We start from the raw sequence: 57,671 nt of genomic DNA on the forward strand, positions 1-57,671 counted from the left end.
AATATTGTGGCTAGGGGCAAAGCTGATTGATAGCGCGACGCTCACTACCGGCATGCTATTTGCCTTCTTAATTTACTCAGACATGTACGTCACTCGCACCATTCGGGTGGTTGATTCGATTATCCGGCTCCGCTTGATTGATATGCACAGTGAGCGCCTTTCAGAAGTGGCACTTGCCACACCTGAACTGGCTAGCGGTGAGGTCGATTTAGTTACCCCTAACTCCCTTGCCGGCACCATTGAAGTTAAAGATCTAAGCTACCGTTATGGTGATGGCGAACCTGCCGTATTTGAACATGTGAGTCTGTCTATCAAAGCCGGTGAAAGCATTGCCATCGTTGGGCCATCCGGCTGCGGCAAATCAACCCTCCTAAAATGCATGGGCGGTTTAGTCCCGCAAAAGTGCGGTTCTATTTTATTCGACGGCGTCGATGCCCACCGGTTAGGTCTTGATGCCTATCGCAAGCATATCGCCTACGTGTTGCAAGAGGATAAACTCTTTGCCGGCTCTTTACTCGATAACATCAGCTCGTTTGATACTCATCCTGACAGTGAATGGGCGCTGGAATGTGCACGCCTTGCTTCAATTCATACTGAGATTGATGCCATGCCGATGAAATATGAAACCATGGTCGGCGATATGGGCAGCGCCCTATCAGGTGGGCAGCGCCAACGAGTTTCTCTGGCCCGCGCTTTATACAAACGCCCGCGAATATTATTTCTCGACGAAGCAACCAGTGACCTGGATATCGACAACGAAGCCCGAATTAATGACGCGATACGCGCATTGAAGATTACCCGAATTTTTGTTGCCCACCGCCCAACAATGATTGCCATGGCGGATCGAGTATTTGATCTCAGCAAAAATGCTGAAATGGAAAAGGAAAAGGAAGGCCCTTATGTACTTTTTACCCAATAAACACACTGCAGCAATAATATTCTCCCTCTTATCTTCTGTCTCCTCACCAACAGCGATCGGTGCCATCATGCCAGAAAAAGTTATGCATATGCCGTTTGTGTGGGATGACACGGCAACACCCATAGTGAGAATTGAAATCAATGGGATATGGGAAAATTTCATGATCGATACCGAGGCATTAATTGCTCTGCACTTATTTAGCGATGTTATGGCGCGACTTCCGGGATTAATATCTGAACCAGGAAAACATCGCACAACAGACCTGACAGGCAAAGTATTTCTTAACGAGAAGTTCTCCATCCCAAAACTTTTGATCAATGGCATGGAATTTAAGAATGTAGAAGGGATATCAGTGAACACTCCTCAGGGTATGGTGTTCAGCCCTGATAGCATTCCCCCTCATTCAATGATGATCGGGCTAAATTTATTCAAAGGTAAGGCGGTACTGATTAATTACCAAAAAAAACGTGTGTCTGTCGCGGATAATACTCAAGCATTGGGTATTAATATGGCTGATGGATGGATATCACTGCCGCTGCGGTTGACACCAGAAGGTGTCGAAATCAAAGTCGTAAAAAATTATAAAGAATACAATATGCTTTTGGATACCGGCGCAACAGTGTCCGTATTTTTTAAAGAACGGCTTAAATCTCCTTTTGTTAACCTGTCCTGTCAGACAGTCATGAAAGAGATGGATCATGAAGGCTGCGAAGCATCAGATTTTCAGCTTAACGAAATCGGTGCAACAGAGATTGGTTTTAATGTCGTACTGCTAGACGGAGCGTTCAACCAGATGGATACCGATGGATTAATTGGCAATAACTTCCTCAACGAATTTGCCTTAGTAATTGATTTCCCAGGACAAAAAATCCACATCAAAAAATTTAAAACTACGTAAGTAATCCTTTCAAAGTAATAAGCTATGGGCTCTACAAAGCCTTTCTGAACACAAAAAAAGGGAGGCTTTCGCCTCCCCTTTGCACTCCCCACACCTGAATTAATGGTTACGAATGTACTCGTCCATATCTGTTTTCAGGTTATCAGATTTCGTCCCGAAGATAGCCTGAACACCTGAGCCTGCGACGACAACGCCCGCAGCACCCAATTTCTTCAGACCAGCTTGGTCAACCTTGGACACATCAGCCACGCTGACACGCAGACGTGTGATACATGCATCCAGGTTAGTGATGTTTTCTTTACCACCAAATGCTGCTACCAGTGCTGCTGACATTTCAGTGCCACCCTGTACAGTTTGCTCTGTCGTCGTGTCTTCACGACCCGGTGTTTTCAAATTCAGTTTGGCGATCAGTACACGGAAGATGGTGTAGTAGACCAGACCGTAGCAAATACCCACCAGAGGGAACAACCAAATACGGCTGCTGTTGCCACTCAGTACGACGAAGTCAATCAGACCGTGGGAGAAGCTGGTACCGTCACGCATCCCAAGCAGGATACAGATTGGGAAGGCCAGACCTGCCAGAATTGCATGGATAACATACAAAATTGGCGCCACGAACATGAAGGAGAATTCGATTGGTTCGGTGATACCAGTCAGGAATGAGGTCAGTGCTGCGGAGATCATGATCCCGCCCACTTTTGCCCGGTTTTCCGGCTTAGCAGAATGCCAAATAGCGATTGCTGCTGCTGGCAGACCGTACATTTTAAACAGGAAGCCACCAGACAGTTTACCCGCAGTTGGGTCACCCGCCATGTAACGAGGAATGTCACCGTGGAATACCTGACCCGCTGCGTTGGTGTATTCACCAATTTGCATTTGGAATGGTACGTTCCAGATATGGTGCAGACCGAATGGCACCAGCGCACGTTCTACTACACCGTAGATACCAAAGGCGACTACGGAGTTTTGATAGGCTGCCCACTGGGAGAAAGTCTGGATAGCAGTACCCACTGGCGGCCACACGAAGGACAGAATCACGCCAACGAAGATCGCTGTGAAACCAGAGATAATCGGCACAAAACGTTTACCGGCGAAAAAGCCCAGATATTCAGGTAACTGAATACGGTAGAAACGGTTAAACATGTAGGCCGCTATTGCACCTGCAATGATACCGCCTAACACCCCGGTATCAGCTAAATGCTTGGCAGCAATTTCTTCTGCCGGCAAATGCAAGACCAGTGGTGCGACCACCGCCATGGTTTTCACCATGATGCCGTAAGCCACAACGGCCGCCAACGCGGAGACACCGTCGTTATTGGTAAAGCCAAGTGCAACGCCAATAGCAAAAATCAATGCCATGTTAGCAAAAACGGAACCGCCCGCTTCTGCCATTACGTGAGAGACTACCGTTGGTAGCCAGCTAAAATTCGCGGAACCGACACCCAGCAGAATACCTGCGATGGGTAACACGGATACCGGTAGCATTAGCGATTTACCGACCTTTTGCAGGTTTGCAAATGCGTTCTTAAACATAGTTGAGTGAGCTCCTGAGTAATAGTGCTTTTACTGCTTTTTCTCGCGTTTATTGGCATTACAAAGGGGGGAGTAAGCCTTTGCGAATCAGGGTGTCTAAAGCACCCCTTTAATTTTTACGAAGAGTAAAATAAATAGCCTGCTTAATGTTTGATGGCAGTCACGTTTCTTTCAAGAAAGCGCTTAATTTGCTTCAAATCGCGCATTTTTTGTAAAAAAACGTCAATGAGAGCTGCCCTCACCCACTAAATCGGGTGAGAACATTACTCGTTTCGACGATTAATTACGAGCTTAAAAAAAAGTATTATTAAGGAAGCTGGGACGTTCCACTGGTCAATCGCGCAGAGTCCAGATGAAATAACCGGCAGAAGTTGTCGGTAGTGGCTTGGGCTAAGGATTCAAGGCTGATCCCCTTCAGTACCGCCATATATTCAGCAACATCACGCACATAGGCTGGTTGGTTCTCTTTACCCCGATGCGGAACCGGTGCCAAATAAGGTGAATCGGTTTCGACCAGCAGCCGATCAAGTGGCACGTAGCGCGCGACATCACGAAGCTGTTCTGCGTTACGGAAAGTCAGAATACCGGAGAAAGAGATGTAAAAACCGAGATCCAATAGCGTGGCGGCAGTTGCTTTATCTTCTGTAAAACAATGTAAAACCCCACCACACTCTTGCGCCAGTTCTTCATGCAAGATTGCCAGCGTGTCTTCACGAGCATCACGAGTATGTACAATCACCGGTTTATTTAATTTACGGCCAATACGGATATGCTCACGGAAAGAGGCTTGTTGCAGTGGAATATTGTCTTGCTGATAGAAGTAATCCAGCCCGGTTTCCCCCATTGCCACCACGTTATCTGCCGCCGCAAGTTTTGCCAACTGCTCAAAATCATAGCCACCCTCCAGATTGAGTGGATGAACGCCACATGAAAACGCCACATTTTCTCGCTCCCCGATAAGGGAAGTCATGGCTGAAAAGCCCGGTAATGTAGTGGCAACCGCCAGAACGAATCCGACATCACGCGCCTTCGCTTTAGCTAATACATCATCAACATTGCGGTGCAACGTCTGGTAATCAAGGCTATCAAGATGACAATGAGAATCTACTAACAACATAATTTTAAACCCAATTACAACGAAGATAAGGTGGAATAAGTGCCCGTGGTCAGCGCTGTTTCCCAGTTAAGCAGGAACTCGGTGAGCAATAATTCACGATTAACACCTACCACCGATAATAATTGATGGCGGCAATGGCCCAGCGCCTGGGCTGAATGGAGCAATACCGGTGTTGCGGCCATGCCAGCCAATTGCTGCACCAGAGGCAATTGATCCTGGTTGACGGCAAATTGACCCGCGCCTTGCTGCCATTTCAACGCATCCAACACCAATGAAGAGATCCATTGTAAGCGCTCTGGAGCATCATCATGGTTAAGTTGCGGTAATAACGACAGTAAATCCGAGCTGTGCAGTGCGCTATGCAATGCATGGCACAAAGTGGTTCTGGTGGCCCAGCGTTCCGGTTGCAGTAAACGCTCGGCCGCTAACGGCGCACCTTCACTCAATTTAAGTGCCGCCAGCATCGAGACAGGTTCTGCTGGAATCTGCCGCTGAAGCCATTGCAGGCTAAGCGCGGTATCCGGGCAGGCCAGATGCCAGTAAAAGCAGCGGCTGCGCAGTGTCGCAAGCAAACTGGCAGGTTGATGGCAATCAAGTAGAAAATAGGTTTTCTCTGGCGGCTCTTCCAACGTTTTTAACAACGCATTCGCCGCCGCATCGGTAAGCAACTCCGCGTGGGGAAGCCACACCACTTTTGCCCCGCCTTGCTGAGCATGAGAATAGAGTTTTTCAATCTGTTGGCGCACCAGCTCAACGCCGAGACTGCTTTTCCCTTTCTCCGGTGTCAGCACATACCAGTCCGGATGATTGCCCGCCAACATCAAGCGGCAACTATGACATTCACCACAGCTTTTCTCGCCTTGTCGTTGCTGGCACATCAACCAACGGCTAATACCGTAAATCAGTGCTTCTTCGCCATTTCCGGGCAAAGAGTGCAGCAGTAATGCATGATGACCTCGCCCGGCAATCTGCTGCCCTACCCACTGACGGTAAGGCGCAGTGAGCCACGGGTACCATTTCATTACGCTGTTTCTCGGCTGGTCAGCCATTGCTTCAGTACCTGGCTAATAGATTCACTGACTTGCTCAAGCGGTTGAGAAGCATCAATAGTTTTGATACTCGAATCGGTTGCAGCCAATTCGAGATAGCGCTCTCGGGTGCGCTCAAAGAAGGCCAGAGACTCTTGTTCAATCCGGTCTAATTCACCACGGGCGCGGGCGCGAGCCAGCCCAATAACTGGCGGTAAATCGAGATACAGTGTCAGGTCGGGGCGGAACTCCCCCAATACCGTGTCACGCAATGATGTCATCAGATTAATATCAATTCCGCGCCCGCCGCCCTGATAGGCTTGCGATGACAAATCATGGCGATCACCCACCACCCAACTGCCGCGCGCCAGTGCTGGTTTAATCACATTTTCAACCAATTGCACACGCGCAGCATACAACATCAGCACTTCGGCTTTGTCCGTCAGGACTTCACCATCAATACCTTGCTTAATCAAATCTCGCAGCTTTTCTGCCAGCGGCGTTCCCCCTGGCTCGCGAGTGAAAACAATATCGTTAATCCCCTGAGCGCGTAATGTGGCAACCACGGTGTCTCTGGCGGTGGTTTTCCCTACCCCTTCCAGCCCTTCAATAACGATAAATTTACTGTTCATTTTTATCCTTTAGCGATTGGCGATAAACCCGTACCGCTTGGTTATGACTGGCTAAATTGGTGGTAAAAGTATGGCCGCCCTTGCCGTCTGCTACAAAGTAGAGGTAAGGCGTTTTAGCCGGATGAGCGGCAGCCGTAAGTGATGCCAGCCCCGGCATCGCAATCGGCGTCGGCGGCAAACCAGATATTACATAGGTATTATAAGGCGTTGGCGTATCTAAGTCTTTACGACTAATGGTGCCATTATAGCTATCTCCCATCCCATAAATAACAGTCGGGTCCGTTTGCAGTCGCATACCAATACGTAGTCGATTAATAAACACCGACGCTACTTTGGTTCGCTCTTCATTGACCGCCGTTTCTTTTTCGATGATTGACGCCATAGTCACCAGGTCGCCTGGGGTTTTGTAAGGCAACGACTTATCACGCCCCTGCCAGATTTCATCGACTGTTTTTTCCATCTTCACATGGGCACGTTTGAGTAATGCCAAGTCAGTGGTTCCGGCAGTATATGAATAGGTATCTGGATAAAGCCACCCTTCAGGATGTTCGCTGTCCTTTAATCCCAGTAATACCGCGATTTCAGCATCACTCTTCCCATCCAATACATGCTTTATATATTTTGATTGTTGTAATTCATCCATCCAATCACGCAGCCGCTTTCCTTCAATAAAGCGCACGGTAAATTGGGCTTCTTTACCGCTGGCGAGCAGCTCCAGCATGCCGCGCACTGTCATCCCGGGAGTAAAGCGATAGGTACCCGCCTTGAATTTGGCTAACTCTGGTTCAAGGCGCAGCAGCCAGGGGAACCAGCGAGTATTTTTAATCAGGCCGTCGCGTTGCAGCAAATTCTCCAGTGCCACTCGTCCCGTCCCCGCAGGAAGTTTAAAGATGGTCTCTTGCTGGATAGCCAACGGCCTATCAGCAAAGTGTTGTACTCTCTGGTAACCCAACAGCAGCAATCCCAAACAGATAGCGACAAAAAGGATTAATGCTTTGGTGCTTTTTATTTTCATCGGGCGGCCATCTTCATATTAAAGGTAGTCATAGGTACAAAAATCAAAATCCTCATGAAGTCTATACTTCGCAGCAATGAAGATTTAAGAAATCAAATAACTGGCGCGAGTGGTAAACCCACGGTTCAGCGCGATTTACCGATTCAATCCTATTCACCGGGAGTAGCGGCATCAGCGCGTTACAAACGATAACTTCATCTGCATCAGCCAACACATCCACCGGTTGTGCCACAATTGTCACCTGCCGACCCTGCGTAGCCAGGCAGCTAATAATTCGTTGGCGCATAATGCCATCTACACCTGATTGGCACAGATCTGGGGTAAATATTTCATCCCCCTTACGCCAGAATAAATTAGCCGCACAGCATTCCACCAGCATGCCTTCAGTGTCAAGCACCAGTGCCTCATCCGCCGCTGTCTGCTCAAGATGCGCGCGAATCAATACCTGCTCCAAGCGGTTCAAGTGCTTAACCCCCGCCAGCAAGGGGCTACGTGCTAGCGATATCGGGCTGAGTGCCAGAGAAATCCCCCGTTCACGCCAACTATGATAATGAACAGGATAATCACTGAGAGAAATAATCCGTGTCGGATGCTGACATGTCGTGCCACTGTAACCTCGTCCGCCGCTTCCCCGACTGATAATCACTTTCAGCACCCCGTCTTCAGTATGGCTTGCGGCTTCAACCATTTCCTTGGTCAATGCATTCCAATTCACTGCGGGCATTAATAACCGCTCAGCCGCCAACTGCAAACGTAGTATATGTTTATCCAGCCACACAACGCGGCCGAGAGAGACTCTGGCGGTAGTAAAACAGCCATCGCCAAACTGCACAGAGCGGTCTGAAGCCGAAATCAAATTTTGTTCAACACCATTAATCCAGAACATTCAGATTCTCTTTAAATGGAAGGGGGTATTTACTCTATATTCAATTGGGAAAGAGGGATTGCCCATAAATATAAATTGTACCTGCTGACAGTATCAGATTTAAACCAATGGCTGTTTTCAGATTTGTCTCTTATTGGGACAATTATTATTGAGGGATGTTATGACTAATGCAGGACAAAGTTAATAAAAGACCCGGAAAACCGGGTCTCAGACTGCTGACAAACCTCGATAACTCGATCTTGCAAGGTGAGGGCAGGTAGAAGAGTAAAGCGTCCGCGCCAGGGACGGCGCGGCTCGAGCCCCCAGGGAGGGGTTTACGGCGTCTTTACGATCTGCCTGTTTTCACCGTTACGGGCACTTTGTCATTAACCTCAAGACCCGGAAAACCGGGTCTTTTAAGCAGCTGGAGCGTAACGACCAACGTTATACTTTGCGGAAAACCAAAGAACCGTTAGTGCCGCCAAAGCCGAAGGAGTTACACAGGGTGTACTCCAAACCGTTTACCTGACGAGCTTCGTGCGGAACAAAGTCCAAATCACAACCTTCATCTGGGTTATCCAGATTAATGGTGGCTGGAATAGCTTGATCACACAGTGCTAAGACAGTGAAGATAGATTCAACTGCGCCTGCTGCACCTAACAAGTGCCCAGTCATGGATTTGGTGGAACTGACCATCACTTTGGTGTCTCCACCAAATACAGACTTAACTGCCTGCGTTTCGGCTTTATCGCCAGCAGGAGTTGACGTGCCGTGGGCATTGATATAGCCGATCTGAGAGGTGCTCACACCCGCATCACGTAATGCATTTACCATTGCCAGCGCTGCTCCAGAACCGTCTTCCGGTGGAGAGGTCATGTGATAAGCATCGCTGCTCATCCCAAACCCAACAACTTCTGCGTAGATTTTTGCACCACGTTTTTTCGCGTGTTCGTACTCTTCCAGCACCATCATGCCTGCGCCGTCACCCAGAACGAAACCATCACGGTCTTTATCCCATGGGCGGCTTGCGGCTTGCGGATTATCATTACGAGTCGACAATGCACGAGCCGCGCCAAAACCACCGACACCCAATGGCGTACTGGCTTTTTCTGCACCACCTGCCAGCATGACATCTGCATCATTGTAAGCAATGATACGCGCCGCGTGGCCGATGTTATGCACACCAGAAGTACATGCCGTTGCGATAGAAATGCTTGGCCCCCGCATCCCACACATAATGGTCAAGTGGCCGGCAATCATATTAACAATGGTTGATGGCACGAAGAATGGGCTAATTTTACGTGGCCCACCGTTCACCAGCGCGGTGTGGTTTTCTTCAATCAGACCCAGCCCACCAATACCAGAACCTATAGCGGCACCGATACGGCTAGCATTGGCTTCGGTGACTTCAAGCCCTGAGTCTTGCATGGCTTGCATGCCAGCAACAATGCCGTACTGTATGAATGCGTCCATTTTGCGCGCATCTTTACGCGAAATGAACTCTTCACAATTAAAATCTTTCACTAAGCCAGCAAATCGAGTTGCATAGGCACTAGTATCAAAATGGTCGATCAGGCTGATGCCACTCTGCCCGGCAAGAACAGCTTTCCATGTGGATTCGACTGTATTACCGACAGGAGACAACATGCCCAGTCCAGTCACAACAACTCGACGCTTAGACACGGTTGTCCTCCAAGGAGGGAAAATAACACTTAGGACAAAAAAAACTTAGGCGGTCGAGTGACCGCCTAACTATCTAAACTTAAAGCATGTACGCTTACTGCTGGTTAGCGTTGATAAAATCAATAGCTGCCTGAACAGTAGTGATTTTTTCTGCTTCTTCGTCTGGAATCTCAGTATCAAATTCTTCTTCCAGAGCCATTACCAGCTCAACGGTGTCCAGAGAATCCGCGCCAAGATCTTCAACGAAAGAAGCACTGTTCTTCACTTCGTCTTCTTTAACACCCAGTTGTTCAACGATGATTTTCTTAACGCGTTCTTCGATAGTGCTCATACTCTTAAATTTCCTATCAAAACTCGCTTTCGCGATGGTTTTCGTAGTGTATAAAATGTTGAAAAAGATGCAACTAAATCTAGGCTGGTCAAACCACGATTTTACGCTATTTTGCGGTTTTTACCTCAAATAACGCAAATACTTTCGTGATTTTTAAATCATATACATGCCGCCATTGACATGTAACGTTTCACCAGAGATGTAGCTGGCCTCGTCAGAGGCTAAAAATGCAACTGCGCTGGCGATTTCTTTAGCTTCCCCAAGCCGGTTAGCTGGTACTTGGGCTAAAATGCCTGCGCGTTGTTCATCTGTCAACGCCCTAGTCATGTCTGTCTCAATAAAACCAGGTGCCACAACGTTGACAGTAATGCCACGTGAAGCAACCTCACGCGCCAAAGACTTGCTAAAACCGATCAGACCCGCTTTAGCTGCCGCGTAGTTAACCTGCCCTGCATTGCCCATTGTTCCAACTACAGAACCGATGGTGATGATACGCCCAAACCGCTTTTTCATCATAGCGCGCATTACCGCTTTTGACAGACGGAATACGGAAGTCAGATTGGTGTCAATAACCTCTTGCCACTCATCATCCTTCATACGCATCAGCAGGTTATCACGCGTAATACCTGCATTATTCACTAAAATGTCGACATCGCCAAATTCCGCACGAATCGTTGCCAGAACTGACTCGATTGACGCAGGATCCACGACATTCAGCATTAAACCTTTACCCTGCTTACCCAGATAGGCGCTAATCTCTTCGGCGCCCTTCTCACTGGTCGCGGTACCCACAACGCGGGCACCCCGTTCGACCAATAATTCTGCAATCGCACGGCCAATACCGCGGCTAGCGCCAGTTACCAGCGCAATTTTTCCTTCGAAGCTCATGTTACCCTCTTTCTTAGTTTTCAAGCGCGCTGGTCAGCGTAGCAACATCGTTTACCGGTGCTGCTACCAGAGTATCGACGATGCGCTTGGTCAAACCAGTCAAGACCTTACCCGGCCCAACTTCTAACAGCAGTTCAATACCTTCTGCTGCCATAAATTCAACACTCTCAGTCCAACGTACTGGATTATATAACTGGCGTACCAAAGCGCTACGGATAGCCTCTGGTGACACTTCAGTTTTCACATCGACGTTGTTGACGACAGGGAATAACGGCGCTTGGAATTCAATCTCTTCCAGTGCGGCGGCCAACTTATCGGCCGCAGGTTTCATCAGAGCACAATGAGATGGCACGCTGACAGGCAATGGCAAGGCACGTTTCGCACCGGCAGCTTTACAAGCCGCACCAGCACGTTCTACCGCCTCTTTATTCCCGGCAATAACCACCTGACCCGGTGAGTTAAAGTTGACCGGCGAAACCACCTGACCCAATGCTGCCTCTTCACAGGCTTTGGCAATGGATTCATTATCCAAACCAATAATTGCGTACATGGCACCGGTACCTTCAGGTACCGCTTCTTGCATCAGCTTGCCACGCAATTCTACCAGCCGAACCGCCTGTTTGAAATCCAGCACGCCCGCGCATACCAGAGCGGAGTATTCACCCAAGCTATGACCGGCCATTATCGCAGGCAGTTTACCGCCCTGATGCTGCCACACACGCCAAATAGCAACAGATGCCGTCAACAATGCCGGCTGGGTCTGCCACGTTTTATTCAATTCTTCAGCCGGGCCTTGTTGCACTAACTGCCACAGATCATAGCCCAGTACCGATGAGGCTTCACTGAAGGTCTCTTCAACTATCGGAAATTGTGCGGCCAAATCGGCCAGCATGCCAAGAGATTGAGATCCCTGGCCTGGAAATACCATTGCAAATTTCGACATTTTCTTTCCTGTTGAATCAAAAAACCTGTTAAACCAAAAAAGGTTCTGTTAAATCAGAAGCGAACCAGCGCTGAGCCCCAGGTAAAGCCGCCGCCAAACGCTTCCAGCAGCACTAACTGCCCACGTTGAATTCGCCCATCTCGTACTGCTTCGTCAAATGCCGCCGGTACAGATGCCGCAGAGGTGTTGCCATGGCGATCGAGCGTGATCACCACTTTATCCATCCCCATGCCTAATTTTTTAGCCGTTGCGCTAATAATACGCAGGTTAGCTTGATGCGGTACCAACCAATCCAGCGCTGAGCGATCCAGATTATTGGCCTGCAAAGTCTCGTCCACAATGTGGGCAAGCTCAGTGACCGCAACTTTAAAGACTTCATTACCGGCCATAGTGACATAGGCTGGCTGTTCTTGGTGTTGGCGATCCGGATATGGCAGGGCCAGCAATTCACCGTACTTACCATCTGCGTGCAAATGAGTAGAGAGAATGCCGGGCTCTTCTGATGCGCCTAATACTACGGCACCTGCACCATCACCAAATAAAATAATGGTGCCACGATCTTCTGGGTCCAGTGCGCGCGATAACATATCGGAGCCAATCACGATGGCATGCTTAACCGCACCACTTTTCACATATTGGTCAGCTACACTCAGCGCGTAGGTAAAGCCCGCACAGGCCGCAGCCAGATCGAAAGAGGCTGCATCTTCAATGCCCAGCATTTGCTGCACCTGACAGGCCGAGCTTGGGAAAGCATGGCTTGACGAGGTGGTAGCTACGATAATCAGCCCGATATCTTTCTTATCAATACCCTCATCAATAACGGCCATCTCCAGCGCTTTTTTTGCTGCCTGGAAGCCCATACTTGCGACTGTTTCATCCGGTCCAGCAATACGCCGCTCACGAATACCTGTCCGGGTGACAATCCACTCGTCCGACGTATCCACCATTTTTTCTAAATCAGCATTACTGCGCACTTGTACGGGCAGATAACTCCCCGTACCGAGAATCTTAGTATACATGTACAGTCAGTCACTCTTGGGTAAAACCGCTTCAAGGCGCGCGGCAATCCGTTGTGGGACTTGCCGCTGCACCGCCTGCACAGCCTGTTCGATGGCAACGGCAAATGCGCGTTGATTCGCAGCGCCGTGGCTCTTGATTACGATGCCCCGTAATCCTAACAGACATGCGCCATTATACTGGTCGGGGTTCAAATGACCGAACCGCTTTGCCACACGTTTTTGCAGCCAACGGCCAATAAGTTTAAGCCACCATGACTGTTTTTTGCCTTCGCCCGATGATTTGAGCAGTGACAAGAACATTCTTATCACACCTTCCATGGTCTTTAGAGTGACGTTACCCACGAAGCCGTCACAAACCATCACATCAGTCTTGCCTGTCAGCAGATCATTGCCTTCCAGATAACCAATATAGTTGATAGTCGGTGTATTTTTTAATACTGCGGCGGCTTCGCGGATATTATCCAACCCCTTGGTTTCCTCTTCGCCAATATTGAGCAAAGCAACACGCGGGTTTGTTATGCCAACAACTTCTTCTGCCATCACCGAACCCATGACGGCAAATTGCACCAGCATCGTGCTATCGCATTCGACGTTAGCCCCTAAATCCAGTACCACAGTTTTGCTGCGTTGCTGATTTGGGATGACCGTCATCAATGCCGGGCGCTCTATTCCATCCAGTGGCTTAATCATCATCTTCGCCAACCCCATCAATGCCCCAGTATTACCTGCACTCACACAGGCTGCTGCGTCACCGTTTTTGACAAGCTCTAATGCAATACGCATAGAGGTACCACGGCTGGCACGAATCGCTTGTGAGGGTTTAGCATCGCCGGCAATAACATGCTCAGCGGGGATTACCTGTAACCTTTCCAGCAACAAAGGATCGGCATTAACCAGTAACGAAGTGATGGTGTCGGGGTTCCCGACCAGCAGGAGTTTTAGTTTTGGATTAGAGGCCAGTGCCTGCAATGAAGCAGGCACTGTGACGTGGGGACCGAAATCCCCACCCATTGCATCTAACGCTAGGGTTAGACAAGTCAAGGTATCGCCTTGCTAAAGAAGATTAGCAAGTACTACTCAGCCGATAACCTTGCGGCCGCGGTAGAAACCGTCGGCTGTGATGTGGTGACGCAGGTGAGTTTCACCGGAAGTTTTGTCCACAGACAGAGTGGCAGTGGTCAGCGCATCGTGTGAACGGCGCATGCCACGTTTGGAACGAGTGGGTTTGTTCTGTTGTACGGCCATTGACCTTACTCCTTAATTACTTTCTTTAAACTGGCTAATACGGCAAATGGATTAGGTTTCTCCGCCTCTTCAGGCAGTTTGCCAAATACCATGTCCGCCTCGGACACTTCACAGTGTTCAGAATCATGTACCGGAACGACAGGCAGTGAAAGAATAATTTCGTCTTCAATCATAGCCAGCAGATCAACTTCGCCAAATTCATCGACTTCGATCGGCTCGTACGCTTCCGGTAATGCTTCAGCCTGCTCATCATTGACGATCGGGCTAAAACAATACGTTGTATGAACATGGTGTGCAAACGTGTTACCACAGCGCTGACACATCAATGTTACATCGACGTCCGCATGACCTGTAATAACCGCCAGACGCTGATTATCGATATTAAACGATAATGAGGCCACGACATCGCTGTCCACACTTACCACTGAGTCGGCTACTCGTGTAACCTGCTCAGGCGAATAGATACCTGCGTAATCTAAACGTTTCTGAGCGGTACGAACCGCATCAATGGTCAGGGGTAATTTTACCTTTTGCATAGGGCGCGCATATTAACTTTGTAACGACATAGAGTCAAAGAAAAAGGCCGTTTTACTGCACCTTTCACCAATATTCGCTTCCGAAGCGGCAGACAGTTTAAAATGCCTGATTAAATTACGCCACGGTTTATGGAAAATATTATGCCGCAATTAGTTCTCGCCTCAACATCATCATATCGCCGCGCATTGCTGGAAAAATTGCAATTACCCTTTATCACTGCTGCGCCGCAAACTGATGAAAGCCCATTGCAAGACGAGAGCGCAAGCGCGCTGGTGCAACGGCTGGCACGCGCCAAGGCCCAAGCTCTGACCACTCATTACCCACAACACTTGATAATCGGTTCTGATCAAGTGTGTGTTATTAACGGCACCATCGTCGGCAAGCCCCATAATCATGCCAATGCAGTCAAGCAGTTAACACAAGCCAGCGGCCAATGTGTCACTTTTTATACCGGGCTGGCGCTGCTCAATACAGCAACCGGTAGCCATGATTGCCTGTGCGAAACATTTGATGTTTATTTCCGCAGATTAACTAGCGCAGAAATTGAGGGTTATTTAGTGCGGGAACAACCATGGAATTGTGCAGGCAGTTTTAAAAGTGAAGGGTTGGGCATCACTTTATTTGACAAGTTATCAGGCCGTGATCCGAATACACTCATCGGCCTGCCATTAATCGCCCTCACCCAAATGTTAATTGAGCAAGGGGTCAATCCCTTACTTTAAAATGCGGATAGCTTTAAAACGGCTAGCCGCATTTTAAATCGCAGCTTTCTTGCGTAATACCGCCAGGCAATGGCGCAATTGATTATCCAGTGGTGCTTCAATGCGCATGGTTTCACCGGTATTTGGGTGTTCAAAACGCAAGGCCGCGGCATGCAGGAATAAGCGATGTAACCCTGTTCCCTGCAATTGGCTATCAAATTCCCGGTCACCATAACGATCGTCAAAAGCGATTGGGTGACCAGCATGCAGTGCGTGCACGCGAATCTGGTGGGTACGGCCAGTGATCGGGCTGGCTTTGACCAGAGTAGCATGCTCAAAACGCTCTTCTATTTTAAAGCGCGTTTCGGATGGCTTACCTTCGCTACTGACTTTCACCATGCGCTCGCCACTTTGCATAATATTCTTCAGTAAAGGCGCTTGCACCGCTTTGCAATGTGATTGCCACTGCCCGCGCACCAACGCTAAATAATCTTTCTGCATCCCTTTCAAACGCAACTGCTCATGTAAAGAACGTAAAGCCGAGCGTTTTTTGGCTACCAACAAAACACCGGAGGTATCGCGGTCAAGGCGGTGAACCAATTCCAGGAAGCGAGCTTCAGGCCGCAGGGCGCGTAATGCTTCAATTACCCCAAAACTTAAACCGCTGCCACCATGTACAGCAGTGCCGGAAGGTTTGTTTAATACTAAGAGATAATCGTCTTCAAATAGAATGCAATCGGCCAGCGCGGCAACTTTATCAAGTTTAGCTGATACCTGAATCTCTTCGCGCTCGGCGACACGTACCGGTGGTACACGAACCACATCACCGTCAGCCAGCTTATATTCTGGCTTAATGCGCCCTTTATTAACGCGGACCTCACCTTTGCGCACGATGCGATAGATCATACTCTTTGGCACACCTTTCAATTTCGTGAGCAAAAAGTTATCGATCCGCTGACCGGCCTCGTCGGCAGAAATGGTGATTAATTGTACTGCTGGATTATTCGTTTTCATGGGGCGCGATTCTAAATACACCGAGGAATTAGCGCCACCCCTTTTTCTGTGCTTAACTGTCAATCTGACTATTTAAAGATAACGTTTGCGCGCATTTATTGTTTAATAAGACAACGATAGCCGCCAACACTGTGAATACAGTAAAAGAATCTTTACTTAGACAGGTAAAGTCATCTTGCTATATCAGTGTCAGCAATGGAATAATGTGGTTAATTCTGCGTTGATTCTCGTTAGGCCAAGAGACTTGTGGAATAATAAACTTTGCCTGATCACACAAAAACGCAGCAATGGCGTAAGACGTAATGTGAAATCAAGCAATTAGCGGGCTGCGGGTTGCAGCTTGGTCGGCAAGTGGGTAAGGCTCTGTTGTCTTATATTCAGAAGCTACCCTTTATATAAAAAGCGCTGTTTTTCAGAAAGAAACGCAGGCTTACCGAAATAATGCGCCCCTATGCAGGCGACAACCGTGAGGTTGACGGCTTTGCTAGAAGACTCGGGGTCATCGGTTTACCCGACCATAGAGGTTATTTTGCCCGCAGTTCTAACGCCAATGTAAAAAAAACGAGTAAGTTAAAGATGAAAAGAATGTTGATTAACGCAACTCAGCAAGAAGAGTTGCGTGTTGCCCTTGTAGATGGACAGCGGCTGTATGATTTGGATATTGAAAGCCCAGGTCATGAACAGAAAAAAGCGAATATTTACAAAGGTAAAATCACCCGAATCGAACCCAGTCTGGAAGCCGCTTTTGTTGATTACGGCGCTGAACGACATGGTTTTCTCCCATTAAAAGAAATTTCTCGCGAATATTTCCCTAGTAATTATTCCTCTCATGGCCGCCCAAACATCAAAGATGTGCTGCGCGAAGGCCAGGAAGTTATTGTTCAGGTTGATAAAGAAGAACGCGGTAATAAAGGTGCCGCACTCACCACTTTCATCAGCCTGGCAGGTAGTTATTTAGTTCTGATGCCTAACAACCCACGTGCCGGTGGTATTTCTCGCCGCATCGAAGGTGATGACCGCACTGAACTGAAAGAAGCCCTATCCTCCCTGCAATTGCCAGATGGCATGGGTTTGATTGTGCGTACCGCCGGTGTAGGTAAATCTGCGGATGCGCTGCAATGGGACTTATCATTCCGTCTGAAGCACTGGGATGCGATTAAAAAAGCCGCTGAAGGCCGCCCTGCGCCATTCTTGATCCATCAGGAAAGTAACGTAATTGTTCGTGCTTTCCGTGATTATCTACGCCCGGACATCGGCGAAATACTGATCGATAACCCTAAAGTTCTCGAACTGGCTAAAGAGCATATCGCAGCGCTTGGCCGCCCGGATTTCAGCAGCAAAATCAAATTGTATAGTGGCGAAATCCCATTATTCAGTCACTACCAGATTGAGTCACAGATTGAATCTGCGTTCCAACGTGAAGTGCGTCTGCCTTCCGGTGGTTCTATCGTTATTGATACCACCGAAGCCCTGACAGCGATTGATATCAACTCCGCACGTGCTACCCGTGGTGGAGATATCGAAGAAACGGCATTCAATACCAACCTTGAAGCCGCCGATGAAATTGCCCGTCAGTTGCGTCTACGTGACTTAGGTGGCCTGATTGTCATCGACTTTATCGATATGACACCGGTACGCCACCAACGTGAAGTAGAAAACCGCCTACGTGATGCCGTTCGTCAAGACCGTGCGCGTATCCAGATTGGCCGCATCTCTCGCTTCGGTTTACTGGAAATGTCCCGCCAGCGCCTCAGCCCATCACTGGGTGAGTCAAGCCACCATGTGTGCCCACGCTGTAGCGGTACCGGTACCGTTCGTGACAACGAATCTCTGTCACTTTCTATTCTGCGTTTGATTGAAGAAGAAGCGCTGAAAGAGAATACCCATGAAGTTCACGCCATTGTGCCGGTACAAATTGCATCGTATCTGCTGAACGAAAAGCGTGAATCTGTTAATGCCATCGAAAAACGCCAGGGTGGTGTGCGGGCAGTGATCGTACCAAACGATCAGATGCAAACGCCGCATTACTCTGTACTTCGTGTACGCAAAGGCGAAGAAGTCCCTTCTCTCAGCTATTTGCTGCCACAGCTGCATGAAGCTGAAATGGCACAACCGTTGGAAGAAGCGACCATCGAACGTAAACGCCCAGAGCAACCTGCGCTGGCGACGTTCTCTCTGCCAACAGAAGTGCCACCAGAGTCAGCCCCTGCTGCTGCGAATGTTAAACCAACAGCCGCACCACAGGCCGCAACAGCTGCGGTGGCAGAACAACCTGGTTTCCTTAGCCGCCTGTTCAGTGGGCTGAAAGGTCTCTTCGGTGGTTCAACAGAAACTGAAGTGAAGCCGGTTGAAGTTGAGAAAACTGAAACCAACGAAAACCGTCGTAATGATCGCCGCAATCCTCGCCGCCAGAATAATGGCCGCAAAGACCGTGGTGACCGCACGCCGCGCGAAGGTCGTGATAACAGTAGTCGCGACAACAATGCCCGTGATAATAGCACTCGTGATAACGGCAACCGTGACAATGCTAACCGCGATAATAGCAATCGCGAAGGCCGTGACGATCAGCGCCGCAATAATAGACGCCCGGCGCAACAAGCAACGGCACCACAGGCACAGACTGAAGTTGTTGAAGCAGATAAAACACAGCGTGAAGAGCAGCCAGCGCGTCGCGGTGATCGCCAACGTCGTCGTCCACAAGATGATAAACGCCAGGTATCACAAGACGTTAAAGCTAAAGTTGATGCGGATGTCGTCACAGCTGTAGTCGAAGAAGCACAACCTGAGCAAGAAGAACGTCAACAAGTGATGCAGCGCCGTCAACGTCGCCAATTGAATCAGAAAGTCCGTATTCAATCCGCGAATGATGAGCTGAATGTTCTGGAAAGTTCTGTTAGCGAGCCAGTTTCCCACATTGCTGCGCCAGTCGTGCAGGAAGAAGTGAAATTGCTGCCGCAAGCAAGCTCTCAGGCCGATGATGAAGCAACAAACGATCGTAATGGCAACAATGAAAATGGCATGCCACGTCGCTCTCGCCGCTCACCTCGCCACCTGCGTGTCAGTGGTCAACGCCGTCGCCGCTATCGTGATGAGCGCTACCCAACCCAGTCAGCTATGCCGCTGGCGGGTGCTTTCGCCTCACCAGAAATGGCATCAGGTAAAGTGTGGGTGCGTTATCCAGTAGCTCAACCGTTTGAACCCGCCTTTGTGGAAAATCCGGTTGAAGAACAACAGCCAGTTGAGTACGTGCAGGAAGTTACTGCTGTAGTAGAACAAGTCGCTGTAGTTGCAGCACCTGTTGTTGCTGCTGCCGTAGCTGAAACTGTCGTGCCGACTCCAGCCCCGCAACACAAACCAGGTGGTTCTTCATCATCCGCTGCTGCCGTACCGGGCCGTGCGCCGGTTGTTGTAGAAACGGCAATTGTGGAAACGGCAATGGTAGAAACGGTAACTGTAGCGCCAATCGTTGAAACCCATGCTGTTGAAGAACCTACACAGGTAACTGAAATTGCACCAGCAGCAGAAACTATCACGGCAGTCGAGCCAGTGATTGAAGACGCTGTGGCAACAGAAACTGTAGTTGAAGCGACAATCGAACCCGTCGCTGTCATGGAAGAAGCCGTAACCCAAGAGCCTGTTGTTGAAGAAACAGCAGCTGTAGTTGATGACGTGACAGTCGCTGAAAAAGCTGTAGTTGAAGAGGCTATAGTTGAAGAAGCTGTAGTTGAAGATGTGACAGTTGAAGAAGCGGTGGTTGAAGCACCAATCGTGGCGGAAACAGTGGTTGAAGATTCTGTGGCAGAAGAAGCTACGGTAACTGAATCACCAACCGACACAGCTCCTGTTGCCGTTGCACCGCAGCAGCCAGTTGTTGCTCATCCCGAAGGTGTGTTATTCAAGCACTATGCTTCAGCGCCAATGACTAAAGCACCGGCACCTGATTACCAACCAGCATCGCCAAGCCAAGGCCATTGGGAACGTCCAGCCTTTGATTTTGCAGGTAAAGGTTCTGCGGGTGGTCATGCGGCAGCAACTAAGGCAACAGCACCAGCAACAAAGCCACAATCAGTTGAATAGTAGCAATATCGTTCGGCCCTAATAGTGCAAAACCCGCCATTTTGAAGTGAACCCCGAAAGTTGGACACCCAGCGAGTAGGGGTTTTGCGTTTAATGGGTAAAAGAAAATACACAACTGAATTCAAGCGTCAGGTTGTTCTCCACTTCCTCAACAGTGATGATGGAGCCAGGCGTACCGCCCGACTATTTGGTCTTGACCACGGTACGGTTCGCCTCTGGACCGAGCACTGGAAAGCCAGCGGAGAGAATGGCTTCACCATCACGACCAAAAAATATTCCGCTGCCTTCAAGGGGGCGGTACTTCTCTGGATGCAGGATAATCATCAGTCCTCCCGCAAAGCGGCCGCAAAATTCAACATTGCGACAGCCTGCACCATCAACAGATGGGCGCGACTTTACCGCGAAGGGGGTATTATTGCGCTTCGCAACAAACCCAGAGGACGACCGACTATGTCAGGGAAGAAAAAGCATTCTGCTCAGGAAGCAACGGCCCCTTACCCGGAGTTCCGCAGCATAGAAGAAGAGCTGGAATATCTGCGTGCAGAGAACGCCTACTTAAAAAAGCTGCGTGCCTTGATTCAGGAGAAGCAGCGGAAAAAACGCGAATAATCACTGAATTAAGGCATCTGTATAAACTGGCGACCTTGCTTTACGTGGCCGAACTTCCGCGCAGCACCTTCTACTGGCAGGTAAAATCCAGTGGTCGTGAAGAGACTTATGCGGATGAGAAACAAAGAATAAAAACCCTGTTTCACCATCATAAAGGTCGCTATGGTTACCGCAGAATAACGCTGGCCCTACGCAATGAGGGCGGGAGTCTTAACCATAAAACCGTACGAAAACTCATGCGGCAACAGCAGCTTGCATCTAACCTGCGTCGTAAAAAATATCAGTCATATCAGGGTGCCTACGGTAAAGTGGTCCCTAATATACTTGCTCGAAAATTTACTGTCGAAGCCCCTAACCAGAAGTGGGTAACGGATGTGACCGAGTTCAACGTCAGGGGTAAAAAGCTGTATCTGTCACCCGTGCTGGATCTGTATAACAGCGAAGTCGTTGCCTGGCAGATGGATACGCATCCCGGAATGAACCTGATTGATAAAATGCTTGATGATGCGCTACAGAAGTTGAACTCAGGCGATGAACCTGTACTTCACTCGGATCAGGGCTGGCAATATCAGATGGCAAGCTATCAGAAAAGGCTGGGGTCTGGCGAAGTAAAGCAAAGTATGTCGCGCAAGGGCAACTGCCTGGATAATGCTGTGATAGAAAACTTTTTTGGTCTGCTGAAGACTGAATGCTGGCACAATGAAAAATACGAAGATGTAGAACAACTGAAAAAAGCGGTGGATGAGTATATCCATTACTACAACAACGAAAGGATCAAAGTAAAATTAAACGGCCTGAGTCCGGTGCAGTACCGAAATCAGGCCATGTCAACCGCCAGGAAAAGTGTCCAATAAATGGGGTTCACTTCAATTTGGCGGGTTTTTTATTGAACAAATACTCTCACGCGATTTGCTTCACTTTCTTTATCTCAAGGCTTTCCAACTTGCCTTCAAGAGCTTTGACAAACGCTTTGAAGTGCTCGGTTTTATTATGTTTTTCTAATGCATCCTCAGATGCCCAGCGCTCAAAAAACACAAAAGAGCCTTTTTGGTCGCTTTCAGCATGGAGATCATATTGCAGATTCCCCTTCTCTTCACGACTCGGTTCGATAACCTGATGAACTGCGGCTGTAACCTCAGCAATAAACTCAGGTTTCGCTACTAAGCTGGCAATAACACGAACTTCCATAGTTATTCTCCCATCTGTACATTTAACTAGCGTATTTGACGATAAATCAATCGCTCACCCACTTGGGCAATTTCTCGAAACCTCTCTATAAAAGCCCCTTTTTACCCTATTTTCAACTTACTAAAAATATTGTTTTCACCTTAGCCGTAACAATCAGATGCATCTGGAGCACTTTCCGCTTATCCTTAGACCCCGCCGGAAACAGCACAAAAACCCCGATATCTCATCATGACTGCGGAGCCCGTTGAATGACTGTACAACCCCAAACCCTGAAAATTCGCCGCCCCGATGACTGGCATATTCATTTACGTGATGACGAAATGCTCAGTACCGTGCTGCCCTATACTTCCGAGGTGTTTGCTCGGGCTATTGTCATGCCAAACCTGACACCCCCGATAACCACAGTTGCCAGTGCCATTGCCTATCGGGAACGTATTTTGGCGGCAATTCCTGCGGGCCATAAATTCACACCGCTAATGACGTGCTACCTGACCAATACTCTGGACGTCAATGAACTGACTCGCGGTTTTGAACAAGGTGTGTTTACCGCCGCTAAGCTTTATCCGGCCAATGCCACCACCAACTCAACCCATGGTGTTTCTGATATTCCAGCAATTTATCCGCTGTTTGAACAGATGCAGAAGATAGGCATGCCGTTACTGATCCACGGGGAAGTCACTGACGCGGCTGTGGACATTTTTGATCGTGAAGCGCGCTTTATTGACCAAATCCTGGAACCGATACGCCGTCAATTCCCAGAACTGAAAATTGTCTTTGAGCATATCACCACCAAAGACGCAGCCGATTATGTGCTGGCAGGCAATCGTTTCCTTGGTGCGACCATCACCCCTCAGCATTTAATGTTCAATCGTAATCACATGTTGGTTGGCGGAATTCGCCCTCACCTATTCTGTTTGCCGATCCTAAAACGTAGCACTCATCAAGAAGCCCTGCGTCAAGCGGTTACCAGTGGCTCTGAGCGCTTCTTCCTCGGAACTGACTCAGCACCGCATGCCAAACATCGTAAAGAGTCATCATGTGGCTGTGCAGGTGTATTCAATGCCCCGTCGGCACTTCCAGCGTATGCCTCTGTGTTTGAAGAGATGAACGCACTGCAACATTTGGAAGCATTCTGCTCTTTGAACGGCCCACGTTTTTATGGTCTGCCCGTTAATGAAGATTTTGTTGAATTGGTTCGGGTTCCGTTCCAACAACCAGAAGAAATCTCACTCGGAAACGAATCTATTATTCCTTTCCTTGCCGGCCAGACCATCAACTGGTCAGTTAAAGCTTAATAGCTATGGCGGTAGAGCGCGCTTTTCTCTACTGCCTCAAATTTTTTTATCCGCCAGTTGCAGCCCGAACACTTATACTGTATAAATAACCAGCATGAATATTCGGAGGGCTAAATATGCGTGTTGAAGTCAGTATTGATAAAAAAAATCAGTTACCCGCAGGTGCTATCGAAGCACTCACCAATGAATTGAGTAAACGACTGAATACTAAATTCCCGGATACCACTACCGCAGTACAAGTGCGTTACGCCGGGGCCAATAATCTTTCTGTTTTAGGCGGTGCCAAAACTGATAAAGATCTCATCTCTGAAATATTACAAGAAATATGGGAAAGCGCGGACGACTGGTTCGATGCGGAATAAATCACAATAAAAAATATGTTATATATCCTAAATAATTCAAGTTGCGGGAAGGCGGCAAGTGAGAAAATCCCGATGAGCTTACTGTGTCGTAAGTGATTCGGGTTATTGAGCGTAGCCAACGCACATGCAGCTTGAAGTATGACGGGTATAGGTAAATGCTGTTTTGCCGGGGAATCGCTCCTCGGCTTTTTTCATTTTAATCTTCGCTTAATTAATCATCAGAAAATAAATAATTTGTAAAGATCTGTTGATAATCTCCACATTCACCAGCGCTTGCGTATACTAAAAAAGTTCACTGAGTATTGAGTCGCATTGATCCTCGTTAGTCACTCCAGTTAGTAACTACTATATAAGGGGTCTTTATGGACAGAAATGATGAAGTTATCCAGACTCACCCGCTCGTAGGTTGGGATATCAGCACTGTAGATGCATATGACGCGATGATGATACGTCTTCATTACCTGTCTTCCATGGATCAACCGCCTGAAGATGCGCTGGTTGATAGAACGCTCTGGCTGACGACTGATGTTGCACGCCAATTAATAAATATCTTAGAAGCAGGCATTGCTAAAATTGAGTCATCAGAATACCAAGATCTTGACCGTCGTAAGCATTAATTATCACCTACAATTAATTTCTCAACGCTCATAAAAAGGCATTAGTGAATATCACTTGATGCCTTTTTATTAACCGTTCCCACCATCATATCGCTAACATCCCTTTTGCTATCCCTGACCCCGTGCTATTACTATCGTTTTAATTTTTATCGCGACTTGCCGCCTTTCATTTAAATAATTCTGTTTATTATCAGGATAAAACTGCATTACAAATCGAACAGTGTTAAATAAGGCTAGCGATGATATTCACCAAGGTGAAAAATATGGATTATGATTTGATTGTCATTGGTAGTGGCTCCGTCGGTTCCGCCGCAGGTTACTACGCCTCACAAGCCGGTTTAAAAGTGCTGATGATTGACAGTGCAATGCCTCCTCACCAGTCAGGTAGCCACCACGGCGATACCAGAATCATTCGCCACGCATACGGTGAAGGCGAGAAATATGTTCCATTAGTATTACGCGCACAAGCACTGTGGGATCAACTCTCCGCTCAGACAGGTGAAAAATTATTTCAGGCCAGTGGTGTACTCAATTTGGGGCCTGATGATTCGACTTTCCTGAAAAATACACAACTCAGCGCGCAACAATATAATTTACCGGTCGACATTTTAAATGCAGCGCAGGTTCGTGAGAAATGGCCGGTATTTACTGTGCCGGATAATTATATTGGTGTATTCGAACCACAGTCAGGTTATCTGCGCTCAGAACTGGCCATAAAAACACTGATCAAAGCCGTCACTGAGGCTGGTTGCGGCATTTTATTTAACTGCCCGGTTACCGCGATTGAACCCTTGGATAATGGGGTTGATGTCGTGACCATTGATGGTACCTACAGCGCCAGGAAAGTGGTGGTCACCGCCGGAACCTGGGTGAAAGAGTTACTACCGCAATTACCCATAACAGCCATACGCAAAGTCTTCTCCTGGCACCATGCCGATGGTCGCTACAGTGAAGGGAATCATTTCCCGGCATTTACAGTAGAAACTCCGGATAACATTCATTACTACGGTTTTCCCTCACAAAATGATGAACTGAAATTGGGTAAGCATAATGGTGGTCAACCGATAGAATCAGCCGCACAACGTAAGCCATTTGGTGCTTATGCTGAAGATGGTACCGAAGTATTTGGCTTTTTGCGTCATTTCTTACCTGGAGTGGGTGTTTGCCTACATGGCGCAGCATGCAGTTATGATATGAGTCCCGATGAAGATTTCATCATCGACACCTTGCCGGATAACCCCCATATTATGGTGGTGACTGGCTTAAGCGGTCATGGATTTAAGTTTGCCACCGCACTGGGTGAAGTCGCCGCACTCTTTGCGCAAGATAAAACGTCACCTATTGATATTTCTGCCTTTTCACTGGCGCGATTCACTCATTCTTAGGCCACGAATGACAATTTTCTGATTAAATTGTTGCCAATACTCATTTACTTTTAAGATGAGTTATTGGCAATTTATTTGCATTTCTTATATTTCAATCTCAGGACAAAACACTCTTAATTTTATTATTAGCAGGAGGCTTATTCGTTAAATCCGTCAACAAGCATCGCAAATCCCGAATTGACGCCTTGGTCGTCAGAGGATTACCTTATCCTTGTATGCAGCCAGGTATGGTTGCAGTTAGACAAGGATGTATGTCATATGAAAATATTAATTATTGATGAATGTTTTTATACCCGTTCAGGGGTAAATACTTATTTAAATAACTCAACATCGCTTAATTTAAGAGATGTGCCTACGGTTGAACAAGCAACATCAACTATCCAGGATTTTAATCCTGAGATAATAATTGTTAATCTTACCCAATATTGTCGTTTTGGTGGTCATTGTCCGTTATTAGAACATTTTCTACGTTGTAGTGACCAGGCAAAAGTGTATATTTATCTGGATGCAGCCTATCCATTTAGTGAAACACCAATCCCCCTGACTGGCTCTGTTTCTATTCTGGCTAAAAAGCATTTGCCTGAACTGCTTCAAAGCTTATCCCGTATTTCACACGATTCAGGCAAGTCACATCTGTCATGCCCTGCATCACTGTTCAGCCCACAAGAACATAAAGTCATGTGCTACTGGATGACAGAAATGCCCAACTACCGTATCGCTAAAAAATTGAATATCAGCGATAGCACAGTTTACTCACATAAACGCCATATTACTGAGAAAATAAAAGTCAGGAATCGCTTAGAGTTGTGCTTTATTTACAACGTATTCAAATATCTCTACTAGAAATTAGTCTATATTTAGAAAAACATCTCCAAGTAGTGCTCAATACAGAGCCGAGCCAATATTTATATAAGTTTAAGTCACGAGTAATGTAGCCGGAACAATATAATGCGAAATAGCTTGCTGTTAGCAAGTATCGGTTACATTCCACTTAAATTATTTTATATAACCCACGCTCCAACGTTCATCTTTTACACACATATCTGTAGATAAATCATTTTTTTTATTATTCTTAACACACTAATTTAACTTCCAGATTATTGTTTATCCAATTAAAAACACCTATAATGTGCGATGATCTTAGCCGCAGCCAGTCAGCATGTTAAATAAATTGCTTTCAATAGTTATCAATAATGTACGGGAGCATCTAATACTCTATATCTGTTTGTGGCTCACATTGTTGGCACTGGATATTTATTTCTTTTTCTATTAGTTTACTGCCCGAATCATTCCCCTGATATTGAGTAAAGCCAGCAGGTATAGAAATCACCTGCTGGCCTCAGATTTTCAAATCAAGATATTGGCTTCTCCGCCTCAGTTTTGGCAGGCTTACCATCGCTCAGTAACACTGCAAACTTATAACCAGCAGGCGTTAATTCTAGTGCGATTTTGGCAATAATGGTTAAAGGTACTGAGAGCAACATACCTATTGGCCCCAATAGCCATCCCCAGAAAATTAATGATAAGAATACCACCAGCGTTGATAACCCCAAGCCGCGCCCCATCATGCGCGGGTCAATAATATTACCGCCAATCAGGTTGATGAGGATATAACCACCAGTTACGGCAAATGCGTCAGCAAAACCGTTAAATAGCAAAGCCTGAATAATAGGTGGGATGGCGGCTAATACTGACCCGATATTAGGAATGTAATTGAGAACAAAAGCTAATAACCCCCATAAGAATGCAAATCTGACCCCCATCGCGGCCAAAAATAGCCAAATAACGATCCCCGTCGCGATACTAATAATGGTCTTAATCACCAGATAATGTGTCACACCATTCAGTGCGCGTCGTAAAATGGCGTTTCCTTGCTCAGGGTTATCAAACATCAATTGCATTTTATAAGGCAAGCGCTCGACTTCAAACAACATGAAGACGACTGTCATTAATAGCAAGAAGGTGCTGGCCATTGCTCCAGAAAGGTGGCTAAGCAGACGAGTAATAAAGTTCATCGCCATGCTGGGATCGACATGCTTCATGATGTCATCCACCGAGAATTCGATATTAAAGCGCATAGCAAATTCTTGCAGATCGCGCATTTTTTCCAGCATCATCCCGCGATATTGCGGTAATGAACGGGCAAATTCATTTAATGAAGAACCTAAGCGGCTAAACAGTAATGCCATCAGCAAAACAATAATAGTTACCAGTAAAACGATAGCCAGTGTGCGGGGGATCTTTATTTTTTCGAGTAATTTCACCAACGGGTTTAAAACAATGGCGAGAAATATTGCCAGTAAAAAGGGAACCACAATAGGCGATGCCGCCTTGATCCCAGCCATAATCACGACCAACATTGCCAGCATCGCAACTAAGCGCAACCCTTGGCCACTTACCACAGGTTTTGTCATTATCAATCCTTGTATTGGAACCGCCACGGCTCAAAATGGCAAAAAAAAGACGTTATCGGATAAAATAACCGACAACGCCTTATTTTAATAGCACCGGATATTACTTATCCGCGCTCTTTTCTGGCATAGGAATATGCATGGTTGTTTGCAGTAATCCTTTAGACTTATTAAATATCTTAATGCCGTTTTCACGTCCTGCCCGGCGAGCGCGTTGCTCTTCTTGAGGTAGCTTCAGTTCTTCCTGACAAATCGGGCTACAGCAACCTTCAAATTTTGCAGCACAAGCGGGGCACTGAATAAATAGCAAGTGGCAGCCATCATTCTTACAGTTAGTATGTGTGTCGCTTGGTGTGCCACACTGATGGCAATGCGCGATAACATCATCAGAGATCCGCTCCCCCATCCGCTCATCAAAAACAAAGTTTTTACCTATAAATTTAAGTGGCAAACCTTGTTCTTTTGCTTTGCGGGCATATTCGATAATCCCGCCTTCGACGTGATAGACGTTTTTAAAACCATTATGCAACATATAGGCGCTGGCTTTCTCACAGCGAATCCCACCGGTGCAATACATAACAATATTCTTCTCTTTGTCATGTTGTAGCATATCAACTGCCATCGGTAGTTGTTCGCGGAAAGTATCCGAAGGAACTTCTATCGCATTTTCGAAATGGCCTACTTCATATTCATAATGATTACGCATATCGACGAACAAGGTATCGGGGTCATCAATCATCTGATTAACCTGATCGGCCTTCAGATAATGCCCGACGTTACTGGGATCGAAACTATCATCATCGATGCCGTCAGCCACAATGCGCTCGCGCACTTTCATACGCAGCACCCAAAATGACTTGCCGTCATCTTCATGCGCGACATTCAGCCGTACCTGGTCCAGCGCAGGATGGGCGGCAAACAGCACCACTTTAAATTCATCATAACGATTAGCTGGCACACTAATTTGGGCGTTGATGCCCTCTTTAGCCACATAAACCCGGCCAAAAACCCCGAGTTTAACAAATTGACTATAAAGGTTATCGCGGAAGGCTTTCGCATCTTCCAATATGAAGTATTTATAAAAAGAAACTGTGGTGCGCGGTTCGGTTTCAGCCAACATGCGCGCTTTAAGTTCCTCATTAGAAATTCGGTTATGTAACACTGGCATGGTGTACTTTCCTGTCTTTCAGAGAGGTTACTGATAAATATTTAATTACTGCTCAATGGGTTACGTAAGTCATTCGACTGCTAACCACGGTAAATCATCGCGCAATAGAACTGATATTTTGGCACCGGTCACCCCGTGCGGCGCATATAATACCTGAAACACCGACAGGGCACATCTCTAGCGGCAATCTCGATCGGTAAAAGCAGAGAGAACGACGCCGGTGAGTAAAGCAACTCCAGCGGTAATCAGTAACGTTTTGCTCTGCCAATCGGCACCGAAATAACCCAATATGCCCCCGACGACCAATAATCCCGCACTGAGTTTTGCAGCTGTCATCGACGGCTCTCCGATAAGAATGAATAACACCACGTAAGTGACTAACCAATAGATAAATCGGCGCTATCATAACGCAAAAATAATAAATCCCTCTGCAAGTGAAAGGGATTTATGTATCCATTGGTTAAAATTGTCGTGTATTAGCTTATTCGTTGCAATTTAGCCGGTAGCCCCTGCCGGACTGCCGCGCCACTCACCCAATCCAGCCAGGTATTGGGAATCTCTCTGGTGGGGTCAGTGAAGCCCAAATCATTCAAGTTACTGCCCTGACCGATTCGGGGGTCTGACGCCATCACAACGCCATCCAGTGTGTGAGCTCTGCTACCCATTTCGCGATGACCATAACCATGTTCAATGGCAACAACACCAGGCATAACGCCATCCAATAGACTGACTTGCACCTCCATCTGCCCTCCGGGGGTCATTAACCGCACAATATCACCATGTTGAATACCATTGCGCTGCGCATCTTGCGGGTTGATCGCCACCAGATTGGTGGATTTGACCGCACGTAGGCGCTCAATCATCGCCGTTGAGCTGCTCATCAGATGAGACTTAAATGACATCAAGCGTAATGGCCAGTCGCTTACAGGATAATGCTGGAACACATCCGAGCCGTCCGCCAAGCGCGGCGGATACCAGGTCGGGCAGCCGCTGTAGCGCTCACCGGTAATAGCATGGTGATGTTTCGCCACATTTTCATTCCAGATTTGCAGTGGTTTTTTCCATTGTGGCCCAGTGGCGTCACCGTTCCAGCTTTTTTCATATGGCGCAAACCGCCCACCACGCGCCAGCAAATAAGCCACACGCCGCTGCTCGTCTGGGTACAAACTGCGCTGAAGTGCAGGCCATAAACGATCGACACCCGTTAGACGCAATTCGTCATCAACGGCCGCTGGCAGCGGCTTTTCGCCACCATAGGCAATATTGGCTGCCGCGCGTAAGTAATAATCTTCCGCGCGGTCCAGCGACAAGCTATTCCCCTCGCTATCCTGCATGGCATTAGCCCCAAATCCCGGTAACTTCATCGCCTTGGCAACAGCAATCAAGAAACTCTCCATTGCCACCGGTTCACCTTGTGCGGTGCGGGCCGTGCGTGGCTCCACCACTGGCCAACGAGCGGTGCTGGCCTTCACTAGCACACCGGCCCACGGCGCACTGAACCCCCAACTCTCAAAATTATGCGTGTCCGGCACGATATAATCTGCCAAGGCGGTGGTTTCATTCATAAAAGCATCGATAGCGATGAATAAAGGTAACTGACGGGGGTCTTGCAACCGCTCTTCAATGAGATTGCGTAGGCCCGCCACCCCATATAGCGGGTTGGTCATATGGCTTATCCAGGCTTTCAGCGGATAGGGGTAACCCGCCAGCGCTGGGGCTAATTGTTCGGTTAACTGCCCGCCAACAAACGGATACCACGGGCCACGGGCCGGATAACCTGATTGCCCTTGTTGGATTTTCTGCTGATATTCTTCTGACTTTTCATAAGGCTGTTTACTGCGCGATAGCGGTAGCCCCTTTGGCTTAACCATGCCGACAAAGGTGGCTAACTGGTAACGTGGCCCATCGGCAAAACCATCAAACTTGCCACCGCCGACTGACACGCCGCCTTTAAGGTTGAGATTACCAATCATGGCATTCAACATCATGACTGCCCAGGTGGTGTAAAACCCGTTGCCCCCCATCATGCCGCCATGTGAAATCACCGCAGCCTGGCGCTGATAGGCAGTGAACTCGCGGGCTAAACCAATAATTGTCGCTTCCGGCACGCCGCATTGCTGGCTGTATTCGGCCAGCGTAAAGCGCGCGGCAGCTTGTTGCAGGCATGTCATGCCCGATTGCACTTGCACGTTTTGACCATCATGCAAGGTGAGGTCTTGGGTGACGAACAATTCGGCCTGTAACATCTGAGCGGCGGGTTGTAACGCTCCATCGATGGCTTGCGCTAATACCGGGCTTTCTTCTCCCTCAGCGACTGTTTCGCCACTCAACATATTGGCGCGTAAAAACTGCCCCGCCAGCGGATGGGTTTCTGTGGTGATAACCAAATGGCTGGCATTAGTCCAACTGCGCTCCCCAGCGGCTTGCATCGCCATTTCACCAGGAATGGCAAGATAAGCGTGGTTAAACCGATGCTGTTCAATAATCCAGCGGATGATTCCCATCGCTAGTGCGGCGTCGGTTCCCGGCAATACCGGAACCCAGCGGTTATGCTGATTGGCCAGTGTGGTGGTCAGCGGCAAAGCAGGAGCGACCACCACATAATTGAAATCATCCCGTTGGCGGGCATTGGCTAACTGTCGCCCCTGACGTTTAAACGGGTTACCCGATTGCGCCGGTGAGGTTCCCAAAAACAGGGCGAAACGGACGTTGTCCCAATCAGGCTTAACATGGGCATTTTTGTCCAAATCCCCCATCAACGCACCAGAACCGGCGCGGTAGGCCAGCCCACAATAAGCACCGTGGCTACCCAAGTTTTTGGTGCCAAATGCCTGATTAGCAAAGCGCTGAATAAAAGCATCTCGCCCATCATCACCGGCATTGGTTACCAGCAATTGGTTAGCTTTCGGGCCTAAAGAGGGCTGTTTAGCATCAATTGGGGTATCCAAATCACGGATAGCGCGCAGCCCCTCAACCGGCCCCTCGCCAAATAAATCGCCGCCCTCGGTCACCTCGGCGATTAATTGTTCAAAACTGATACGCTGCCATTTACCACTCCCGCGCGGCCCCACTCGCTTCATCGGTTCCGTGATGCGGTAAGGGCTATCGACGCCTTCCAACAGGGTCGCCCCGCGGGCACAAGCGGTCGAGCGCCCAGTCATGCCCTGCTCACCGCCAAGACGTTGCAGCGCTTCGCCTACCGGTAATTGATAGGGGAAGTGGTGGTCATGAGATAAGGGGTGGTAAGGGTTACCAGCGATGCGCAGGATCTTGTTCTGCTGAGTATCGACCCGCACCCGCAAGCCGCACAGAGTCCAACAGCCAAAGCATTGTGTCATGGAAACAGCCTGCTGGGGATTGGCCTGCCACTGTGGCCCGACTCTTCCTTCTGTTGGCAAAGCATTACCACTGATGGGATCAAGTGTCAGTTTGCCCGCACTGCCATCCACCAATCCAGCCAGTGTTTTGCGCGCGACCGCATGGTAGCTGGCACCAAACGCCACTACGCCACCCAAGGCTAAGCTGCCCTTTAACCATTGACGCCGTGTAGACTTAGCCATGATGTATTTCCCCTTCCACTCGGTTTGCACTTGTTACTTTTTGTTCAAGCCATTTGACACCTTCGCGGATAGCAATGATTGCTGCGACCCATAATCCGAAAGTACCAATAATTGCCAGCAATCCTTCGCTACCCAGCGGCAAGGTGTAAGGATTAGCTAACACATTGTATTTAGGCAAGGTTTGCGTTTGCATCAGTAACAACCAGCGCACTGACCAGCACAGTGTCAGTGCGATCAATGCCTGAGTTGCTATCACGGGAGTGGATAATGTTTTTCTGCCATTGAATAGAGCCAATCCGAATAACAGCAACCACAGCGCTAGCGGAAATAGCGCGATGAATGGCGACTGGACAGCCCAATGGCGCAGGGCTGGGGCGGAAAGGTTATCGCCGCTGGCCCACAACTTATCACTATAGACCCACAACAAGGTAACCCATGCCAGCACCACTAAACTGATCAGTTGCCAGCGCGCCAGCGGGCGTTGATATTGCGGTTCACGCCATAGCCATAGCGCCAACAAAGAGGGAATGGCCTGACAGGCAGTCAGGAAAATAAACAGCGGTAACCACAAGCTAAACCACAGCGGTTGGGCGCGTAATATCGATACCTCTCGCCCGGTGTAAAGCAAAATACTGATAGCGGAAAGCCCACAAAGCAGTGCCAATCCGGCCAGCAACCGTGGCAAGGGTTTGGCCTTTAACCGACTATAAATCAGCGCCAGAAAATAGCCCATCACCAACAGGCTAAACAGCGGCAAGAAGATGGAGCCCCATGACATCCACGACCATGGGGTGAAATGCGCATAAAAATGCCAAACACGGGCCGGTTGATGAAGATCCGCATTTAGCGCCAGAGGGGCAACCACGACGGCGGTCACCGCCAGCATCAGTGCGGTGAACTCCCATTGACTTTGCTGCGCGGACAACTTCCCTTGACGGGCGCAGATGCGCTGCCCACCCGCAAACAGCACTGCGCTGCACGCCAGTCCGATAAAGAAGAAATATTGCACGGCCCAGGGTAGCCAGGCGATATCCTGCGGGCGAGCCAGAATTTCACGAATCATCGTTTCATGGATCATGCATGAACCTCCTGCCAGAGCGCTGGTTGACCTTGTAATGACTGGGTAAACACCTCGTTTAATCCGAGGTAAAACACCTGTGGATGGGTACCTTGCTCCGGCTTCAATACTTTGATGTCAGCGGCATGCTCCAATAGCATTTTGCGCAATGTGCTGTTGCCATCACGCAAGTCACCAATAATCCGCGCCCCACCAACACAGGACTCCACGCAGGCTGGCAATAATCCGGCATCAAGGCGGTGAACACAGAAAGTACATTTATCTGCCGTTTGAGTGCTGTGATTGATAAACCGCGCTTCATAAGGGCAAGCCTGCACACAATAGGCGCAACCTACGCAGCGGGTATTATCAATCACCACAATGCCGTCTTGCCGCTGATAAGTGGCTTGTACCGGGCAGACCGGCACACAAGGCGGGTTATCACAGTGATTACACAAGCGAGGCAGTAATACGTTAGTGACGCTTTCTGCACCCGATAGCGCAATCTGATACTGATTAACAGTGGTGCGGAACTGGCCTTGCGGCAGTTGGTTTTCAATGGCGCAACTGACGGTGCATGCCTGGCAACCAATGCAGCGGCGTAAATCAATCAACATGGCATAGCGTCGTTTGATATCACCTTGTTTGCGTACTGGCTCCATCTGCCAGCCCGCATCAGCTAATGGCACCAGTGCAGCTCCGGCGGTTAACCCCCCCAGGCGCTGTAGAAATGCTCTCTTCCCTTGATCCATATTTTCTCACCCTCTTCTTGATACCGGGATTGTAGAAATCGACGAGCAGAAGCCCTATTGTGGTTTTCCACATTCCCTTTAAGGACTTGATCCAGGACAATTGCACCCTGCGACGGGGATCATAAAAAAGGAACATTCATGTATTTCAGAGTGCTGGCGATAATGCTGTTTGGCTGTATTTCTGCCGCCCACGCCCGTGATTGGACGATTGGCGTGCTGGCACTGCGCGGCGATGCTCAGGCACAAACACATTGGCAACCGTTGGTCGATAATTTGAATCAGCAACTGCCGGAGCAGCATTTTCAGTTATTGCCGCTGGACTTACATGCGATGAAAAACGCCGTGGCGCAGAATCGAATTGATTTTTTGCTCACCAATCCGGCGCAATATGTGCAAATTGATAGCCACTTTCCGCTGCGCTGGTTAGTGTCTTTGCGCTCAAGTCATGAGCCAGATGGCACCAGCCGCAATGTGATTGGCAGTGTCATTTTGGTGCGGGCTGACAGTGATGTCCGCTCACCACTGGGGCTGACAGGCAAACGTGTCGGCGCGGTGTCACCTGAGGCTTTTGGCGGTTACTTATTGGGATACAAAGCATTACGCGATGCAGGATTACAACCTGAACAGGATTTCAAGCTGCATTTTTCTGGCTTTCCGGTAGATGCCCTAATTTATCTACTGCGTGATCGCGCCATTTCTGCAGCTATTGTCCCCACTTGCTTGCTGGAAGATATGCAAGCTGAAGGGTTGGTGCATGCCCGCGATTTTCGGCCATTACTGGCAAAACAAGCCACTATCCCCTGCCTGACCAGCACCGAATTGTACCCAAACTGGTCATTTGCCGCACTGTCACATGTGCCAGATCAGTTAGCCGATAATGTAACGCGAATTTTGCTCAACCCCGCTGACAGCAAGGCACCGCAGTGGGGAGCCCCCTCCTCGACCAGTCAGGTTGAAACCCTGTTGCGCTCGGTCAATCAGCACCCACAACAGCCCTATTTTTGGCAACAAATTCTTGATTGGGCGCAGCAGCACCGGCTGTTGATTGCCGCCATTGTGCTGATTCTGCTGCTGCTCGGTGCTAATCATATTTGGGTCGCTTTTCTGGTGCGCCGCCGCAGTCGCCAGCTTGAACAACTGCACCAGCAACTCAGAATCAAGGAGGGCGCATTAGAACAGGCCCAACGCCTAAGTATTCTGGGCGAAATGGCCTCGGGCTTTGCTCATGAACTGAACCAACCGCTTTCTGCTATTCAACATTATACCGACGGCTGCGCTATTCGCCTGCAACGAGAGCAAGCGGATCATCCGTTATTACCCATTCTCGGGCAGATCAGTCAGCAGGCTCAACGCGGGGCCGATACCATTGCTAACTTGCGCTTGTGGGCAGGGAAATCCCCCACATCTGACAGGGCGACCGTCAGCCAGCCGCTGCCAGAACTGCTGTTGCATCTGTGGCAATTATTGGGGGCGGAGCAACATCAACCGCCTTGCCAGCTACATACCGATATTGACCGACAGATTGCGCTACATTTAGCGCCAACGTTACTGGATCAGGTGTTATGCAACCTGATAACCAATAGTTTGCAAGCGGGTGCGCGTCAGTTATGGTTTAGTGCTCATCAGCAAGCCAACGCGGTGACACTGACATTGCAAGATGACGCCGGAGGATTGACCTCAGAGCAACTCAGCCAGCCTTTTGCCCCTTTCCGCTCCAGCAAAAGTGAGGGCCTCGGCCTTGGGCTGGTGATTTGCCAGCGGCTAATAAACAGCCAGGGCGGAAATCTGACATTACGTAATCAGGTTGCCACCAATGGCCATATAGGGCTGCATGTCATCGTGACGTTGCCACTTAACCCAAGCAAGGAGCTTAGTTTTGTCACTGATTCACCTGGTTGATGACGATATTGCCGTCACTGATGCCTGCCGTTTTCTACTGGAAAGCCTCGGCTACAAAGTGAAAGTGTGGCATGAGGGCGACTGTTTTCTGGCACAAGCTGATGTATATCAGCCCGGCGTAGTATTGCTCGATATCCGCATGCCATTGCTTGATGGCACTGCGGTTTATGCCCGGATGCGCCAGTTAAACAGTACGCTGGCGGTGATATTTCTCACCGCGCACGGCGAAGTGCCACAAGCGGTTGAACAAATGAAATTAGGGGCCGTCGATTTCCTGCAAAAACCGGTCGCGACAGCACCGTTAATCGCGGCATTACAACAAGGTTTGGTTCAATCGGAACAGCTTGTCACCCGCCGACAGGTAGAACTGCGTTATGCCTCACTGACCCCACGAGAGCAGATGATTGCCCAATGGGTAATGCAAGGTTTGATTAATCGCGATATCGCGGATAGAGCCTGTGTCTCCGTTCGCACCGTCGAAGTCCATCGCGCCAAAGTGATGGAAAAAATGGCCGTCAATAGCCTGGCCGAATTAGTCAGCTTATTAAATCCGATAAAATAGCCAAATCGACCTTGGTCACATAACAATCAAACAAGTGCTTTATCTGATGAAAACTTCAACAAAAAGGCATAAAAATGATTTTTTGGTGCGGTCTTTTTTCCGGTAAGCCCCTAAAAATGCCACGATAGTCTACCTTAAAACGACAGATAAGCAGGTTGGTACAGGGCCTATTGAGGTTCTTTTATGAACTCTAGCGCACCATCAATAGCAAATAGTTAACTGTCCGAACGAATAACAAGGACGATGAAAACAGATATGCAAGCTCCTTCTTTTAATCGCTCACTACTGCACCCTCGTTATTGGCTGACCTGGCTCGGTCTCGGTATTCTCTACCTGCTGGTGCTACTCCCCTACCCAGTGATTTATATCTTGGGCACCTCCCTTGGCCGCTTTTCCATGCGATTTCTTAAACGACGCAAGCGCATTACGCAGCGCAATCTGGAACTGTGTTTCCCGGATATGCCCAAAAGTGAACGAGATGAACTGCTGCTAAAGAATTTTGAATCCGTCGGTATGGGGTTATTTGAAACCGGGATGGCGTGGTTTTGGCCTAATTGGCGCATTGAACGTTGGTGCAGTGTTAGCGGGCTGGAACATATCCAAAAAGCGCGCGATGAAGGTAAAGGGGTGTTGTTAATAGGTTTGCATTTTCTGACGCTGGAACTGGGTGCGCGTATTCTTGGTATTTACAATCCAGGGATTGGTGTCTATCGGCCACATGATAATAAAGCTATGGATTGGATGCAGACTTGGGGCCGGATGCGCTCCAACAAAGCCATGCTGGATCGCAAAGATCTCAAAGGGATGATCCGCAGCCTTAAACAGGGTGAGATTATCTGGTATGCACCAGACCATGATTACGGCCCAGGCAGCAGTGTGTTTGTGCCGCTGTTTGCCGTTGATCAAGCCGCCACCACCACCGGCACTTATCTGCTGGTGCGCATGGGTAAACCGGCCATTATTCCTTTCACCCCGCGCCGACTGCCGGATGGGAAAGGCTATCAGCTGCTTTTACAGCCAGCGGTAGATAACTTCCCACTGGATAATGAAGTCGAAGCAGCGGCATTTATGAATAAAGTGGTCGAGAAAGAGATTGAGCGCGCGACGGATCAATACATGTGGCTCCACCGGCGTTTTAAAACCCGGCCAGAGGGCGTACCTTCGCTATATGAGTAACTAGCTTAGATCAAAATAATATAACCAATGATAATGAGAATTAGTTTACATCAGTTTTTTTGATACAATCTGTCAGTATTATCCAATAGAAATATAGTACTAGTCCGACGATACTGAATTAATTTCTCTGGGTTATTTTCTGGTTATACCCTAAATAATTCGAGTTGCAGAAAGGCGGCGACTGAGTAAATCCCCAAGAGCTGACATAAGTCAGTGACTGGGGTGACAAATCTGCCGAGAGCAGATTTGAACGCTGTGTGCAGCGGCCTCGCAGAGGCGAGGCCCATGGACGGGCCGAGTAACGAAGACAGCCAACACACCTGCTGCTTGAAGTATGACGGGAATATTTTTCTTGATAAGGATATATATGCTGGCAACTCTCAATCTCTGGTTCACACGGCTTACGGATCACCCGAACGGCGGCAAACTGTTATTACGCCTAACGTTCGGTGTTTTAATGTTATTTCATGGTGTGGCAAAAATTCAGCACGGCACCAGTTGGATAGCCACGTCTTTACAGGAACAGGGCATTCCCGGTTTTGTCGCTTATGGTGTTTACATTGGCGAGATTGTGACCCCGATTCTGATTATTCTTGGCCTGTTTACCCGCCCTGCCGCATTTGTTTATGCGGTTAACCTGCTGGTTGCAGTATTGATGGTTGGTACCGGTAAGTTTTTCACCTTGACCCAAGTGGGTGCATGGGGTTTGGAAAACGAAGCGATGTATTTCCTCGGCGGCGTTGCTATCATGTTGCTGGGTAGCGGTCGTTATTCCGTCACCAAAAATGAAGCTTATCGCTGATAATAAACATCACTCTGCTGATGTGATAAAAAAGCTGCTGCGCCGCTGGTGCTGTGGCTTTTTACTCTATTATTACCAAATGGAATAAGCATATCCCCGCATTTCAAACCCACTTTCCATTTTAATAAAAACTAACATTCATCTCATTGATGTGCATGCTCTATAAGCGCATACTTATCAAGCTAACTGTTTTATTCTTGTGCTTTGTTGCCACTTCAAACGCCCCAATCGACGAATAAAGAGACGCAAAGTGATCAGCTCGTTGAGAAGCAATCCCTTGCTTAATCGGTAATTTATGACTTCGGCACCACAATCTGTTAACTGGAAAAGAAACTTGTTTGTCACCTGGTTAGGTTGTTTTTTAACCGGTGCGGCATTTAGTTTGATCATGCCATTCTTGCCACTGTATGTGGAGGAGTTAGGGGTGAGCGGCCACCAGTCGTTAAACATGTGGTCGGGTCTGGTGTTCAGTATTACATTCCTGTTTTCAGCCATTGCCGCCCCTTTCTGGGGTAGCCTTGCCGACCGTAAAGGCCGGAAGATTATGCTACTGCGATCAGCGCTCGGCATGGGGATTGTGATGGTGCTGATGGGGATGGCGCAAAACATTTGGCAGTTTTTGGCTCTACGCGCCCTGTTGGGGTTGTTGGGCGGATTTATTCCTAATGCCAATGCACTAATTGCCACCCAAGTACCACGCAATAAAAGTGGCTGGGCACTGGGTACGCTCTCAACTGGCGGAGTCAGCGGCGCATTAATCGGGCCACTGATTGGTGGGTTGCTGGCAGATAATTATGGATTACGGCCGGTGTTCTTTATTACCGCCGCGGTGTTATTCGCCTGCTTTGTCATGACCTGGTTTTATGTCAGGGAGCAGTTTGCTCCGGTGTTGAAAAAAGACATGCTCAATGGGCGACAGGTATTTAACTCATTGAAAAACCCTAAGTTAATCCTTAGTCTGTTTGTCACCACCATGATCATTCAGATTGCGACCGGTTCGATCGCGCCCATCTTGACACTGTATGTGCGCGAACTGGCCGGAGACATTCATAATCTGGCTTTTGTCAGCGGCATGATAGCCTCGGTGCCCGGTGTTGCTGCGCTAATCAGTGCCCCTCGATTGGGCAAACTGGGAGATAAAATTGGCCCAGAGCGCATTTTGATCGCCATGCTGGCATTATCTGTGCTGATTCTTATCCCGATGGCCTTTGTTCAAACCCCGCTACAACTGGGTATTTTGCGCTTTTTATTAGGCGCAACAGATGGTGCATTATTACCTGCGGTGCAAACTTTGCTGATTTATAACTGTACCAATCAGGTCGCGGGGCGAATTTTCAGTTATAACCAATCATTCCGTGATGTGGGTAATGTCAGTGGCCCATTACTCGGTGCGGCGGTGTCTGCCAGCTATGGTTTCCGGGCGGTATTCTGTGTCACAGCGGTAGTCGTGCTGTTTAATGCCCTTTACTCTTACTGGTGTTTGCAACGCCAACCTTTGAAAGCGCAGCAACGCGCGATCCAACAGCGGCAAGATAGTTAACACCCTCCACCTATTTTTCTTGATAAATAGCGCCTATTGTTGTGCGTTTTTCAGCATGAAAGCCCGAACAACACCCATAATAACAGCGGAAACAGCCATCAAATTCGGTTTAAACTGATTGATAATTGTAATGCATATCGACTTTTCATCTAAAAATACGATATAACCCCCGGTGGAAATAAAAAAATGACGTTATTATTGCGTTAAATTCTACTGTAACGCGTGTTAACTCCGACCATTGGCCAGTGCGCCAAAGAGATAACTCTCGATGATAATTACGCCCTAAATAATTCGAGTTGTAGGACGGCGGTAACTGAGTAAATCCTGATGAGCTTACATAAATAAGTGACTGGGGTGCGCGAAGGCAGCCAATGCAGCTTGAAGTATGACGGGCTTATTCGCTCATATTAAGGCGATTCTATGGGAAGACTTTATGCAAACCTCTACTAACACCCCTGGCGGTCGTACGTTCTTTGGGCATCCTTATCCGCTCAGTGGGCTATTTCTTTCCGAGATGTGGGAGCGTTTCTCGTTCTACGGCATCCGTCCTCTCTTAATTCTTTTTATGGCTGCCACCGTTTTTGATGGTGGTATGGGCCTGCCGCGCGAACAAGCTTCAGCTATTGTCGGGATTTTTGCCGGGAGTATGTATCTGGCAGCGTTGCCCGGCGGTTGGTTAGCAGATAACTGGCTGGGCCAACAGCGCGCAGTTTGGTACGGCTCGATTCTGATTGCATTGGGACATCTGTCCATTGCCCTCTCGGCCTTCTTCGGCAATGACCTGTTCTTTATCGGTTTGGTGTTTATTGTTCTGGGTACCGGTCTATTCAAAACCTGTATCTCGGTTATGGTCGGCACCCTCTATAAACCGGGTGATGCCCGTCGCGACGGTGGTTTTTCACTGTTCTATATGGGTATCAATATGGGGTCGTTTATCGCACCGCTGCTCTCTGGCTGGTTGCTGCGTACTCACGGCTGGCATTGGGGCTTTGGTATTGGCGGGATTGGGATGCTGGTAGCATTACTTATCTTCCGTGGCTTTGCCATACCGGCCATGAAGCGCTATGACGCAGAAGTGGGTCTGGATTCAAGCTGGAATAAACCTACCAACCAGCGTCAGGGGGTGGGCAAATGGGTTACCGCCATTATGGCTGTGGTAGTAGTAATTATTGCGCTTATTTCACAGGGCGTTATCCCCATTAATCCGGTGATGATTGCCAGCTTGCTGGTGTATGTTATTGCCGCCTCCGTAACACTCTATTTTGTCTATCTGTTCGCTTTTGCCAAAATGAGCCGTAAAGATCGCGCCCGTTTATTGGTGTGTTTCATCCTGTTAGTCTCTGCGGCCTTCTTCTGGTCTGCCTTTGAACAGAAACCAACCTCATTTAACCTGTTTGCCAACGACTATACCGACCGTATGGTGATGGGTTTTGAAATCCCGACAGTCTGGTTCCAGTCAATTAATGCGCTGTTTATCATTCTGTTAGCGCCAGTATTCAGTTGGGCGTGGCCAGCACTGGCGAAGAAAAAGATTCAACCCAGCAGTATCACTAAATTCGTGATTGGTATTTTATGTGCTGCGGCAGGTTTTGCCGTGATGATGTACGCTGCGCAACATGTCCTCAGCAGCGGTGGCGCGGGTGTTTCACCACTGTGGTTGGTGATGAGTATTCTGCTGCTGACATTAGGCGAATTGTGCCTTAGCCCTATCGGGCTGGCGACTATGACCTTACTGGCTCCCGACAGAATGCGCGGTCAAGTGATGGGGCTGTGGTTCTGCGCCAGTTCACTGGGCAATCTGGCAGCGGGCTTGATTGGGGGTCATGTTAAAGCGGATCAACTTGATATGCTGCCAACCCTGTTTGCTCGTTGCTCCATTGCATTGGTTATCTGTGCAGCGGTATTGATATTGCTTATCGTGCCTATTCGCCGGTTGATGAACAACACTCAGGGCCAGCAAACCGCCTGATAACCAACACTTAATCTGTCGCATTTCTCAACCCACCTCGTGGCGGGCTCAGACTGCTGACAAAGCCTAACGACTCGATCTTGCAAGGTGAGAACAGGTAGAAGAGTAAAGCGTCCGCGCCAGAGATGGCGCGGGTCGAGCCATCAGGGAGGGGTTTACGGCGTCTTTACGATCTGCCTGTTTTCACCACTACGGGCACTTTGTCATTAACCTCAACCCACCCCAGTGACGGTTTTTTTCATTAACGATACAACCTGAACCTTACACAACCCACTCACGTTGCTGTAGCACCACTCGATAACCATCGATATCTTCAAAGGTTTTGCCATTCACATCCCAATACGGGTTATAAGACGCCACCTGACAAAAACCCGCAGTACACATTTGCTGACACTGACTGTGCCATTGCTTCTCGTCTGGCAGATAAAATACTAATAGGTTATCCGACATCGGCGCCCGCCCTACCTGAACACCACGATGATGAGTGAACTCCAAATGGTACGCGTGATGTGGGTGTCCCAAAATGACACCGTCAAATCCCTGATGCTCGGCAAAACTGCCTGGTTCAGAAAAACACAGGCCTCGGCAATACATCTCACTGATTAATTTAAGGTTATCAGTAGGCCTGGCGACGCGCATCACTGAGGTTGATGGCAAAACGGATGAGTCAAACAATTTGGCGGGTTGAGATGGCATACAGAAGTAACCTATTGTTATTCATAGGGGCCGTGATGAGCGTCAATCGGCAGCATAAAGGTATCAACAATCATTGATAATGGGACATCGATAACCGTGACATATTTCCATGGCCCTGCGCGCATATCCCATTGCACACCGGGGTAATATTGGTGTCCATGCCCCTGCCCCGGCACGATGCGGCTGATAATACTGCCGCAGCCGGATAACAACATAATCCCGGCCCCGAGGATGATAATGCGCATTAAGGGATGCCAGCGCTGGATCAAGGTAGACATGGATTCAATCGGCTCTTCATATTTACAGAAAATTTCATATTTACAGAAAAAAACGGGCCATCCTATGCCCGTCAGACTGCTGACAAACCTCGACGACTCAACCTTGCAAGGTGAAGACAGGTACGGACAGCGCGGCTCGAGCCCCCAGGGAGGGGTTTACGGCGTCTTTACGATCTGCCTGTTTTCACCACTACAGGCACTTTGTCATTAATCTCACGGGCCATCCTATGCCCGTTTTTCTATTTTTACATACCGCTATTTCGCGGCGGGGAGGGCCTTCAGATTATGCGCCAGTTGGCGATAATGGCCGTTCCAAATTTGGTACTGTTCCGGCTGCTGCCAAATTTGCTGGTGCAAGCGTGAAATAATGACCGGGTCGCTCAGCAATTCTAAGCGCTGCAATTTGGCCAATTTCTCCGGCCCTGCCTGAAGCGCTTGCGCCACCCGCTCGGCACGATATTGTTCGATAATCGCACGAGTGTGATGACGAGCCGTTGCCATCGCACTGACTAACGCGTTATAGGATGGGTTCATCACCGCATGGAAGAAACCGTCGCTGAGCGCTCGCTGATGGTTAAGTTTCAGATACTCTTCCGTCGCGACTAATTCCCGTGGCGGATTATATTCCTCAGGGATCAGGAATAATTTTGCCCGTTTGCTAGCCAATCCCAAGGTCCGGCGGCTGGACAGAACCGAGACCACCGGAGACAAGATCAGCGAGAAAACGATGGGCGATAACCACCACAAGAAACGCAGATCCAGCCAGGCCACACCACTGGCCCAAACCACACCTAGCATCAACTGTGGCCCGTGGCGCACCATAGCTTCACTCCACGGCGTAGCATCATCATCGCGTTGCGGTGAATTCCACTGCACTGACCAGCCGAGGAAAGCACTCACCACAAATACCGTGTGGAAAAGCATTCGAACCGGTGCCAGTAATACGGAGAACAGCATTTCCGCCAGCATTGACAGCAACAGACGAATCGGCCCACCGTACTCTTTCGACCCTTTGGCCCAGATAAGAATGATACTGAGTAACTTAGGTAAAAACAGCAATACTAAAGTGGTAGAGAACAGACCAATCGCCAATTCCGGTCGCCACTGAGGCCATACCGGGAACAGCTGACGCGGTTGCAGGAAGTACTGCGGCTCCATCAGGGCATGCACTGCTTGCAGCGCAGTACATAGCACCAGGAACATAAACCACAGCGGCGCGGATAAGTAAGACATAACGCCGGTAAGGAACACCGCCCGATGCACCGGGTGCATGCCCTTAACCAGGAACAACCTAAAGTTCATCAGGTTGCCGTGACACCAGCGACGATCGCGTTTTAACTCATCAAGCAGGTTAGGTGGCAATTCTTCATAACTGCCCGGCAGATCATAGGCAATCCACACCCCCCATCCGGCACGGCGCATTAATGCCGCTTCGACAAAATCATGAGAGAGAATGGCACCGGCGAATGAGCCTTCACCTGGCAACGGTGCCAGTGCACAGTGCTCAATAAACGGCTTCACCCTGATAATAGCGTTATGGCCCCAATAATGGGACTCGCCCAGTTGCCAGTAATGCAAACCGGCAGTGAACAGTGGGCCATAAACGCGAGTGGCAAATTGCTGGATTCGGGCATACAGCGTATCCATGCCTGATGCTTTCGGCGCAGACTGAATGATCCCGGCATTCGGATTGGCTTCCATCAGCCGCACCAGCCCGGTCAAACACCCACCACTCATCACGCTGTCGGCATCCAGAATCACCATATAGCTATACTGGCTGCCCCAACGGCGGCAAAAGTCATCAATATTACCACTTTTGCGTTTTACCCGACGGCGACGGCGGCGATAGAAAATACGGCCATGCCCATCAACATCACGACACAATTCCAGCCAGGCTTTTTGCTCCGCCACACAGATATCTGGGTCATAACTGTCGCTCAGCACATAAATATCAAAATGCTCAAGCTGCCCCGTGGCCGCCACCGACTCATAAGTCGCGCGCAAACCAGCAAACACCCGCTCCACATCCTCATTACAAATAGGCATAATCAGCGCCGTCCGATGTGCCGGATTTAACGCTTCATCCCCTTTGATAGTGGAAGAAATGCTGTATTTATCTTTACCAATCAGTAATTGCAGGAACCCCATCAGCGCGGTCCAGAAGCCAGCGGAGACCCAGCAAAACAGCACAGCGAACAAAATCAGAATGCCGGTTTGCAGTAAGTAAGGCAGCAACTGCATGACCGAAACCTGCCAGTTTTGCTGCCAGATGGCGAAAGGATCGATCAATGCCCAGCCCTGATAAGGCAGAATGGTCTTCATATAGCTGGTCGCAATGGCGGTTTGCAACACAATCAATATCAGCAAGATATAGCGGCGCAGAGAACCGACACTACGCCATTTCTTCTCGGCAAGAGCCTGTTCATGTGTTTGTGCACGTGAAACAGGGCTGCGGCCCAGTAATGAATCCCAAAAACGCCCGACTGGATTGGTACGCCAGGCCTGCGGAGCCATGCTGGTGCGCTTGATCGGTGGCGTGGCATGAATAACCGTGCGCCCTTCGTCGTCTTGTGCCAATAGCTTGCCATCATCCAGTGCATCAGGCCATGCAGCTTGCAAACGAGCATTGACCGAAGCCAATGCACTGTCTTGCTCACTGAATGTCACACTGTCAGCAGTGCCAGCAGTGCCAGCAGTGCCAGCAGCCAATTGTTGATGAACCCGAGGTATCGCATCAGGTGTGCTGGTCAGCAGCACATCCTCGGGTAAAGCATCGCGCAATGCCCCTTGCTGCTGCGCAGTCAGGGGCAAGTTGGCAATATAATCCTGTACAGGAGATTGATTTGACTTATTCATCGGCAGGTAGCTGATAGCTCCAGGTTTCAGTCAGGGTTTTATCGCCGTTAACCAGCGCAGCGCGCATTTCTATTGGTTTCTTGGCATCCTTAACTTTTAGCCGCAGTGTCAAACGCCAGCCTTTGGTCACTGGATTGTAACGAACACTGTTTTCGATCAACTCACCGTTGTCATCGATACTGACCTGCGAAGCCAGTGGCGCATTTTCATCGAGTGACTTCAGCACTGGGCCAACAAAATCAACCAGGAAAGCGACACTACCGTCTGGCTCACGGATCAGATTCGACTGTTTCACATCACCGGTTGAACGCAGAGTTTGTTTTACATAAGCCACATCTGGAGAATGTAATTTCTCTTCATCACGGGTGAAATGCAGGCGGTAATTTAGATCAAGCGAAGTTTTGGCATCCGGCAGGACATCCGGAGTCCAGAAAGCCACGATGTTATCGTTGGTTTCATCTGCCGTCGGAATTTCCACCAACTCAACTTTACCTTTACCCCAATCGCCACGTGGTTCAACCCAGGCACTTGGCCGTAAATCGTAACGGTCGTCTAAATCCTCATATTGAGAGAATGCACGGCCACGTTGCAGCAAACCAAACCCTTTCGGATTTTCAATAGTATAAGTGCTGACTGACAAGTGTTTAGGATTGTTCAGTGGTCGCCAAATCCATTCACCATTACCAGCATGAATAGAAAGGCCGTTGGAATCATGCAACGCCGGGCGATAGTTCAGCACCGCAGATGGCTGGCTTGGGCCAAACAGGAACATACTGGTTAATGGTGCAATCCCAAGTTTCTCGACTTTGTCGCGCAGGAAAACTTTCGCCTGCACATCAATAGTAGTGTCACGCCCCGGATAGATAATGAATTTATAAGCGCCAGTTGCACGCGGGGAATCCAGCAATGCATAGATAACTAAATGTTTATCATTAGGCTTTGGTCGCTCAATCCAGAACTCGCGAAAACGTGGGAACTCCTCACCGGAGGCCAATGCTGTATCAATTGCCAGCCCGCGCGCAGAAAGACCATAAACCTGGCCCTTACCAATCACACGAAAATAACTGGCACCCAACATGCTGACGATTTCGTCTTTTTTATCCGCTTTGTTAATGGGATATAGCACTTTGAAACCGGCAAAACCCAAATTCTTCACTGACTCAGGATCATGCTTGACCGAGCCAAAGTTAAAATAGTCTGGGCTATAATTGATAGGCTTCACACTGGTGGCTGTAACTTCATTGATTTGCACTGGTGTGTCGAAGTACATACCTTGGTGATAAAATTCTAACTTAAATGGTGTGTCCAGTTTGTTCCAATACGATTTATCATGGTTAAACTGAATCTGCTGGTAGTCGGCAAACTTCATTTCACGAAATTGCGATGGAAGATTACTTTTCGGCGCTTCGAAACTTTTACCCGCCAGAGTTTGTGCCTGCTTAGCCACATCATCTAACGAAAAAGCCATGGCCTGAGAAGTGAATAATGACAGCAAGAGAGTAACCCCCAGCCATCTAACGCTGATCGCGCGTGACCCTTTTGACATTCTATTGACGTTCGACAAAATATTAACTCCCACATCTCCCCCTAAATCACAACAGCCAAATTATTGACGGTTTATCCAGCAGGTCAAGCAGATAAATCTCGGTTATTGTTTAACCCAAAGTTACACTGCCAGCTCATTGTTTAAACCAGTGGCTAAGCCACAAGCCAGACTAAAATACGCTATGGAAAATCATTAACCCTTATAGTAGTGTTTCTCGTCACACTGATCCATTGATAACGTATAGAGTTACCAATGAATAATTACGATAATAAAACATTCTGGGAAAAAATCGGATGCGTTATTCTAATTCCGATAACAACTAGCGAATATGTATGAAAAAAAATACTAACCAACGGGAGTACTTTTTAGACGCCATTCGCGCCTATTTGATGTTACTCGGCATTCCTTTTCATCTTTCTCTTATATACTCCAGCAATCATTGGGCGGTGAATAGCAGCCACTCTTCATTAGTCTTTACCCTATTGAATGATTTCATCCATGCTTTTCGCATGCAGGTATTCTTTGTTATTTCCGGTTATTTTTCGTTCATGTTGTATCAGCGCTATGAGCGCCAGCGCTGGCTTCAGGTTCGCCTGGAACGTGTGGTTATTCCGCTTGTTACCGCTATTCCCTTCATTACTTTGCCGCAGTTCTTCTTACTAAAGAATTACACCAATAAATTACAAGATTGGAATTCATTTACAATTTATCAAAAAATAAATATTGCTATTTGGGAAGTTGTTTCTCACTTATGGTTTTTGTTAACACTCGCATTACTAACAGGGCTCTGTTTTTATCTGTTCCAGAAAATGAAGAATAAACAACTCTCGGTTCCTGGTTTGATAAAAAGAATGAATAACATAGGAAAAATCTCACTATCATTGTTTGTATTCATATTCATTTATTCTGTAATACGCAGAATCATATTCCTTCTTAACCCTGAAATACTTTTTAATAGTGTTTTCAATTTCTTTGTTATGGAGACGGTTTTTTATCTGCCATTCTTTCTTCTGGGTGCTTATAGTTTTATCTATCCGCCACTTAAACAGGTTTTTCTCACATTCTCACCGAGGGCATTAATCGCCTCGATACTGCTGTTTGGCGCTTACTATTTAAACCAACATATTAATACTGCTGAGTTTTTTGCCTTTGAATTGGATCTCATCATCAAAGCATTAATCGGTGTGACCATGACTAATGTGGTCTATTCTCTTGGGCATCGCTTACTCAACTACCCTTCCGTGCGGGTGACTTACCTGGTCAACGCTTCTCTTTTCATCTATCTGGTTCATCATCCATTGACCTTAATTTATGGTGCCTTCGTGACACCACGAATTGACAACAACGGGCTAGGTTTCATACTAGGAATGGCCTTTGTTTGCCTGATTTCGTTTATGTTGTATGAGGTACATCGCCGTATTCCTTTGCTGAAATTCTTATTTTCTGGCAAGCCGCAGCAGCAAACGGCGTAATTAAAGTATTATGCAAATGAATAATGTTATTGCTAATCGATTGATTCATCCGCATACCGTTTTGGTCATAAAACCGCTACACTGTCAGGCCATCATGGAGATGCGGGATGGCAAATGCCTCACTGTGCGCTCTGCTTTCAGAGCAACTATCCTGTTGATTCCTTATCAGGATTTGTTTCACTTGCAGTGACAACAAAAAGAGGAATTGTGATGAGTAAGCAAGAATCTATTGAGAATAATCCCACATCTGAAACTACGCCAGTCACCGAGTTCAGCACTTTGTTGGCCTTGGTTAATCGCCTCAGCGGCGCACTGGACAGCGCGATCACCGGCAAAGATCGCAGTGTATTAGTCAATGAACTTTCACAACTTTCTGTCGATAATCTTCCTGAACAGGAAAAAGCAGTGACCTTTGAAGCCCTGAAAAGAGCTTTGGCTGCACTAAAACGCGACTAGTTTTTCATCCAACGCTCACCCTTGATTCCCCGCTGGGCAATGAAAGGTGAGCGATCTGGCTATATCTCCCTATCCTCTCCAATTTATACCCAAAATAATTCGAGTTGCATGAAGACGGCAAGGGAGAGAATCTCGATGAGCTTACATAAGTAAGTGATTCGGGTGATTGAACATAGCCAACACACCTGCGGCTTGAAGTATGACGGGTATATAGCCTTATTTAACACATTGAATTAGGTCATATCTTCCCATTGCTCGCTCTAAATCTGTGTATAATATTTCGGCCCACCCGCTTTTTCACATCAGGAGATCTCCCACATTGGACGCCATCACTATTAACAGCCTTTTTTTGATTGGCGCAGTGCTGGTGGGAGCCAGTATTTTACTGAGCTCACTCTCTTCACGGTTAGGCATCCCCATTTTGGTCATCTTTCTGGCCATTGGTATGTTGGCAGGCACCGACGGCATCGGTGGGATTGCCTTCGATAACTATCCTGTCGCGTATCTGGTCAGTAACCTGGCATTAGCCGTCATTCTGTTAGACGGCGGCATGCGTACCCGGGCATCTTCCTTTCGTGTCGCATTGTGGCCTGCCCTGTCGCTGGCAACCGTAGGTGTGTTGATTACTGCGGGCCTGACCGGTTTGGCCGCTGCCTGGCTATTTGATTTAGATATCATTCAAGGCTTATTGATTGGTGCGATTATAGGTTCAACTGATGCGGCAGCCGTTTTCTCACTGTTAGGTGGCAAAGGTCTCAACGAGCGAGTCAGTGCCACTCTGGAGATAGAATCAGGCAGTAACGACCCAATGGCCGTATTCTTGACCATTACCCTGATTTCCATGATTTCCGCCGGTGAATCCAGCCTGAGCTGGATGTTTTTGGTGCACCTGATTCAGCAATTTGGTTTGGGCATTATCATCGGATTGGGTGGCGGCAGCTTGCTGTTGTTGCTCATCAACCGGATAGAATTACCCAGCGGTTTATACCCATTACTGGCCGTCAGTGGCGGTATTTTGGTATTTTCACTCACCACCGCGATGAATGGCAGCGGGATTTTGGCGGTCTATCTCTGTGGCCTGATGCTCGGCAACCGCCCCATCCGCAACCGCGCGGGTATTTTACAGACCTTCGATGGGTTGGCATGGCTCAGTCAAATTGGCATGTTTCTGGTATTGGGGTTATTGCTTAACCCAAGTGAGTTGTTGCCGATTGCCATTCCGGCATTAATTCTCTCATTGTGGATGATTCTATTCGCCCGACCACTATCAGTGTTTATCGGCTTACTGCCCTTCCCCAGTTTTAATCTGCGTGAGCGCATCTTTATTTCATGGGTCGGTTTACGCGGTGCCGTTCCGGTTATTCTGGCAGTGTTCCCGATGATGGCCGGTATTCCCCATGCGAATTTATTCTTCAATGTCGCCTTTTTTGTCGTGCTGGTCTCGCTGCTATTACAAGGCACCAGTTTGTCATTTGCTGCGCGCAAAACAAAATTGGTGGTGCCGCCCGCGCTCGCTCCGGTGGCACGGATTGGTTTAGACATTGATAAAAATAACCAGTGGGAGCAGTTTATTTACCAGCTCAGCTCCGATAAGTGGTGTATCGGCGCAGCGTTGCGTGATTTAAAAATGCCGCAGGAAACGCGCATTGCAGCACTGTTTCGTGGCAAAGACTTATTACATCCCAACGGCAATACCCGCTTGAAAGAAGGCGATATTTTGTGCGTTATTGGTCAGGAACATCACTTGCCCGCACTGGGAAAATTATTTAGCCAGTCACCCAGCATCCAGTTGGATGAGCGCTTCTTTGGCGACTTTATTCTCGACGCAGATGCAAAGCTTGATGATATATCTCAGATTTATGGTCTTAATCTGGAACAGGGTGTCGATAAACAACAAACACTCGGTCAGTTCGTGCTCTATCTCTTTGGTGGTGAACCGGTTATTGGTGACCAGATTGAGTGGGATGGCCTGACGTGGACCATTGCCGAAATGGAATCTGACCGAGTGAGCCGGGTCGGGGTTAAAATAGTGACCGATAAAGCCTGATAATTACAGTATTCAGTATTACCATATGGGTGTGCTAACCAACATTTATTAGCCCGGTTAGCACACCACTATTATTATTGCCGCAACAATATCTCATGCTGTCACAACATCTAACTTCTGCCCTGCTTAATTCGGTTAACTAACACAATACCCACACATACCAACACCAGTGCAATAGCATTTTTCCATTCCAAAATACTTTCATTCAGGAAAATAGCCGATAGCACCGCGCCAGAAACCGGGATAAGGAAATTGAATGGGGCCACCATGCCGACCCGATTATATTTAAGCAATAAACTCCAAAGCGCAAACGCTGCGGACGATAACAGCACCAGATAGGCCAGTAGTAATAAAGCCTGCCAGCCAAAATCACTCAAATATCCACCAAACAGATAACCGCCCAGCGTTAAAACTAACCCACCAATGGCTAACTGATAGCCTGTCATTACCGTGGTATCCATAGTTTGTGAAATACGTTTACCATAAATACTGGCGGCAGAAAGGATGAATGCAGCCAACACAACACAACCCTCGCCCATCAGAGAAAAATTGAAGTCCATCAAGCCCGAGCCAAAATTTACCACCATGACCCCGGCAAACCCCAAGGCACATCCAATGATTTTATTGAAGGTCAGTCGGTCATTTTTATAAATATAATGTGCCAACAGGACACTAAAAAAAGTGCCTGTCGCATTCATAATAGAACCTTTAACCCCAGTGGTGTATGCCAGGCCAATATAGAAAAAAACGTACTGCAATGTTGTCTGCGTAAGCCCTAAAATAGCAATCTGCTTATATTGGCTCTTCTTAAGGCGACCAATAGCCTTACCGCTAGCGACAGCAAAAAGCAGTAATACCAAACCTGCCAATAAAAAACGATACCCGGCAAACACCATCTTGCTCGGAATATCATCAGCTGCAATATGAAACAGCGCATAACCATTTTTTATGGCCGGGTAGGCGCTGCCCCACAACAGACAACAAAATGTTGCGACGAGAAAAACAAATTTTTTATTAGTAAAAAGCGGAGGACTGCGGTCCACGTCAGCATCCTTTTTAGACAAAAAATGAAACATTGTTTCGTTATAACCATTTATTGTATAAAAATCTTGTCTAATGTCACTTTTCTCTTAAAAAAATCCCGACAATTCTATTAGCCCGCATCTATAGCTCATCATGAGCCAAAAATCTTTAAACGCGGTACTCTGTTTGTAGAATAAACGTACGATGGCGAAAAAATGAGTGTGCTATTACTGCACTCGCTAAGTCTCGTTCAATGTTTGCACTCATAGATAGAGATCGTGTACGATGTTGTTTTAATTAAATAACTTTGGTTTTTATTATGTTAAAACTCTTTAACGTAAATTTTAATAATATGCCGGAAAGGAAGTTAGACGAGATTTTCTCACTTAGAAAAATAACATTTAAAGATCGACTGGACTGGAAAGTAACCTGTATTGATGGCAAAGAAAGCGACCAATATGATGATGAGAACACTAATTATATATTAGGAACAATAGACGATACTATTGTTTGCAGTGTTCGCTTTATTGATATGAAATATCCAACCATGATTACAGGGCCATTTGCTCCTTATTTTTCTGATGTGAGCTTACCTATTGATGGTTTTATTGAATCCAGCCGATTCTTTGTTGAAAAAGCATTAGCAAGAGATATGGTGGGCAATAACAGCTCCCTTAGTACTGTACTGTTTCTTGCGATGGTGAATTACGCCAGGGATCGTGGGCATAAAGGGATACTCACGGTAGTCAGCCGAGGAATGTTTATACTACTGAAACGCTCAGGTTGGAATATTACGGTATTGAACCAAGGTGAATCAGAGAAAAATGAAGTTATTTATCTTTTACACTTGGGTATTGATAACGATAGCCAGCAACAACTGATAAATAAAATACTGAGAGTACATCAGGTTGAACCAAAAACTCTCGAAACCTGGCCGATGATTGTACCTGGTATTATTAAATAGGTTTAATAAGTTTCAACTCTATGCCAAGCCTTATTGCGTGCTTGGCATTTAAAACACCCAGTTTCCTGACAACATTGCCAATGTGGAATTTAACTGTGCTTCTTTTTATTCCTAATATAATTGAGATTTCGGCATAGGTTTTACCGACGCTGGCCCAGTATAGAATTTCATTTTCCCTCGGCGAGAATATGTCTCGCTCTATTTTCGGGTTTCTATTTTCATTCTTATCACTATTGCTTTGGTAAAGGCCTAACATCTTTTCATGTGTGAGGATAAGTAGCATTTGAATTTTTTCTTTGTTTATTTCAATGCTTTCATCAAAAGAGATACTGTCGTCGCTTCCATTGGAGATATTTAACGTTGCCATATTATTACTATTATCATGGAGTACGAAAGTATAGCCATTAACAATATTATATTCTCGGGCTAACTTAAACACGGCGGAATCCGTCGATTTTTTATTGATAACGGAATTATCGTCCCAGGCAAAAGGGGCGACTTTATCTTTCGCCGTCAATATAACCGGATCAATAAGATGATAACTGTTCTTTTTATATTTCTTTACCCAATCTAATGGATAATTAGAGATAATAGTGGGATGCAGAGGGGTTTTCTTATTCATAACTAAATAAGAATAACGAAGATCACCATAGGCCTTTATTCTGCGTTGAATATAGTTTTTTATATCTTCATTAATACTTTCGTTATCAAAATAGTCAATTATCATAATAGGCCAATTCTACTCTGTGTATAATGTAACAATACAATTTTATCGCCTTGTTTTCAATAGAAAATGCGGTATAACATATCCTCACAAACATTTCTTATATAAAATTGACGCCCGATAAGAGAAAACCTAGACCAAAGTATAGTTTAGATAACTAGACCTAAGGCTAGCTATTATTATACCCCTATGTTAATTAAACTGTTTTTGCTTTGCAGAATTAGATTTTAATATAATAGAACTAGTATCTTAGCGCACTGCCGTTAAGAAAGTTAGTCTGAAAAGAATATATTTTCGCCAACACCAGGGCACTTCAGATTCACCAAGTACAAGTTTCACCCTGCCATCTGGATGTTTTTACATTCAGATGGCCATCAAATCAGATGTCATACCCCTCCTCAACGCATACTCTCTTTCTGAGAAAGATCACCACTGATGATTTTATCGGCGCATCCTGTTGTTTATTTAACCACCTTTCGTCTCAATGGACTCGCGTTGTCGTGCCAAAGAGACTCATCGAGCAAAAAAACCTAAAAAATATTCTTCAAACACATATAAACATTAAACATATTAATGTAATGTGAGTAAAGTTGACTTAAGTCATGTCAGTAACCTAAATAAATCGTATGATAAATAAACGGTTATAATGTTTCCCTGGTGTTGGCCGAATTGGCATCCCTTACCAAATGAGATTGGTAAGGGTTTTTTTTGCCTATTATTTGGACCACAACAGGGTTTATCTAAGATGACGGCTGCATCGCGCGGATAATCACCGCACGGTCAAGATCGGGATTATCGCTTTCAAGTAACTGTTGCCAAATCGCGATGGCTTGCGCGTAGCGTGCATGAGTAAAGTTATCATTGGCTTGCAACATCAACGCCGTGTATTGCAAAGGATCTTTTGCCAGCGCTTGCTGCAACAGGCGATCATAATATCCGTGGTATTACCTATCCTGACACCGTCGAATTGGCACTTAAGCAGTCATTTTGATGCATCCCGGGTGGGCAGTCACAAAGATATCTGGCCTACGCTATATCAGCTTAGTTTGTCAGAAGCACCGTATTACCGAACGGATTGCGGCTTATTGTCTGAAAAATCAGCCCCTCTCTGGTGTCAGGGTTATGACCCTAATCTGATAATCACTCAACATCAGTTTATCGGGTAAAGGGGAGTTCCATCTGTGGACTGATAAAGAGGAATTATTGCTAGCCGCACCTCAGCCGCTGAACGTCGGAGACAGACGAAATAAAAACGCCTTACCAGCTTGTTACGCTGAGAAATGCTGAATGATTATCTGGGGAATGTACTGAAAAGATAAGAAATACGAAGAGAAGATGGCGGAGGAGGAGAGATTCGAACTCTCGAACGGTTACCCGTCGACGGTTTTCAAGACCGTTGCCTTCAGCCACTCGGCCACCCCTCCGCAACGAGCCGAACTATAAACAGAGCTCTGCCGCTTGTAAAGCTTGTTTGTGTTTAATCGGGCAAAAAGCCACCATATGATTATTGAATGATGAATTAATCATCACGATGATGATTCACTGTACAACAGTCGCGCCTCTTGGCTCTCAATGACGTTTCTGTCACTTTGCCGAGCTAAAAGCATAGACTTCTTTGGGAGACAGGCAAATATTTGCTAAATTAGCAGCCGTTTCATTGATGGGATAATTGAGGTTATATGTTGGAGTTTGAAGGACGCACTATTGAGACCGATGCGCAGGGTTACCTGAAAGACAGCGCCGACTGGAGCGAAGCACTGGCCCCAATACTGGCTGAACAAGAGGGCATCACACTCACCGAACCGCACTGGGAAGTGGTGCGCTTTGTGCGTGCGTTTTATCAGGAATTCAATACGTCACCGGCAATCCGTATGCTGGTTAAAGCCATGGCGCAGAAATACGGTGAAGAAAAAGGCAATAGCCGCTATCTCTATCGTCTATTTCCCCAAGGGCCGGCAAAACAAGCCACAAAAATTGCCGGATTGCCAAAGCCGGTGAAATGTATTTAATGCTAATGAATCAGTCAGGTTGATGGACTAATAGCGAATTTTAAATGTCTCAAATGGAGTGGCTGGATAAGGCTCGGTCAGCAGGCGATCAACCCTCGCCCCGCGTGGTCCGCCCTGCTTAATCCACTCCATCAATTGCTCGACCGCTTGTTGCTCACCATAAGCCACAACCTCTACACTGCCGTCATCACAATTTCTGGCATACCCTGTGACCCCTAGTGCCAGTGCCTGACGTTGTGTGCTATAGCGAAAGCCCACACCTTGAACGACGCCATAAACATAAGCAGCAATGCATACTTTTGCCATATCAGTTCCTCATCTATTGTTACTTTTTCCCATGATGCGCGCTGGCGTTGGCAAAATTACTTTCCGCCGACTCTAACTCTTTAGATAAGAAGTAATTAAGGAATGTTCGTATAACAGCAATGATGGCCAGCTTGATCAATTCCTCCATACTTGGGTTAATTGTGGTCGCCAAGATATCAGCCGCTAATTGGAACTCTAGCGCCAAAGCCAGCCAGGTACCAAAACGCGTTCTCATTAAGTGGAGTATCGACTGATTCTTAAAATTTGTTATTGCAGTGGGCAGTGACTTTACCAACCCGACAAAAACACAAATAACAGACAAGAACTCCAGCAATAGCTGTAATGACTGAGAGAGATAAATGATGATTTCTTTTATGTTTTCCAACGAAATTTACCTCTATTTCTCGCCGTTCTTTTGTTTCAAATGGAACGAAAAACGCGACTGGAAATAGGATTTAAGGTGTTCTTCCATCGAATGAATTTTTTGGTCAATGGTG

The 57,671-nt window shown here is 47.6% G+C and carries 53 protein-coding genes, 1 tRNA gene and 2 pseudogenes (2 of these 56 cut by a window edge); 23 read left to right on the top strand and 33 right to left on the bottom strand.

Annotated elements, in window-relative coordinates:
- Positions 1–919 carry the 3' portion of a peptidase domain-containing ABC transporter gene (locus FGL26_RS06905; protein WP_227746664.1) on the top strand. 764 nt of this gene lie to the left of the window's left edge, so the window shows 919 of its 1,683 coding nt (coding positions 765–1,683); its start codon lies beyond the left edge, outside the window; its stop codon occupies positions 917–919.
- Positions 900–1,817 carry a pepsin/retropepsin-like aspartic protease family protein gene (locus FGL26_RS06910; RefSeq protein ID WP_032908512.1) on the top strand — a complete coding sequence of 306 codons (918 nt, stop codon included), beginning with the start codon at positions 900–902 and terminating at the stop codon, positions 1,815–1,817. The genes FGL26_RS06905 and FGL26_RS06910 overlap by 20 nt, the downstream gene beginning before the upstream one ends.
- Positions 1,818–1,916: 99 nt before the next feature.
- On the opposite strand, the gene ptsG is transcribed toward FGL26_RS06910, so the two are convergent.
- The 14 genes from ptsG to yceD all read right to left on the bottom strand — a co-directional run bounded on the left by ptsG (position 1,917) and on the right by yceD (position 14,652).
- Positions 1,917–3,350 (bottom strand): PTS glucose transporter subunit IIBC, encoded by a 1,434-nt coding sequence (ptsG, locus tag FGL26_RS06915; protein WP_005157966.1) that lies wholly within the window; start codon positions 3,348–3,350, stop codon positions 1,917–1,919.
- A 307-nt stretch (positions 3,351–3,657) separates the two neighbouring features.
- The gene (locus FGL26_RS06920; protein ID WP_005170705.1) at positions 3,658–4,467 is read right to left on the bottom strand and encodes a metal-dependent hydrolase; all 810 of its coding nucleotides are present in this window, start codon (positions 4,465–4,467) and stop codon (positions 3,658–3,660) included.
- A gap of 14 nt (positions 4,468–4,481) precedes the next feature.
- On the bottom strand, positions 4,482–5,489 hold the full coding sequence (holB, locus tag FGL26_RS06925) for a DNA polymerase III subunit delta' (protein ID WP_005170707.1): 1,008 nt from the start codon (positions 5,487–5,489) through the stop codon (positions 4,482–4,484).
- A complete protein-coding gene (tmk, locus tag FGL26_RS06930) occupies positions 5,489–6,127 on the bottom strand; it encodes a dTMP kinase (protein WP_138060224.1) in 639 nt (212 codons plus the stop codon). The genes holB and tmk overlap by 1 nt, the downstream gene beginning before the upstream one ends.
- Entirely contained in the window at positions 6,117–7,142 is a 1,026-nt protein-coding gene (mltG, locus tag FGL26_RS06935; RefSeq protein ID WP_005170713.1) for an endolytic transglycosylase MltG, read from the bottom strand. The genes tmk and mltG overlap by 11 nt, the downstream gene beginning before the upstream one ends.
- Positions 7,143–7,203: 61 nt before the next feature.
- Positions 7,204–8,028, bottom strand: a complete 825-nt coding sequence (gene pabC, locus FGL26_RS06940; protein WP_005170716.1) for an aminodeoxychorismate lyase — start codon at positions 8,026–8,028, stop codon at positions 7,204–7,206.
- 423 nt (positions 8,029–8,451) lie between these two features.
- On the bottom strand, positions 8,452–9,690 hold the full coding sequence (gene fabF, locus FGL26_RS06950; protein WP_005170730.1) for a beta-ketoacyl-ACP synthase II: 1,239 nt from the start codon (positions 9,688–9,690) through the stop codon (positions 8,452–8,454).
- A gap of 94 nt (positions 9,691–9,784) precedes the next feature.
- Positions 9,785–10,021, bottom strand: a complete 237-nt coding sequence (gene acpP / locus FGL26_RS06955) for an acyl carrier protein (RefSeq protein WP_002220787.1) — start codon at positions 10,019–10,021, stop codon at positions 9,785–9,787.
- Between the two features lie 153 nt (positions 10,022–10,174).
- Positions 10,175–10,909 carry a 3-oxoacyl-ACP reductase FabG gene (fabG, locus tag FGL26_RS06960; RefSeq protein WP_005170732.1) on the bottom strand — a complete coding sequence of 245 codons (735 nt, stop codon included), beginning with the start codon at positions 10,907–10,909 and terminating at the stop codon, positions 10,175–10,177.
- Between the two features lie 13 nt (positions 10,910–10,922).
- Positions 10,923–11,852 (bottom strand): ACP S-malonyltransferase, encoded by a 930-nt coding sequence (fabD, locus tag FGL26_RS06965; RefSeq protein WP_005170734.1) that lies wholly within the window; start codon positions 11,850–11,852, stop codon positions 10,923–10,925.
- Between the two features lie 53 nt (positions 11,853–11,905).
- The gene (locus FGL26_RS06970) at positions 11,906–12,871 is read right to left on the bottom strand and encodes a beta-ketoacyl-ACP synthase III (RefSeq protein ID WP_005170737.1); all 966 of its coding nucleotides are present in this window, start codon (positions 12,869–12,871) and stop codon (positions 11,906–11,908) included.
- A 6-nt stretch (positions 12,872–12,877) separates the two neighbouring features.
- The gene (plsX, locus tag FGL26_RS06975) at positions 12,878–13,912 is read right to left on the bottom strand and encodes a phosphate acyltransferase PlsX (protein ID WP_005170740.1); all 1,035 of its coding nucleotides are present in this window, start codon (positions 13,910–13,912) and stop codon (positions 12,878–12,880) included.
- A 36-nt stretch (positions 13,913–13,948) separates the two neighbouring features.
- On the bottom strand, positions 13,949–14,116 hold the full coding sequence (rpmF, locus tag FGL26_RS06980; RefSeq protein WP_002210931.1) for a 50S ribosomal protein L32: 168 nt from the start codon (positions 14,114–14,116) through the stop codon (positions 13,949–13,951).
- Positions 14,117–14,121: 5 nt separating this feature from the next.
- Entirely contained in the window at positions 14,122–14,652 is a 531-nt protein-coding gene (yceD, locus tag FGL26_RS06985) for a 23S rRNA accumulation protein YceD (RefSeq protein WP_004709643.1), read from the bottom strand.
- 141 nt (positions 14,653–14,793) lie between these two features.
- Here yceD and FGL26_RS06990 point away from each other — a divergent pair, with 141 nt between their 5' ends.
- A complete protein-coding gene (locus FGL26_RS06990; protein WP_005170743.1) occupies positions 14,794–15,375 on the top strand; it encodes a Maf family protein in 582 nt (193 codons plus the stop codon).
- Positions 15,376–15,408: 33 nt separating this feature from the next.
- Here FGL26_RS06990 and rluC read toward each other — a convergent pair whose 3' ends face one another.
- On the bottom strand, positions 15,409–16,368 hold the full coding sequence (gene rluC / locus FGL26_RS06995) for a 23S rRNA pseudouridine(955/2504/2580) synthase RluC (RefSeq protein WP_005157930.1): 960 nt from the start codon (positions 16,366–16,368) through the stop codon (positions 15,409–15,411).
- A 576-nt stretch (positions 16,369–16,944) separates the two neighbouring features.
- Between rluC and rne the strand changes: the two genes are divergently transcribed.
- Both rne and FGL26_RS07005 read left to right on the top strand, forming a co-directional pair.
- Positions 16,945–20,445, top strand: coding sequence for a ribonuclease E (gene rne, locus FGL26_RS07000; protein ID WP_005170746.1), 3,501 nt, complete (start codon positions 16,945–16,947; stop codon positions 20,443–20,445).
- Positions 20,446–20,538: 93 nt separating this feature from the next.
- Positions 20,539–21,908, top strand: a protein-coding gene (locus tag FGL26_RS07005) for an IS3-like element IS1664 family transposase (RefSeq protein WP_102990171.1) whose coding sequence is annotated in 2 segments (ribosomal slippage) — positions 20,539–21,001 and positions 21,001–21,908 — 1,371 coding nt in all. Because the reading frame shifts where the segments join, the coding sequence is not laid out codon by codon here.
- A gap of 46 nt (positions 21,909–21,954) precedes the next feature.
- Here FGL26_RS07005 and FGL26_RS07010 read toward each other — a convergent pair.
- On the bottom strand, positions 21,955–22,242 hold the full coding sequence (locus FGL26_RS07010; protein WP_005170755.1) for a putative quinol monooxygenase: 288 nt from the start codon (positions 22,240–22,242) through the stop codon (positions 21,955–21,957).
- A 248-nt stretch (positions 22,243–22,490) separates the two neighbouring features.
- On the opposite strand from FGL26_RS07010, the gene pyrC reads away from it, so the two are divergent.
- The 6 genes from pyrC to FGL26_RS07040 all read left to right on the top strand — a co-directional run bounded on the left by pyrC (position 22,491) and on the right by FGL26_RS07040 (position 27,174).
- The gene (gene pyrC / locus FGL26_RS07015; protein ID WP_005170759.1) at positions 22,491–23,537 is read left to right on the top strand and encodes a dihydroorotase; all 1,047 of its coding nucleotides are present in this window, start codon (positions 22,491–22,493) and stop codon (positions 23,535–23,537) included.
- A 116-nt stretch (positions 23,538–23,653) separates the two neighbouring features.
- Positions 23,654–23,899 (top strand): DNA damage-inducible protein I, encoded by a 246-nt coding sequence (gene dinI, locus FGL26_RS07020; protein WP_005157917.1) that lies wholly within the window; start codon positions 23,654–23,656, stop codon positions 23,897–23,899.
- 362 nt (positions 23,900–24,261) lie between these two features.
- Positions 24,262–24,516: a biofilm formation regulator BssS gene (bssS, locus tag FGL26_RS07025; protein WP_005157914.1), complete on the top strand. Its 255-nt coding sequence runs from the start codon at positions 24,262–24,264 to the stop codon at positions 24,514–24,516.
- Between the two features lie 263 nt (positions 24,517–24,779).
- The gene (gene solA / locus FGL26_RS07030) at positions 24,780–25,901 is read left to right on the top strand and encodes an N-methyl-L-tryptophan oxidase (RefSeq protein WP_005170765.1); all 1,122 of its coding nucleotides are present in this window, start codon (positions 24,780–24,782) and stop codon (positions 25,899–25,901) included.
- A gap of 258 nt (positions 25,902–26,159) precedes the next feature.
- Complete coding sequence (locus tag FGL26_RS07035; protein ID WP_005170768.1) at positions 26,160–26,744, top strand: LuxR C-terminal-related transcriptional regulator; 585 nt, start codon at positions 26,160–26,162, stop codon at positions 26,742–26,744.
- 316 nt (positions 26,745–27,060) lie between these two features.
- On the top strand, positions 27,061–27,174 hold the full coding sequence (locus FGL26_RS07040) for a DUF2770 family protein (RefSeq protein ID WP_005179400.1): 114 nt from the start codon (positions 27,061–27,063) through the stop codon (positions 27,172–27,174).
- 79 nt (positions 27,175–27,253) lie between these two features.
- Here the strand turns inward: FGL26_RS07040 and FGL26_RS07045 are convergent, their stop codons facing one another.
- From FGL26_RS07045 to ttrB, 6 genes are all read right to left on the bottom strand, one after another.
- Positions 27,254–28,315 carry an AI-2E family transporter gene (locus FGL26_RS07045; RefSeq protein WP_005170771.1) on the bottom strand — a complete coding sequence of 354 codons (1,062 nt, stop codon included), beginning with the start codon at positions 28,313–28,315 and terminating at the stop codon, positions 27,254–27,256.
- A gap of 100 nt (positions 28,316–28,415) precedes the next feature.
- On the bottom strand, positions 28,416–29,480 hold the full coding sequence (gene trhO / locus FGL26_RS07050; protein WP_005170775.1) for an oxygen-dependent tRNA uridine(34) hydroxylase TrhO: 1,065 nt from the start codon (positions 29,478–29,480) through the stop codon (positions 28,416–28,418).
- 177 nt (positions 29,481–29,657) lie between these two features.
- Positions 29,658–29,816 (bottom strand): hypothetical protein, encoded by a 159-nt coding sequence (locus FGL26_RS21430; protein ID WP_005157903.1) that lies wholly within the window; start codon positions 29,814–29,816, stop codon positions 29,658–29,660.
- 140 nt (positions 29,817–29,956) lie between these two features.
- Positions 29,957–33,040, bottom strand: a complete 3,084-nt coding sequence (ttrA, locus tag FGL26_RS07055) for a tetrathionate reductase subunit TtrA (protein WP_005170777.1) — start codon at positions 33,038–33,040, stop codon at positions 29,957–29,959.
- A complete protein-coding gene (gene ttrC / locus FGL26_RS07060; RefSeq protein WP_005170780.1) occupies positions 33,033–34,118 on the bottom strand; it encodes a tetrathionate reductase subunit TtrC in 1,086 nt (361 codons plus the stop codon). The genes ttrA and ttrC overlap by 8 nt, the downstream gene beginning before the upstream one ends.
- Positions 34,115–34,849, bottom strand: a complete 735-nt coding sequence (gene ttrB, locus FGL26_RS07065) for a tetrathionate reductase subunit TtrB (protein ID WP_005170783.1) — start codon at positions 34,847–34,849, stop codon at positions 34,115–34,117. Before ttrB ends, ttrC begins: the two co-directional genes overlap by 4 nt.
- A 138-nt stretch (positions 34,850–34,987) precedes the next feature.
- On the opposite strand from ttrB, the gene ttrS reads away from it, so the two are divergent.
- From ttrS to FGL26_RS07095, 6 genes are all read left to right on the top strand, one after another.
- Positions 34,988–36,748, top strand: a complete 1,761-nt coding sequence (gene ttrS / locus FGL26_RS07070) for a tetrathionate respiration histidine kinase TtrS (RefSeq protein WP_005170787.1) — start codon at positions 34,988–34,990, stop codon at positions 36,746–36,748.
- Positions 36,726–37,310, top strand: a complete 585-nt coding sequence (gene ttrR, locus FGL26_RS07075) for a tetrathionate respiration response regulator TtrR (RefSeq protein ID WP_005170790.1) — start codon at positions 36,726–36,728, stop codon at positions 37,308–37,310. Before ttrS ends, ttrR begins: the two co-directional genes overlap by 23 nt.
- A gap of 255 nt (positions 37,311–37,565) precedes the next feature.
- Positions 37,566–38,486 carry a Kdo(2)-lipid IV(A) acyltransferase gene (locus FGL26_RS07080; protein ID WP_005170792.1) on the top strand — a complete coding sequence of 307 codons (921 nt, stop codon included), beginning with the start codon at positions 37,566–37,568 and terminating at the stop codon, positions 38,484–38,486.
- Positions 38,487–38,853: 367 nt separating this feature from the next.
- Complete coding sequence (locus FGL26_RS07085; RefSeq protein WP_005170794.1) at positions 38,854–39,288, top strand: DoxX family protein; 435 nt, start codon at positions 38,854–38,856, stop codon at positions 39,286–39,288.
- A gap of 295 nt (positions 39,289–39,583) precedes the next feature.
- Positions 39,584–40,828 carry a multidrug efflux MFS transporter MdtG gene (gene mdtG, locus FGL26_RS07090; protein ID WP_011816067.1) on the top strand — a complete coding sequence of 415 codons (1,245 nt, stop codon included), beginning with the start codon at positions 39,584–39,586 and terminating at the stop codon, positions 40,826–40,828.
- A 433-nt stretch (positions 40,829–41,261) separates the two neighbouring features.
- Entirely contained in the window at positions 41,262–42,797 is a 1,536-nt protein-coding gene (locus FGL26_RS07095) for a peptide MFS transporter (RefSeq protein WP_005170801.1), read from the top strand.
- 261 nt (positions 42,798–43,058) lie between these two features.
- On the opposite strand, the gene FGL26_RS07100 is transcribed toward FGL26_RS07095, so the two are convergent.
- The 4 genes from FGL26_RS07100 to FGL26_RS07115 form a co-directional block, all read right to left on the bottom strand.
- On the bottom strand, positions 43,059–43,493 hold the full coding sequence (locus FGL26_RS07100; RefSeq protein ID WP_005170802.1) for a hypothetical protein: 435 nt from the start codon (positions 43,491–43,493) through the stop codon (positions 43,059–43,061).
- A 17-nt stretch (positions 43,494–43,510) separates the two neighbouring features.
- Complete coding sequence (locus tag FGL26_RS07105; RefSeq protein ID WP_023517650.1) at positions 43,511–43,771, bottom strand: YceK/YidQ family lipoprotein; 261 nt, start codon at positions 43,769–43,771, stop codon at positions 43,511–43,513.
- Positions 43,772–44,026: 255 nt separating this feature from the next.
- The gene (gene mdoH / locus FGL26_RS07110) at positions 44,027–46,627 is read right to left on the bottom strand and encodes a glucans biosynthesis glucosyltransferase MdoH (RefSeq protein WP_005170808.1); all 2,601 of its coding nucleotides are present in this window, start codon (positions 46,625–46,627) and stop codon (positions 44,027–44,029) included.
- Positions 46,620–48,173: a glucan biosynthesis protein G gene (locus FGL26_RS07115; RefSeq protein WP_005170811.1), complete on the bottom strand. Its 1,554-nt coding sequence runs from the start codon at positions 48,171–48,173 to the stop codon at positions 46,620–46,622. Before FGL26_RS07115 ends, mdoH begins: the two co-directional genes overlap by 8 nt.
- 332 nt (positions 48,174–48,505) lie before the next feature.
- Between FGL26_RS07115 and mdoC the strand changes: the two genes are divergently transcribed.
- The 3 genes from mdoC to FGL26_RS07130 all read left to right on the top strand — a co-directional run bounded on the left by mdoC (position 48,506) and on the right by FGL26_RS07130 (position 52,148).
- Positions 48,506–49,645 (top strand): glucans biosynthesis protein MdoC, encoded by a 1,140-nt coding sequence (gene mdoC, locus FGL26_RS07120; protein WP_005170814.1) that lies wholly within the window; start codon positions 48,506–48,508, stop codon positions 49,643–49,645.
- Positions 49,646–49,855: 210 nt separating this feature from the next.
- The gene (locus FGL26_RS07125; RefSeq protein ID WP_005170817.1) at positions 49,856–50,101 is read left to right on the top strand and encodes a hypothetical protein; all 246 of its coding nucleotides are present in this window, start codon (positions 49,856–49,858) and stop codon (positions 50,099–50,101) included.
- Positions 50,102–50,420: 319 nt separating this feature from the next.
- Positions 50,421–52,148, top strand: a complete 1,728-nt coding sequence (locus tag FGL26_RS07130; protein ID WP_005170818.1) for a potassium/proton antiporter — start codon at positions 50,421–50,423, stop codon at positions 52,146–52,148.
- A 110-nt stretch (positions 52,149–52,258) separates the two neighbouring features.
- Here the strand turns inward: FGL26_RS07130 and FGL26_RS07135 are convergent, their stop codons facing one another.
- Positions 52,259–53,191, bottom strand: a complete 933-nt coding sequence (locus FGL26_RS07135; RefSeq protein WP_005170821.1) for a DMT family transporter — start codon at positions 53,189–53,191, stop codon at positions 52,259–52,261.
- 299 nt (positions 53,192–53,490) lie between these two features.
- Between FGL26_RS07135 and FGL26_RS07140 the strand changes: the two genes are divergently transcribed.
- Positions 53,491–54,135: an acyl-homoserine-lactone synthase gene (locus FGL26_RS07140; protein ID WP_005170823.1), complete on the top strand. Its 645-nt coding sequence runs from the start codon at positions 53,491–53,493 to the stop codon at positions 54,133–54,135.
- Here the strand turns inward: FGL26_RS07140 and yenR are convergent.
- Both yenR and FGL26_RS07150 read right to left on the bottom strand, forming a co-directional pair.
- On the bottom strand, positions 54,128–54,862 hold the full coding sequence (gene yenR, locus FGL26_RS07145) for a LuxR family transcriptional regulator YenR (protein ID WP_005170826.1): 735 nt from the start codon (positions 54,860–54,862) through the stop codon (positions 54,128–54,130). The two genes, FGL26_RS07140 and yenR, sit on opposite strands and share 8 nt — an antisense overlap.
- 737 nt (positions 54,863–55,599) lie before the next feature.
- Positions 55,600–55,779 (bottom strand): annotated as a pseudogene (locus FGL26_RS07150) (cytochrome C heme lyase); the annotation flags it as partial.
- On the opposite strand from FGL26_RS07150, the pseudogene FGL26_RS21655 reads away from it, so the two are divergent.
- Positions 55,770–56,113: pseudogene (locus FGL26_RS21655) on the top strand (LTA synthase family protein); the annotation flags it as partial. The pseudogenes FGL26_RS07150 and FGL26_RS21655 overlap by 10 nt on opposite strands.
- A gap of 82 nt (positions 56,114–56,195) precedes the next feature.
- On the opposite strand, the gene FGL26_RS07160 reads toward FGL26_RS21655, so the two are convergent.
- Positions 56,196–56,283: transfer RNA gene (locus tag FGL26_RS07160), tRNA-Ser, on the bottom strand.
- 255 nt (positions 56,284–56,538) lie between these two features.
- Here FGL26_RS07160 and tusE point away from each other — a divergent pair.
- The gene (tusE, locus tag FGL26_RS07165) at positions 56,539–56,868 is read left to right on the top strand and encodes a sulfurtransferase TusE (RefSeq protein ID WP_005170840.1); all 330 of its coding nucleotides are present in this window, start codon (positions 56,539–56,541) and stop codon (positions 56,866–56,868) included.
- A 27-nt stretch (positions 56,869–56,895) separates the two neighbouring features.
- On the opposite strand, the gene yccX is transcribed toward tusE, so the two are convergent.
- The 3 genes in view from yccX to FGL26_RS07180 are tightly spaced (at most 19 nt apart) and all read right to left on the bottom strand, a layout consistent with a single transcriptional unit that may run on beyond the window.
- A complete protein-coding gene (gene yccX, locus FGL26_RS07170; RefSeq protein ID WP_005170844.1) occupies positions 56,896–57,174 on the bottom strand; it encodes an acylphosphatase in 279 nt (92 codons plus the stop codon).
- 19 nt (positions 57,175–57,193) lie between these two features.
- The gene (locus FGL26_RS07175) at positions 57,194–57,559 is read right to left on the bottom strand and encodes a DUF1622 domain-containing protein (protein WP_005160110.1); all 366 of its coding nucleotides are present in this window, start codon (positions 57,557–57,559) and stop codon (positions 57,194–57,196) included.
- Between the two features lie 12 nt (positions 57,560–57,571).
- Positions 57,572–57,671, bottom strand: the 3' portion of a protein-coding gene (locus FGL26_RS07180; RefSeq protein ID WP_005170847.1) for a hypothetical protein. Its footprint extends 110 nt past the window's final position; the window shows 100 of its 210 coding nt (coding positions 111–210); its start codon lies off the right edge, out of view; it ends in the stop codon at positions 57,572–57,574.

Source organism: Yersinia enterocolitica subsp. enterocolitica (assembly GCF_901472495.1).
Classification (GTDB): Bacteria; Pseudomonadota; Gammaproteobacteria; order Enterobacterales; family Enterobacteriaceae; genus Yersinia; species Yersinia enterocolitica.

Bases quoted from the DNA above. Each gene is read 5' to 3' on its own strand.
- FGL26_RS06910 (WP_032908512.1), top strand. From the start codon at position 900: ATGTACTTTTTACCCAATAAACACACTGCAGCAATAATATTCTCCCTC.
- ptsG (WP_005157966.1), bottom strand. From the start codon at position 3,350: ATGTTTAAGAACGCATTTGCAAACCTGCAAAAGGTCGGTAAATCGCTA.
- FGL26_RS06920 (WP_005170705.1), bottom strand. From the start codon at position 4,467: ATGTTGTTAGTAGATTCTCATTGTCATCTTGATAGCCTTGATTACCAG.
- holB (WP_005170707.1), bottom strand. From the start codon at position 5,489: ATGAAATGGTACCCGTGGCTCACTGCGCCTTACCGTCAGTGGGTAGGG.
- tmk (WP_138060224.1), bottom strand. From the start codon at position 6,127: ATGAACAGTAAATTTATCGTTATTGAAGGGCTGGAAGGGGTAGGGAAA.
- mltG (WP_005170713.1), bottom strand. From the start codon at position 7,142: ATGAAAATAAAAAGCACCAAAGCATTAATCCTTTTTGTCGCTATCTGT.
- pabC (WP_005170716.1), bottom strand. From the start codon at position 8,028: ATGTTCTGGATTAATGGTGTTGAACAAAATTTGATTTCGGCTTCAGAC.
- acpP (WP_002220787.1), bottom strand. From the start codon at position 10,021: ATGAGCACTATCGAAGAACGCGTTAAGAAAATCATCGTTGAACAACTG.
- fabG (WP_005170732.1), bottom strand. From the start codon at position 10,909: ATGAGCTTCGAAGGAAAAATTGCGCTGGTAACTGGCGCTAGCCGCGGT.
- fabD (WP_005170734.1), bottom strand. From the start codon at position 11,852: ATGTCGAAATTTGCAATGGTATTTCCAGGCCAGGGATCTCAATCTCTT.
- FGL26_RS06970 (WP_005170737.1), bottom strand. From the start codon at position 12,871: ATGTATACTAAGATTCTCGGTACGGGGAGTTATCTGCCCGTACAAGTG.
- rpmF (WP_002210931.1), bottom strand. From the start codon at position 14,116: ATGGCCGTACAACAGAACAAACCCACTCGTTCCAAACGTGGCATGCGC.
- yceD (WP_004709643.1), bottom strand. From the start codon at position 14,652: ATGCAAAAGGTAAAATTACCCCTGACCATTGATGCGGTTCGTACCGCT.
- FGL26_RS06990 (WP_005170743.1), top strand. From the start codon at position 14,794: ATGCCGCAATTAGTTCTCGCCTCAACATCATCATATCGCCGCGCATTG.
- rluC (WP_005157930.1), bottom strand. From the start codon at position 16,368: ATGAAAACGAATAATCCAGCAGTACAATTAATCACCATTTCTGCCGAC.
- rne (WP_005170746.1), top strand. From the start codon at position 16,945: ATGAAAAGAATGTTGATTAACGCAACTCAGCAAGAAGAGTTGCGTGTT.
- FGL26_RS07010 (WP_005170755.1), bottom strand. From the start codon at position 22,242: ATGGAAGTTCGTGTTATTGCCAGCTTAGTAGCGAAACCTGAGTTTATT.
- pyrC (WP_005170759.1), top strand. From the start codon at position 22,491: ATGACTGTACAACCCCAAACCCTGAAAATTCGCCGCCCCGATGACTGG.
- dinI (WP_005157917.1), top strand. From the start codon at position 23,654: ATGCGTGTTGAAGTCAGTATTGATAAAAAAAATCAGTTACCCGCAGGT.
- bssS (WP_005157914.1), top strand. From the start codon at position 24,262: ATGGACAGAAATGATGAAGTTATCCAGACTCACCCGCTCGTAGGTTGG.
- solA (WP_005170765.1), top strand. From the start codon at position 24,780: ATGGATTATGATTTGATTGTCATTGGTAGTGGCTCCGTCGGTTCCGCC.
- FGL26_RS07035 (WP_005170768.1), top strand. From the start codon at position 26,160: ATGAAAATATTAATTATTGATGAATGTTTTTATACCCGTTCAGGGGTA.
- FGL26_RS07040 (WP_005179400.1), top strand. From the start codon at position 27,061: ATGTTAAATAAATTGCTTTCAATAGTTATCAATAATGTACGGGAGCAT.
- FGL26_RS07045 (WP_005170771.1), bottom strand. From the start codon at position 28,315: ATGACAAAACCTGTGGTAAGTGGCCAAGGGTTGCGCTTAGTTGCGATG.
- trhO (WP_005170775.1), bottom strand. From the start codon at position 29,480: ATGCCAGTGTTACATAACCGAATTTCTAATGAGGAACTTAAAGCGCGC.
- FGL26_RS21430 (WP_005157903.1), bottom strand. From the start codon at position 29,816: ATGACAGCTGCAAAACTCAGTGCGGGATTATTGGTCGTCGGGGGCATA.
- ttrA (WP_005170777.1), bottom strand. From the start codon at position 33,040: ATGGCTAAGTCTACACGGCGTCAATGGTTAAAGGGCAGCTTAGCCTTG.
- ttrC (WP_005170780.1), bottom strand. From the start codon at position 34,118: ATGATCCATGAAACGATGATTCGTGAAATTCTGGCTCGCCCGCAGGAT.
- ttrB (WP_005170783.1), bottom strand. From the start codon at position 34,849: ATGGATCAAGGGAAGAGAGCATTTCTACAGCGCCTGGGGGGGTTAACC.
- ttrS (WP_005170787.1), top strand. From the start codon at position 34,988: ATGTATTTCAGAGTGCTGGCGATAATGCTGTTTGGCTGTATTTCTGCC.
- FGL26_RS07080 (WP_005170792.1), top strand. From the start codon at position 37,566: ATGCAAGCTCCTTCTTTTAATCGCTCACTACTGCACCCTCGTTATTGG.
- FGL26_RS07085 (WP_005170794.1), top strand. From the start codon at position 38,854: ATGCTGGCAACTCTCAATCTCTGGTTCACACGGCTTACGGATCACCCG.
- mdtG (WP_011816067.1), top strand. From the start codon at position 39,584: ATGACTTCGGCACCACAATCTGTTAACTGGAAAAGAAACTTGTTTGTC.
- FGL26_RS07095 (WP_005170801.1), top strand. From the start codon at position 41,262: ATGCAAACCTCTACTAACACCCCTGGCGGTCGTACGTTCTTTGGGCAT.
- FGL26_RS07100 (WP_005170802.1), bottom strand. From the start codon at position 43,493: ATGCCATCTCAACCCGCCAAATTGTTTGACTCATCCGTTTTGCCATCA.
- FGL26_RS07105 (WP_023517650.1), bottom strand. From the start codon at position 43,771: ATGTCTACCTTGATCCAGCGCTGGCATCCCTTAATGCGCATTATCATC.
- mdoH (WP_005170808.1), bottom strand. From the start codon at position 46,627: ATGAATAAGTCAAATCAATCTCCTGTACAGGATTATATTGCCAACTTG.
- FGL26_RS07115 (WP_005170811.1), bottom strand. From the start codon at position 48,173: ATGTCAAAAGGGTCACGCGCGATCAGCGTTAGATGGCTGGGGGTTACT.
- mdoC (WP_005170814.1), top strand. From the start codon at position 48,506: ATGAAAAAAAATACTAACCAACGGGAGTACTTTTTAGACGCCATTCGC.
- FGL26_RS07125 (WP_005170817.1), top strand. From the start codon at position 49,856: ATGAGTAAGCAAGAATCTATTGAGAATAATCCCACATCTGAAACTACG.
- FGL26_RS07140 (WP_005170823.1), top strand. From the start codon at position 53,491: ATGTTAAAACTCTTTAACGTAAATTTTAATAATATGCCGGAAAGGAAG.
- yenR (WP_005170826.1), bottom strand. From the start codon at position 54,862: ATGATAATTGACTATTTTGATAACGAAAGTATTAATGAAGATATAAAA.
- tusE (WP_005170840.1), top strand. From the start codon at position 56,539: ATGTTGGAGTTTGAAGGACGCACTATTGAGACCGATGCGCAGGGTTAC.
- yccX (WP_005170844.1), bottom strand. From the start codon at position 57,174: ATGGCAAAAGTATGCATTGCTGCTTATGTTTATGGCGTCGTTCAAGGT.